Consider the following 57,671-nt stretch of genomic DNA (forward strand, 5'->3'; position numbering starts at 1 on the left):
TTTCTGTACAATCGTGTAAAGGGCCACGCTTTCACGGAACGCAAACATTCACCCGTGCCGCATGGGTGTATCCGCCAACTAAGAGGGATGGGTCCCTTGGTTCGGCGGTACGCGCTCCTTTTTCTGTTGGAGTCCCCATGCCTTTTTCTGCTCTGCCGCCGGTATTGTCGGCTGCCCTTTCCGCGCGCGGCTATACCGCCCCAACCCCCGTCCAGGCCGCCGTTATCGAGGATGACGCCCAGGGCCGCGACCTGATCGTGTCGGCCCAGACCGGCTCGGGCAAGACCGTCGCCTTCGGCCTTGCGATGGCGAGCGAGCTGCTGGGCGGCGGCGATCACCTGCCCCAGCCGGGCGCGCCGATGGCGCTGGTTATCGCGCCGACCCGCGAGCTGGCGCTGCAGGTCAGCCGCGAGCTGGAATGGCTCTATGCCGGGGCCCGTGCGCGTATCGCGACCTGCGTCGGCGGCATGGACGCCTCGCGCGAGCGCCGGGCGCTCAGCCATGGCACGCATATCGTCGTCGGCACGCCGGGCCGTCTGCGCGACCATCTGGAGCGTGGCGCGCTTGACCTGTCATCGCTGAAGTTCGTCGTTCTCGACGAGGCGGACGAGATGCTCGACATGGGCTTCCGCGAAGACCTGGAGCAGATCCTCGACGGCACGCCGTCCGAGCGCCGCACGCTCCTGTTCTCGGCGACCATGCCGCGCCCGATCGTGCAGCTCGCCAAGCGTTACCAGACCAATGCCAAGCGGATCGAGACGATCAGCGAGGACAAGGGCCATGCGGACATCGCCTATCAGGCGGTGACGGTCGCGCCCGCCGATATCGAGGCGGCGGTGGTCAACCTGCTGCGCCTGCACGAGGCGGAGGTCGCGATCCTGTTCTGCGCCACCCGCGACAATGTCCGCCACCTGCACGCCAGCCTGGTCGAGCGCGGTTTCTCGGCGGTGGCGCTGTCGGGTGAGCATTCGCAGAACGAGCGCAACCATGCGCTCCAGGCGCTGCGTGACGGTCGCGCTCGCGTCTGCGTCGCGACCGACGTCGCGGCACGCGGCATCGACCTGCCCGGCCTGACTTTGGTCATCCATGTCGAAATCCCCCGCGATGCCGAAGCGCTCCAGCACCGTTCGGGCCGCACCGGCCGCGCGGGCCGCAAGGGCACCGCGATCCTGATCGTCCCCTATCCGCGCCGTCGTCGGGTCGAGGGCATGCTACGCGGCGCACGCATCGATGCCGAATGGCGTCGCGCGCCGACGCTGGAGGAAATCCGCGCACAGGACCGCGAGCGTCTGCTCGCCGCGCTGCTGGCGCCGGTCGAGGTGGACGAGGGTGATCGTGAGCTGGCCACCCGCCTGCTCGCCGAGAAGTCGCCGGAGGATATCGCCGCCGCGCTCGTCCGGGCGCACCGCGCAGCCCTTCCCCAGGCCGAGGAACTGGTCGAGGGCGACGCTCCGGCCCCGCGCGAGCGTCGCGAAGGGTTCGACGACACCGCCTGGTTCCGCATGAGCGTCGGTCGCAGCCAGAATGCCGATCCGCGCTGGCTGCTGCCGCTGATCTGCCGTCGCGGGCACATCACCCGCAACGAGATCGGCGCGATCCGCATCCAGCCGAACGAGACGCTGTTCGAAATCCCGTCGGCACTGGCGTCCCGTTTCGTCGCCGCGCTGAAGCGGACCGAGGCAGATCATGCCGAGGACGATATCGCGATCGAGCAGGCCGATGGCCCCCCCGCCGGCGGCTCGGGCCATGGCGGTCCGCGTCGCGGCCCGGGCGGCAACCGCCCGATGGGCGGTCGCCCAGCCGGTGGCCCCGGCGGCCCGCGCCGCTATTCGCCGCGCCCCACCCAGGGCGGCCCGCGCGGTCCCCGTCGCGGCTAAGCTGATAAAGGGGTACGTAAAAAGCCTCGCCGAGACGTCTCGGCGAGGCTTTTTTTATTCCTCCCCAAGCTATGCTTGGGGAGGGGGACCGCCGGGCGTCAGCCCGGTGGTGGAGGGGCCGCAACCCTCGCTGGCGTTGCCGCCCCTCCACCACGCCCTGCGGGCGCGGTCCCCCTCCCCATCAGAGATGGGGAGGATTTCTGTTAGAGAATTTCTCGTCCGGCCTTCCAGAGGCGCAGGGCGCGGCCTTGCACCGGGAAGCCGTCGAACGGCGTATTGCCCGCCGAGGCGAAAGTGTCGCCCGACACCATCCAGGGCTTGTCGGCGTCGAACAGCATCAGATCGGCAGGCTTGCCCGGCTCCAGCGTGCCGGTGTCGAGGCCCAGCACCTTGGCCGGATTGGCTGCCAGCAGCGCAAATAGCCGGGGCAGGGTGATCCGCTCGTCCCGCACCAGCATCAGCGCCAGCGGGAGCAGCGTCTCCGCCCCCGCCATGCCCGCCTCGGCATCGACGAAGGGCAGGCGCTTGGACTCCGGCCCGTGCGGGTCGTGACCCGATCCGATGACGTCGACCGTCCCGTCCGCTACCGCTGCCAGCGCGGCCTGCCGGTCGCTCTCGTCGCGTAGTGGCGGCGAAAGGCGGGCGAAGGTGCGGAAATCGGTGACCGCGATGTCGGACAGGTGGAGATGCGCGGGCGTGATGCCGCACGTCACCTTGACGCCCCGACGCTTGGCCGCGCGGATCAGGTCGAAGCCCGCGGCCGTCGTGACCTGCCGGATGTGCAGCTTCGCGCCCGTTTCCTCGGCCAGCATCAGATCGCGTGCGATGGCGAGCGACTCGGCAATGGCGGGGGCAGAGGGCAGGCCCAGACGGCTCGCCGTCTCGCCCTCGGTCGCCACCGCATCGGCGGCAAGGCCACCGTCCTCGGCATGGGCGATGACGGTCAGGCCCAGATCGCCCGCATAGGCGAGGACCCGGTGCATCACCCCCGAATCGGCGATCCAGCCGCGCCCGGTGCCTACCGCCTTGGCCCCTGCCGACACGCACACCGCCATCTCGGCCAGATCGGTGCCCGCGAGCGAGCGGGTCGCGGCCGCAATGGGGTGGATCCACAGGTCGGGCCGCCCGATCAGCGCGGCGCGCTGCACCACGCCCGGATCGTCGAGCACCGGCGACTGGTCGGGCATCAGGCCGACGCGCACGATGCCGCCTGCGCGGCAGGCGGCGCGGTCGACCTTGAACACGCCCAAATCGACGATGCCGGGGGCGAGCCGCTTGCCGCCGCAGTCGACGACCGTCGCGCCCTCCGGCACGTCTCCTGGGCCGGTGATGACGCCGTCCTCGACTAGCAGGGTCTGGCCCTTGACCTCGCCGCCGACCGGGCAGACCAGCGTGGCATTGGTGAAGGCGGTGACGCTCATGCCCAGCCCTCCAGCTTGCGCGCCCGTCTGGTCAGCACATCCAGGCACGCCATGCGCACCGCGACGCCCATCGCCACCTGCTCGGTGATCGCCGATTGCGGACCGTCCGCCACCTCCGAGTCGATCTCCACGCCCCGGTTCATCGGGCCGGGGTGCATGACCAGCGCACCGGGCTTGGCGCGCTTCAGCCGTTCGGCGGTCAGGCCGTAGCGCATCCGGTACTCGCGCGTGGAGGGGATATAGCCGCCGGCCATCCGCTCGTTCTGGACGCGCAGCATCATGACCACGTCGGCATCCTCGATCGCTTCGTCGAAATCGGTGAAGGGGGTCACGAACATCCGCTCGATCCCCTTGGGCATCAGCGTCGAGGGTGCGCAGATCCGCACCTCGGCCGCGAGCGCGGTGAGCGCGAGGATGTCCGAACGCGCGACCCGGCTGTGCAATATGTCGCCGCAGATCACGACCTTTTGCCCCGCGACGCTACCCCGGCGGCGGCGGATGGTCAGCATGTCGAGCAGCGCTTGCGTGGGATGCTCGTGCCGCCCGTCGCCCGCGTTCAGGACCGGGCAGTCGACCTTGTCGGCGATCAGGCGAACCGCTCCGCTCGCCATGTGGCGGATCACGATCACATCGGCACGCATCGCGTTCAGCGTCATCGCCGTGTCGATCAGCGTCTCGCCCTTCTTCACGCTCGACTGCGCCGCGTGCATGTTGACCACGTCCGCACCCAGGCGCTTGCCCGCGATCTCGAAGGACAGCAAAGTCCGGGTTGAGTTCTCGAAAAAGGCGTTGATCTGGGTCAGGCCCGCCAGCCTTGTGTCGGGCGTATCGGTCGCGCCGCGATCGAGCCAATGTTCCGCCTCGTCGAGCAGGAACATGATCTCATGCGGTTGAAGGCCGTCGATGCCGGTCAGATGCCGGTGCGGGAAAACGGCGCCACCCTGAATGAGCGTGCCGGGGCGATGATCCGAGGTCTGCATTAAAGCCGCCGGGTAGCGAGCGGGACGGCGTTCGGCAAGGCTTGAGTGGTGCCGCTCAGCGTGTCGGCCAGGTCAGCAGCACGCGTCCATAGCCGATCCGCTGGAGCCGGGCCCGGCCGATCGGAAAGCCCGCGGCGCGCAGCCGCATCGCCAATTCGCGGGCGGTGTCCGGTTGCCCGGCGACATGCTCGGTCCAGAACAGCGTCGGGCAGTCGCGCGGCATGGTCCGGTCGTGCGGGTCGGTGATCGGAAAGCCGAAATGATCCGCGACGTTTCGATAGGCAAAGGGGAAGACGTCGCGATTCTCGCTTGGCAGTGTCGCCATGACGAGGCGGTTGCCGCTGGCGTCGACATGGATCCGGGTCGTGGGGCAGTTGCGCCGGATCGTCGCGATCGCCCGGCCCGTGCCATACCAGCTCGGCTGTGCCACGGTTCGGACCATGTTGGCATGGATCGCAGCCAGTCCGGCCAAACTCATCAGCACGGACAGGATCGTCACGAACAGCGGCCGCACCCGGTCGAGCAGTGCCGCCGCGCCCAGCGCCAGCATCATGGCGATCGGCGGGTGGAGCGCGACGAGATAGCGGCTCATGATGAAGGGGCGCCACAGATGCACCGCCACCATCACCGCGCAGGCGATCGCCAGCCCAACGCCCAGCGTCACCGCCAGATCGGCCCGCAGGGCAAGACGCCGTTCGCGCCAGCTTCGATGCGCCAGCAACCCGAAACCGACGACCGCCAGGATGGTGATCGGCAGGTTGGCGCTCAGGCCGCTTTCGATCTCCCCCTGGATCGCCCAGCGCGCGCGGGTCAGGCCGCCCTCGATCCAGAAATGGCGGGTATTGGCGTCGAGCTGTCCGAACGACATGACGAGCTGGATCAGCAGCGGCATGGCCGCGATGCTTGCCGCCGCGAGCAACCGGGCGGCACTGGGCCACTGGCGTGCAATCATCCGGCGCAGGATCATGGCCGCGACGAGCCCGCCGACGATCATGCTGGCCGCCAGATGGACGTTGAGCGCTACGAGCAGCGCCAGGGTCAACATTACCCACTCGGCCTTGCGGTGCGCGCGATGGTCCCGCTCGACGGCGATCAGCGCGGCGACCGCGACGGCGGCGGCCGCGAAGGCGAGATAATTGGATCGCAATTCGGCCGCGCGGTCGATGGCGGGCCAGGCACTGGCCAGCGCCACGGCATAGACCCAGCCGATCCGCCGCAAACCCCGCGGGATCAGCCACCACGCCAGCTGGATACCGGCGAGGACGAAAAGGAACAGGTTGACGGCGCGCCGCTCCTCGACCGTCGTGCCCAGCCATGTCGTCGCGCGGGCCAGCGCATAGAAGAGCGGCGGATGATTGTCCGCCAGCCAGCGGTGAAAGGCGTAAGGCAAGGGAACGCCCGGGCGCGCGACGTAGAGCGTGTAGAATTCGTCATACCACGGCCCGCGCAACTGCATCGCCACGGTCATCGCATGGACCTGCGTCACATAGACCACCGCCAGCATTGCGAGCATCCAGAAGGATGGGCGACGCCAGTGAAGCGGCGAAGGCGAGGGCGCGTGGTCGGGGATCATGCCCGGCCGGTCTGCCGCACCCGGTTCCGGGTCGCAAGCCAACGTGCCGGATCGGAGCCGCGAGGCTTCCCGATCCGGCACGTCGCTTTCGTCAGAAGGCGCCCGACAGGGTGATGAAGCCCATGCGTGGCGGCTGGGCATAGCTGTTCCACGTCTTCGACGCCGCGCCGACGACCAGTTCGTAAATGCCCTTGCGGTTGGTCACGTTGGTGACGTTGACCGACAGCTTCAGGTCCTTGACCCCGAACCCGTCGATCTGCGGCAGGCTGTAGCTCGCCTGCAGGTTCAGCAGGTAACGCCCGCCGATCGACTGGTCGTTGGTATAGGTGGCGAAGCGCGGGCCGACATAATCGCCGATCGCCTGGATCTCGAACGGGCCGTCATTGATCGACACCACCGTCTTGTTCAGCCACTTGGCGGTGTTGGGTACATATTTGCCGGCGGTCGGGACGGTCGTCGTGCCGCTGACATAATTGTCGCGGTATTTCGAGCTGTTGTACGACAGCGCATTGTAGACCGACAGGTGCGGGCCGAAGCGCAGGGTGGCGGAGGCGTCGACGCCGTTGGTGCGCACGCGGCCGACATTCTGCAGGATCGACACGCCGCCTATGACCGAGGCGATGACCGGCGTCGCGCTGATCTGGAGCAGGCGGTTGTCGAAGTCGACATGATAGGCGCTGATCTGCGCCTCGATTCCGGTCAGCGGGCCGAGGTCGAGCGCATGGCGCGAGCGCAGGCCCGCCTCATAGGTCCAGGAGGTTTCGGGTGAGGTGTTCGCCTTGATCTGGTCGAACGCCTGCTGGCTACCGACCGCGAAAGGCGACAGGCCCGCCGCGACCGAGGCCTGGAACTGGCGGACATTCTTCTGGATATGGCCGAACAGTTGGTCGTTGCTGCCGATGTCCCAGATCGCACCGAAGGCGGGCAGGAACCACTTCTTCGTGTTCAGCCGCCCTTGTGGATAGCCGGTCGAGGTGCCGGGCAGCGCGCCCGGCAGCGGCTGGGTGGGCACGCGGCCATCGGCGAATTGCAGGCTGGACTTGAACCCGGCCTCGAGCGTCACCACCGGGGTGACGTGCCAGCGATCCTGGATATGCGTCTGGATCAGGTCGTACTTCGTGATCGCGGCATATTGGGTCAGGCGCAGCTTGGCAGGGTCGGCCCATTCATAGGGCGAGGGCGGATTGTCGATCGGGGCTGCATACCAGCGGCGGAAGATCGTGTTGCGGTTATGCTCGTACCAGCCGCCCAGCTCGATCTCATGGTCGCCCGCACGGATCGCCAGCGTCGAAATACCGCCTTTCCGGTCGATGCCATATTCGGTGGTACGCAGCGCATAGCCCGAGCCGCCGAAGACGGCCTTCAGATTCTGCCCCGGATAATAAATGCGGAACAGGCCGGGCAGACCGGCGGCCGCGATCGGGCCGGTGATCTGCCCCTGGCCCTCGTCATGATGGTAATAGACCTGATTGGTCCAGGTGACGGCATCGCCGAAGCGGTGTTCGTACTTGATATAGCCCAGATAATCGGTGCGCTGTGCGTCGCCGAAATAGTTCATGTAATTGTTGGGGTTGTTCGCAGGCGGCGCGCCGTTCGCATCGACATAGGCGAGCGCGGCCTGCCAGTTCGGATAGAGCAGCGAACGGTAATAGGGTTCGATCCCGCCCGCATTGTGTGCGACTGAATCCTGGTTCGGCTCGACCTTGTCCGAAATGTCGAAATAGCCGGTCAGTGTGCCGTTCTCGCCCTTGTGGACGAACTTGGCATTGCCCTGCCACCCGCCCTGACGCGCGTTGAATTCCCAAGCCCGCGCCTTTTGCCGGACGACCGAGAGATAGCCGCTATTGGTGCCGCCCAGCCCCTCGACCTCGCCGCTGTCGATGCGCAGATAGGTCCGGGTCGCGTCATAGCTGCCCAGCGTCTGCGCGAAGCGCACGCCCAGCGTGGCCGCCGGGTCGCTCGAATAGGTTTCGATCCCGCCGCCCAGATTGCTGGCCGAGGCGGTGCCGAGATCGGCGGCTCCGGCGGTCAGGCGGACGCGCGCGACGTTCTCGCTGATGACCGCACGCTGCGGCGTCAGGCCGTTGTAATTGCCATAGGACTGGTCACCCAGCGGCACGCCGTCCATGGTGAAGCCCAGCTGGTTCTGATTGAAGCCGTGGACGAACAGCGAGATATTCTGTTCGTTGTTGCCCCAGGGATCGGCCGTTTCGAACTGCACGCCGGGCAGCGTCTGGATCGCCTTGATCGGGCTGGCGCCGGGCAACACCTTCTGTATCTCCGCCGCGCCCAGCTCGACCGAGGAGCGGGTGGTGCGGTTCGCGGTGACGACGATCTGGTCGCCATTGGTCGCGGCCTCGGTGGCGTCCGGATCGGATTGCTGCTGCGCCATCGCAGGCACGGCGATGACGGCCGCACCGATCATCAACATCGAACGGGAAAGAATGGAAACACGCTGCACGACTGGCCCCCCAAAGGCTCCACAGGAAGCGGCGCAGCTAGGGGGCTTGGGTGACGGGTTAACGACTGGCTAAAGACCAATATATGACATTGCTGGCGATCATGGTCGTTTTGCGGTCAATTGATCGTCATTCATGCCGCCCTATTTTCTCCCTCTCCCCTGGAAAGGGGAGAGGGGTAGCGGAGCTTGCCAGCGTGCTGGCTAGCGCAGCTTGGGTGAGGGGTGGAGCGAGCCGAATGGCTCGCGCGCTCGCCCCGCGAGCGCACACCCCTCACCCAGCTTCGATTAAGTCTTTGCCATGCAAAGACCAAGTCTGCGCAACCCTCTCCCCTCAAAGAGGGGCGAGGGAAGAAAAGGCGTCAGGCCATCACCAGTGCGTCGATCGCCGCCTGAAGGATATGCGCGGCCGCCAGATTGTCGATGCGTTCGGCGCGCTTGGCGCGGCTCATATCCTGTTCGATCATCGTGCGTTCGACCGCGACGGTGGACCAGCGTTCGTCCCAGAGCAGGATCGGGCCCAGATCGGCGCAGTTCCGGGCAAAGGCGCGGGTCGATTGCGAGCGTGGGCTCTCGCTGCCGTCGAGGTTCAGCGGCAGGCCGATGACCAGCCCCTTGCATCCCTGCTGGGCGATCATCGCGATCAGCTGTTCCTTGTCCTTGGTGAACTTGGTCCGGCGGATCAGGGTGGCGGGGCTGGCGAAGCTCCATCCGGCGTCGCACAGCGCGGTGCCCACGGTCTTGGTGCCGACGTCTAGCCCGATCAGCCGCCCGCCGGAGGGGAGGGCGGCGCGAAATTCGCTACGGTCGGTCGTAATCAGGGTCATCGAAAGGCTTTCAAGCGGCGTTCCGCATCGGCGCGGACATTGGCCCAGAACAGGCTATAGTCATAGACGTGGTAGTTGTTGCCGGGCAGCACATAGGGGCCGACGCTCGGTCCTTCGCCGATGCTCAGGATGCCGCGCCCCTCGCACTTCGCCGGAACCTTGCCTGCGGTGATGGCGGCGGTCTTCAGATCGGCGGACGGATAGAGTGTGCCCAGATTGGCGGTGGCGGGCGCTTCGCCGCCGGACATGCCGGTCAGCGGGTTGGTGCAGAGCATCGCGGTTCCTTTCCGCGGTGCCCCGGTATAGCCGTTGGTCTGGTCGAACACGTCGAGGATCAGCGACGGATCGGCGGGTTCGCCGAAGCTCTGCCAGCTGAGGATGCACCCCGTCTGGTCGGGCTTCGTACAGGCGGGCAGGCCCATCGCGGGCAGGTCGGCGGTCGTCGAGATCGGCCAGCCGACGACATAGGCCGCGACGATCCGACGCTTGAGCGCGGGGTCCTTCGCCACGCGGTCGGTCAACAGCCGCGACAGATGCAGCGCGCCCTGGCTATGCCCCGCCAGGATCAGCGGGCGGTTGGGATCGACCTGCGTCAGGAACGCGGTGAAGGCGGCGTCGACATCCTTGTAGGCGAGGTCGAGCGCGCGCTCGGCATCCGCCATGCTGGTCAGGAACGCGCCGAAGGTCGCCTGGCGATAGCGCGGGGCCCAGATGTCGCCCGCGCCGTTGAATGCGCTCGCCTGCCCGCGCAGGAACAGCTCGGCGCGGCCATTGGTCTCGGGGTCGTCCAGCGGCGCGTTCCAGTGCGCCTTGCTGATATAGGAGGTCGGGTGGATGAAGAAGACGGCGGCGCCCTGGCCGGGCTGGCCGGGGGTATAGCCGGTCGGCACCCACATCGCCGGATTGCCCGGCAGGTCGGGTCGCGCCAGCCACATCTTGGCATCGCGATACTCCTCCGCGCGCGTCGCCGCCTGGGTCTGGAACGACTCGGAGGGCACGGTCGACCAGCGGAGCAGCTGGTTGCCGAACAGGCGGTAGGCAAAGGCCGCAGCGATCGTCAGCACGATGAGCGCCGCCACGACATAGAGGAATTTGCGCGCCAAATCATCACTCCGTTGTGCGGTGCAGCAAAATCGGACGGCCCGCAATTGCTATCCATGATGCCCCACTTGTCCCCATTGCAATCGCCGAGACGGCAAAAGCGTTGCGCGAAGCCGCGCGGCGATGCTAGCCGCAAATCCATGTCCGTAGATACCGCAACCGTGAAGAAGATCGCGAGCCTGGCCCGCATCGCGATCACCGAGGAGGACGCGACGCGCCTCGCCCCCGAGCTGGGGAATATCCTGGGCTGGATCGAGCAGCTGGGCGAGGTCGACACCCAAGGCGTCGCCCCGATGACCGCGGTCATCCCGAACCAGCTTCGCCTGCGCGACGACGTCGTCAATGACGGCGGCATCCGCGACCTCCTCATGCAGAATGCGCCGCAGGCCGAACATGGCTTCTTCACGGTGCCCAAGGTGATCGAATAATGACTGATCTCACCACACTCGGCATCGCCGCCATCCGCGACGGCGTGCGCGACGGCCAGTTCAAGGCGCGCGAAGTCGCCGAAGCGTTCAACGCAAAGGTCGCGGGTGCCGACGCGCTCAACGCCTTCCTGGTCAAGACCCCGGAACATGCGCTCGCCGCCGCCGATGCGGCCGATGCGGCGCGGGCCGCTGGCGAGACGCTGAAGCCGCTGGCAGGCGTGCCGATCGGCATGAAGGATCTGTTCGCGACCAAGGGCGTCGCGACCACCGCCGCCAGCAAGATACTCGAAGGCTTCGTGCCGCCCTATGAGTCCACCGTTTCGCAGAATCTGTGGAACGCGGGCGCGGGGATGCTCGGCAAGCTGAACCTCGACCAGTTCGCCATGGGCTCGTCCAACGAAACCAGCGCGTTCGGCAACGTCATCTCGCCCTGGCGTCGTCCGAACGACACCGCTCCGCTCGCCCCCGGCGGGTCGTCGGGCGGGTCGTCGACGGCGGTGTCGGCGGGTCTGGCTCCCGGCGCGACCGGCACCGACACCGGCGGCTCGATCCGCCAGCCCGCTGCCTTCACCGGCATTTCGGGCATCAAGCCGACCTATGGCCGCTGCTCGCGCTGGGGCACGATCGCCTTCGCCTCTTCGCTCGACCAGGCGGGGCCGATGGCGCGCGACGTTCGCGACTGCGCGATCATGCTGGAGGCGATGGCGGGCTTCGATGCCAAGGACGCGACCTCGCTGAAGCTCGACGTGCCCAACTGGGAAGCCGCGTTGTCGGCGGACCTGAAGGGCAAGAAGGTCGGCGTGCCGAAGGAATATCGGGTCGACGGCATGCCCGCCGAGATCGAGGCGCTGTGGCAGCAGGGCATCGACTGGCTGCGCGACGCGGGCGCCGAGATCGTCGAGGTTTCGCTGCCGCACACTAAGTACGCGCTGCCCGCTTATTACATCATCGCACCCGCCGAGGCGTCGTCCAACCTCGCCCGCTATGACGGCGTGCGTTATGGCCTGCGCGACCTGCCCGAAGGGGCGGGGTTGCAGGACATGTACGCCGCGACCCGCGCCGCCGGGTTCGGTGACGAGGTGAAACGCCGCATCTTGATCGGCACCTATGTGCTGTCGGCGGGCTTCTACGACGCCTATTACACCCAGGCGCAGAAGGTCCGCACGCTGATCGCCCGCGATTTCGAGCGGGCTTTCGAGCAATGCGACGTGCTGCTCACCCCGACCGCGCCGTCGGCGGCGTTCGCGCTGGGTGAGAAGCAGGCCGATCCGCTGGCCATGTACCTCAACGACGTGTTCACGGTGCCCGCCTCGCTGGCCGGGCTGCCCGCCATGTCGGTGCCGGGCGGGCTGGATAAGGACGGGCTGCCGCTCGGCCTCCAGATCATCGGCAAGGCACTGGACGAGCAGGGCGTGCTGAACGCCGGGCTCGCCCTGGAACAGCGCGCGGGCTTCACCGCCCGCCCGCAGGCCTGGTGGTAAGCGACCGCGCCTTTTCGGCCCGCAACATCGCCGTGTTGCGGGAGGCGCAGGGCGCCCTGAACGTCGCGTTCGGGGCGATCCTGAGCGCCTATGTCGGCGTGTCGCTGAGCCACATGGAAAGCCAGCCCTTCGACCATCACACGCTGGCGCGTTTCTTTCTGGGCGTGGCGGGCTTCATCTTGTGCCTGTGCGTGGGCAACAGCGTGATCCTGCGCGGTGAGATCCGGCTGGGCATCCTGTTCCTGCTGCTGGGCGCTGGCGCGGCCTATGTCGGGTTGCGCGAGGCGCGGCATCTCGGTTTCGAGACGGCCGTGCTGCGCATCCTGTCGACCTGCTGGATCGTCGCCCTGCTGGGCAGCAACGCCGTCCTGACGGCGATCAACTATCTTCATCATCGAGATCGAACATGAGCGAATATCGCATCCAGGGCGCGACGGGGGAATGGGAGGTCGTGATCGGCCTGGAAGTCCATGCCCAGGTCACCTCCAACGCCAAGCTGTTCTCGGGCGCGGCGACCGCGTTCGGCGCGGAGCCCAACACCCAGGTCTCGCTGGTCGACGCCGCGATGCCCGGCATGCTGCCCGTGCCCAACATGGAGTGCATCCGTCAGGCGGTGCGCACCGGCATGGCGATCGACGCGCATATCAATAAGTGGTCGCGCTTCGACCGAAAGAATTACTTCTACGCCGATCTGCCGCAGGGCTATCAGATCAGCCAGCTTTACCACCCGCTGGTGGGCGAGGGCGCGATCGAGATCAGCCTGGACGAAAAGAACCCTGACGGGCCGACCAAGTCGATCGGCGTCGAGCGCATCCATGTCGAGCAGGATGCGGGCAAGTTGATGCACGACCAGCATCCGACGCGCTCCTATGTCGACCTCAACCGCTCGGGCGTCGCGCTGATGGAGATCGTCAGCCGTCCCGACATGCGTTCGCCTGCTGAAGCAGGGGCTTATCTCCGCAAGCTGCGGGCCATTCTCCGCTATGTCGGGTCGTGCGACGGCAACATGGAAGAAGGCTCGATGCGCGCCGACGTGAATGTGTCGGTTCGTAAAGTGGGCGATGAGTTCGGCACGCGCACCGAGACGAAGAACGTCAATTCGGTTCGCTTCGTGATGGCCGCGATCGAATATGAGGCCAAGCGCCAGGTTGCGGTGCTGGAGGATGGCGGCAAGATCGTCCAGGAAACGCGCCTGTTCAACGTCGAGAGCGGCACCACCCGCTCGATGCGGTCGAAGGAAGATGCGCATGATTACCGCTACTTCCCCGATCCCGACCTGCTGCCGCTGGAACTGACCGACGCGTTCCTCGACGAATGCCGCGCCAGCCTGCCCGAACTGCCCGACGCCAAGCGCCGCCGTTACGAGGCGCTGGGCCTGACCGCCTATAATGCGGGCGTGCTGACCGCCGAGGTCGAGACGGCGCGCTGGTTCGACACGCTGCTGGGCGCGCTGGAAGGCTCGCAGGCCAAGCCCGCCCAGGCGGCGAACTGGGTCGCGGCCGAACTGTTCGGCGCGCTCAACCGGCTGGGCAAGGACATCACCGAAAGCCCGGTGTCGCCGACCCAGGCCGCCGAGCTGCTGGCGCTGGTCGCGGACGGCACGCTGTCGGGCAGCCTGTCCAAGCAGGTGTTCGAGATCATGCTGGAGACGGGCGATGGTCCGTCGAAGATCGTCGAGGAGCGCGGCCTCAAGCAGACCAGCGATACCGGAGCGATCGAGGCGGTGATCGCCGAGGTTCTGGAGAAGAACCCGAACCAGCTGGGTCAGTACCGCGCGGGCAAGGAAGCGCTGTTCGGTTTCTTCGTCGGTCAGACGATGAAGGCGATGGGCGGCAAGGCCAACCCTGCGGTGGTGAATGATCTGCTGAAGAAGGCGCTGGCGGGATGATTTGACACTCCCCCTCCCGCAGGCGGGAAGGGGCTAGGGGGAGGGTAGGGAGCCTCGCAGAGGGCATCGCCCGTGGCTTTCCCTCCCCCATCCCCTCCCGCTTGCGGGAGGGGCGTGCTTCGGGCGAGCGATACGCGCGGTCGTGAGTGTCGTATCTAACGAGCGGCCTGCGATAATCGTCGCGCTTCGCCATAACTCTTCCCCCTCCCGCAGGCGGGAGGGGGTTGGGGGGAGGGTAGGGAGCCTCGCAGAGGGCATCGCCCGTGGCTTTTCCTCCCCCATCCCCTCCCGCTTGCGGGAGGGGCGTGCTTCGGGCGAGCGATACGCGCGGTCGTGAGTGTCGTATCTAACGAGCGGCCTGCGATCATCTTGGCGCTTCGCCATAACTCTTCCCCCTCCCACAAGCGGGAGGGGGCTGGGGGGAGGGTAGGGAGCCTCGCTGAGGGCGTCGCCCGTGGCTTTCCCTCCCCCATCCCCTCCCGCTTGCGGGAGGGGCGTGCTCCGGGCGAGCGATACGCGCAGTCGTGAGCGTCGTGTCTAACGAGCGGCCAGCGATCATCTTGGCGCTCCGCCACAACCCTCTCCCCTCCCGCAAGCGGGAGGGGTTGGGGGAGGGCAACGGTGTCTCACCGAGCCCACCCCCTCAATTATTGCGCATCCAGATCCTGATTGCGCACCACGCCGCCGGTCCCACCGACGCCGTCATGCTCGCCGGTATCGGTGAACGTCACCGGCTCCTCACCGCCCTCACCACGCGCCACCGCATCCGAGCGCGCCTCGACGGCCTGTTCGATGTCGCTCCGCGGGTCCTCACGCGGCGGGCTGTCCGGATTGTTTTCGGGCGCCTCGCCGGGTGGGCTGTCGGGATGGTTTTCGGGATTGGTCGCCATCGTCGGCTCCTTTCAAATCTGGGGCGGCTGGGCCGTGCCGGGATCGCCCGGACCCACACCGGGGGCGGGCTGGTCGATGTCGGGGCCGGGCGGCACGATTTCGGGCGGCGGCGTGTCGGGCTGGGCCGGTTGGGTCGGCTGCGGGCTTTCGGGCGGGGGCTGGGTTGCCATTCTCGCTCTCCGTAAATGGGGCCGTTTTTTCCGGCTGGGGAGGGCATAAACGCATGTCGCACGCCGATGTTGCCTGTTGTCCCTTGCCGAAGCCGCCCATGGTGATATAGACGCGCGCCCATCGGCGGTGTCCTCGTGCGGGCGTGGCGGAACTGGTAGACGCGCTGGATTTAGGTTCCAGTATCGTAAGATGTGGGGGTTCGAGTCCCTTCGCCCGCACCAGTCCCCGGTCAAAACGGGGCGACAGCCACACGGAATTTCTCCAGATTGAAGGCCTTTAGATGCAGACTGTCGAGACGCTGAACGAGGGGCTGAAGCGCGCCTACACGCTCACCATCACTGCCAAGGATATCGAGGGTAAGGTCGATGCCGAGCTGAAGCGCATCGCTCCGCAGATGAAGATGCCCGGCTTCCGCCCCGGCAAGGTCCCCGCGAACCTGGTTCGGAAGATGCACGGCCCAGCGCTCCTTCAGGACGCGCTGAACACCGCGCTGCAGGAAGGCGTGCAGTCGCTGATCGCCGAGAAGAACCTGCGCCCCGCGATGCAGCCGCAGGTGGAGCTGGTCGGTGAGTATGAGCAGGGCAAGGATGCCACGCTGAACGTCACGCTCGAAGTGCTGCCGACCGTCCCGACGCCCGCGATCGACGCGCTGAAGCTCGACCGCCTGACCGTGCCGGTGGCCGACGAAGTGATCGACGAGCAGCTACAGAAGTTCGCCGACCAGCAGAAGCGCTGGGACGATGCCGGCGACAAGGCCGCCGAGCAGGGCGATCAGGTCACCGTCGACTTCGTCGGCAAGACCGCTGACGGCGTCGCCTTCGAGGGTGGTTCGGGCGAGGACATGGCCGTCGAGATCGGCGGCGGTCGCCTGATCCCCGGTTTCGAGGACCAGCTGGTCGGCGTGAAGGCCGGAGACGAGAAGCAGATCTCGGTCACCTTCCCCGAGGACTATCCCGCCAAGGATCTGGCCGGTCAGCCCGCGACCTTCGACCTGACCATCAAGTCGGTGAAGACCGCCGGTGAAGCCAAGGTCGACGACGAGATGGCGAAGAATCTGGGCCTCGAGAGCCTGGAGCAGCTGCGTGGCCTGCTGAAGGGGCAGATCGAGCAGGAGCATAACGGCCTGACCCGCACCTATATGAAGCGCAAGCTGCTCGACCAGCTGGCCGATGGTCACGACTTCGAAGTGCCGCCGTCGATGGTTGAGGCCGAGTTCTCGCAGATCTGGGCGCAGCTCGAGCATGAAGCGACCCACGAGGAAGATCCCGAGGCCGCCAAGGCCGAGATGGAGAAGGAGCGCGACGATTATAAGAAGATCGCCGAGCGCCGCGTCCGTCTGGGCCTGCTCCTCTCGGAGATCGGCCAGGCCAACGGCGTCGAAGTGACCGCGCAGGAAATGAACCGCCTGATCGCGCAGGCCGCCCAGCAGTACGGCCCGGAAGATCGCCAGCGCTTCATCCAGTATGTCCAGCAGGAGCCGATGGCCGCCGCCCAGCTGCGCGCCCCGCTCTATGAGGACAAGGTCGTCGACTTCCTGTTCGGCAAGGCCGAAATCACTGACCGCGAAACCACCCGCGAGGAGCTGGAAGCCGCGATCGAGAGCGAAGACGGTTTCGCGACCGGCACGCACGTCCACAATCATGACCACGACCACGATCATGACCACGGCAAGAAGAAGCCCGCCAAGGCGAAGGCCAAGAAGGCCGATGCCGACGTGACCGAGGACGCGGCCGCCGACGACGCCGAGGGCGAGAAGAAGCCGGCCCGCGCCAAGAAGGCTGCACCCGCCGAGGGCGACGCCGAAGCGACCGAGGAAGCCCCCGCGAAGAAGCCGCGCGCCAAGAAGGCCGCTGCTCCGGCCGAGGGCGAGGCGGAAGCCGCCGAAGCACCCGCAAAGAAGCCGCGCGCCAAGAAGGCCGCGCCGACCGAGTAAGGTCGGCCGGGGCGGGCTTCGGCCCGTCAGCGGATAAAAAGGGCGGCCGCGCGAGCGGTCGCCCTTTTTGCGTCCAGGCCCGCCGCGCTTTTAGGCTGGATCGACGTTCAGCCATGTCCTCTTCCCTCGCCCCTCTTCGAGGGGAGAGGGTTGCGCAGACTTGGCCTTTGCGAAAGCGAGGGCTTAGTTGGAGCTGGGTGAGGGGTGTGGTGCTTGCCTGTGCGATCGCGCGAGCCTTCGGCTCGCTCAACCCCTCACCCAAGCTGCGCTAGCCAGCCAAGCTGGCAAGCTTCGCTAACCCTCTCCCCTGTCCAGGGGAGAGGGAAGAAGGGGGGGGGCTAAATGTCGATTGGTTCTGGAATCCGGCGTCGAGCAGCGGTGATGACGAAACAGGCGGCGAGCAGCGGGAGCAGCCACAGCACCCGGCTCTGGTAACGATCGTCAGGGCCGGAAAGATCGCCGGTGATCGCCGCATTGAGCAGAAGCGTCGCAACGACCAACCCCGTCAGGCCGATCAGTGACCATTGCCGCCGTCGCATAGCCCATAGCAGCATCAGCGGCAGTAGCAGGACGATCGCCACGGCCACCGCGACATCCGGCGCGAATTTCAGGGGATCGAGCGCCCCGCGCTGTTGTCGCGAATGGGAAAAGGCCTGGAAATCGCCGGGAAGCCGCGCTTGCAGGATGCGGGAAATCTGCATGGCGGCCGAGTAAGGCGGCAGGACACCCTTGCGCACCGTTATCAGCTGCTCGGCGAAACCCCGCCACGCCAACCGCGCAACGCCGCCGGGATCGTCGTGCAGCACCGTGCGGATGATGCGCCGCTGCTCGGCGATGACGCCCGCCCGGTCACGGGTCAGCATCGCACCGATCGGCGAACGCTTGTCCCAGAGATAGGCCTGGCCCGGCTTGGCGATGGCGGGATCGTCGACCAGCGGTTGAACCGCGCAATGCGCCAGCGCCTCCTCGCGACACAGCCGCGCCAGCGTCGGCTGTGCCACATGCCCGTCGAACAGCCGGGCGAGCAGGAAGGTGTCGGACGACAGGGCGGGCCTGAATTCATAGCCCGCCACCCGGTTGAGGCTGCTCAGGCCCAATAGCGCCAGGAGGATGGCCAGGGCAGCAGGCAGCGACCGAAGGAACGTCTCGCGCCACCCCATGCCAGCCAGCAGCATGACGACCGCGGCGAGCCCCAGAAGCCCTGCCGTCAGCAACACATGGCTGAGATGCACGGCGATCAGCAATGTCAGCAACGCGCCCAGTCCGGCGCGTTGCCACAGCGGCGCATCGGCGGGACGAGTGAGCAGCGCGAAGAGCACCAGCGGTATGAAGCCGGTGGCGAGGTCGGGCATGATCTGCCCGACGAACCAGGGCAGGCTGCTCGCTGACGCCAGAAAGCTGCAGGTCGCGATCACCTCCACCGGGCGCGGGCGTTCCCGACCGATGGACAGTGTCATGGCGATCATCATCGCGCTGCCGATCGCCTGGACGGCGACGATCCCCCACAGGCCCGCCAGCCGCAGGGGTAATCCGATCGCCAGGCCGTAGATCGGCGGTCGGTCGGTCGGGTAATATAGTTCGAGCGGAATCCGCACATAGGTACCCGAATCGGCAAAGACCAACGGGAAACCGTTGGCGATCGCCACCCAGGATAACAGCACCGCACCGATCAGCACCGCGCCGATAAACAGCCATGATGGTCGGGGGATCGATCGATGCGGCTTTGACTCGTCCATGGCGCAGCTTAGGGATATGGCCGATCCGGGGGCAAGCACGGGCGCCGTCTCGCTTTAGGTCGTGATCCGCCATAAAGGGCGTCGCTTCGGCTGACCGTACAGCCCACGAGGGAAGAATGATGGACTACCAGGGGGCCGCGCCAAGCATTGCGGTGCTGTTGCCATGCTATAACGAGGAAGCGGCGATCGCCCAGACGATCGCGGGCTTCCGCGAGGCGCTGCCGACCGCGACCATCTATGTCTACGACAATAACAGCAAGGACCGCACGGTCGAGGTTGCGCGCGCGGCGGGGGCTGTCGTGCGGTCGGAGCGGATCCAGGGCAAGGGCGCGGTGGTCCGTCGCATGTTCGCCGATATCGACGCCGACATCTATGTCATGGCGGATGGCGACGCGACCTATGACGCTGCCTCCGCACCCGATCTGGTCGCGCGCATGGTCGACGAGCAACTCGACATGGTGGTCGGCCAGCGGGTGAGCGAGGCCGAACTCGCCTATCGTCGCGGGCATCGCTTCGGCAATGCCATGCTGACGGGCATGCTCGCCAAGCTGTTCGGGCGGAGCTTTACCGACATTCTGTCGGGCTACCGCGTCTTTTCCCGCCGCTTCGTGAAGAGTTTTCCGGTCCTGTCGGTCGGCTTCGAGATCGAGACCGAGATTAGTGTCCATGCGCTGGAGCTGAAGATGCCCTGCGCCGAGATTGCCACGCCCTATTATGCGCGGCCGGAAGGATCGGCGTCGAAGCTGTCCACCTATTCGGACGGCTGGCGTATCCTGCGCACCATCCTGAAGCTGTACCGGATCGAGCGGCCGATGTGGTTCTTCGGCGCGGTCGCGGCGCTGTTCGCGGCGCTTGCCATCCTGCTCGCCGTGCCGATCGTCCTGACCTACCTCCAGACGCATCAGGTGCCGCGCTTCCCGACCGCGATCCTGTCCACGGGTTTGATGCTGCTCGCCGCGCTGAACGTCTTTACCGGGCTGATCCTCGATACCGTGGTGCGCGGGCGGCAGGAGGTGCGACGGCTGGCCTATCTGGCGCTGCCCGCGCCGGGCAACCCGCGCTAATCGGATTTTCACCCCTGAAAGCTATAAACGCTGCACGGCAGCATCGCGGGATGCCGCCGGGGCTTGAATATGCGCGGCCACCACGCGACATAGGGGCTCTTCTGGGCATAAGAGAGATTTCCATGCACAATCCGTTCGAGACCGGCGATTTCGCGAGCCCGCTGGCCCATGCTGGCGTCGGGCTGCGGCAGACGCAGGCCGGGCTGGTTCCGATCGTCATCGAACAGTCGAACCGCGGCGAACGGTCGTTCGATATCTTCAGCCGCCTGCTTCGCGAGCGCATCATCTTCGTCACCGGCGGTGTCGAGGACGGCATGGCCTCGCTGATCTGCGCGCAGCTGCTGTTCCTTGAGTCGGAAAATCCGAAGAAGGACATCTATATGTACATCAACTCGCCGGGCGGTGTCGTCACGGCGGGCATGGCGATCCATGACACGATGCAGTATATCCGTCCGCGCGTCGGCACGCTGTGCATCGGCCAGGCCGCCTCGATGGGCAGCTTCCTGCTGTCGGCCGGTGAGCCGGGCATGCGCGTCGCGACCACGAACAGCCGCATCATGATCCACCAGCCCTCGGGCGGGGCGCAGGGCATGGCGGCCGACATCGAGATCCAGGCGCGCGAAATCCTGCGCATGCGGCACTTCCTGAACACGCTGTACGCCAAGTACACGGGCAAGCCGCTGGAAGAGATCGAGCGTGCGATGGACCGCGACAAGTTCATGAGCGCCGAGGAAGCCAAGGAGTTCGGCCTGATCGACCAGGTGTTCGACAAGCGTCCGACCCCGGCCGACGACGCGTCGACCGCGGCGTAAGGCGGATCGTTCACGATGAACGGTTTATTTCGATTGTGACTTTATCGGGGTGCGGTACGATGCGCACCCCGGCAACGGTAGCGCACCGCTTCATGGGTGCGAGAGGTGATTGATGGACAAGGTGAGCGGTGGCAACTCGAAAAGCACCCTCTATTGCTCGTTCTGCGGCAAGTCGCAGCACGAGGTGCGCAAGCTGATCGCGGGGCCGACCGTCTTCATTTGCGACGAGTGCGTGGAGCTGTGCAACGACATCATCCGCGAGGAGACCAAGTCCGCGCTGGTCTCCAAGAAGGATGGTGGCGTCCCGACGCCGCAGGAAATCTGCAACGTGCTCGACGATTACGTCATCGGGCAGAAGCAGGCCAAGCGTGTCCTGTCGGTCGCGGTGCACAACCACTATAAGCGTCTGAACCACGGCGCGAAGGGTGCCGACGTCGAGCTGGCCAAGTCGAACATCCTGCTGGTCGGCCCGACGGGTTGCGGCAAGACGTTGCTGGCGCAGACGCTGGCACGCATCCTCGATGTGCCGTTCACCATGGCGGACGCGACGACGCTGACCGAAGCGGGCTATGTCGGCGAGGACGTCGAGAACATCATCCTCAAGCTGCTCCAGGCATCGGATTACAATGTCGAGCGGGCGCAGCGCGGCATCGTCTATATCGACGAGATCGACAAGATCAGCCGCAAGGCCGAGAACCCCTCGATCACCCGCGACGTGTCGGGCGAGGGCGTTCAGCAGGCGCTGCTCAAGCTGATGGAAGGCACGACCGCCAGCGTTCCGCCCCAGGGTGGCCGCAAGCATCCGCAGCAGGAATTCCTGCAGGTCGATACGACGAACATCCTTTTCATTTGCGGCGGCGCGTTCGCAGGGCTCGAGAAGATCATCGGCGACCGTCTGCAGGGCAAGTCGATCGGTTTCGGCGCCTATGTCGCGGCGCCGGAAGAAAAGCGAACTGGCGAATATCTGCGCCAGACCGAGCCGGAGGATCTCCTCAAGTTCGGTCTGATCCCCGAATTCGTCGGCCGTCTGCCGGTCATCGCGACGTTGGAAGACCTTGACATCGCAGCGCTGGTCAAGATCCTGTCCGAGCCGAAGAACGCGCTGGTCAAGCAGTATCAGAAGCTGTTCGAGATGGAGAATGTCGAACTCGACTTCACCGACGACGCGCTGACCACGGTCGCCAAGAAGGCGATCGAGCGCAAGACCGGCGCGCGTGGGCTTCGTTCGATCCTGGAGGGCATCCTGCTCGACACCATGTTCGACCTGCCCGGCATGGACGGCGTCGACGAGGTGATGGTCGACAAGGACGTGGTCGAGGGCCGCAAGGAACCGATCCGCGTCTATGCCGAAAAGGCCAAGAAGACGGACGGCGCGGCGGCCTGATCGGCCCGCTGGCGGTTCGAAGTTGATGACGGGCGCTTCCTTCGGGGAGCGCCCGTTTTTTATGGGATGTGGGTGATGGTGACGATCCGTGAGGCGCGAGCCGGCGACCGGGCGGCGGTGGCGAAGATGCTGGGCCGCGCCTTCGCCGATGATCCGGCCATGTCCTATATCTTCCCCGACGCGGCGCAGCGGGCGAAGCGCCTGCCCAGGCTGTTCGCGCTGCTCTTCGACAGCGATGCGGTGGGGATGCGGCTGGTGGCCCAGGACGCGGATGCGGGCACGTTCTGGCGGCCGCCGGGACGGGCGCATGTCCCCATGACGGCGATGCTGGCCCAGGCGATCCCGCTGCTGACGACTTTGGGCACTGCGCTGCCCCGTGCGCTTCGCCTGTCGCATGCGATCGAGGCGCATTTCCCGGCCGAGCCCTTCTGGTATCTTCACATCGCCGGGGTCGATTCGGCGCGACAGGGGCAGGGGCTGGGCGGCGCCTCGATCCGGGCGGGGCTGGCCCGCTGCGATGCGGACGGTGTGCCCGCCTATCTGGAGACGGCGACCGAGAGCAATGTCGGGCTCTATGCGAGGCTGGGGTTCGAGTTGACCGGGGAATGGTCGGTGCCGAAGGGCGGTCCGCGCTTCTGGTCGATGATCCGGCCGGTTGGCGGGCGTTGAACTTCCTCCCCTTGCAGGGGAGGAATGAAATGGCGGCAAGAACCCCTCTGCTTTGCCACGCGTTGCCGCTCCGAACAGGAGAGCCGCCCATGAAGCCCTATATGATCTGCCACATGATTTGCAGCCTGGACGGCCGCATCCTGCAAAGCCGGTGGCGGCCGGATAGCTACAAGCCCGGCGATCTGTTCGAGGATCTGCACGACCGGATCGGCGGCGATGCGTGGATCGTCGGGCGCGTGACGGGACAGGAGTTCGCAAAAGGGGACGGTTATCCCGATACCGACCAGACCTTCCCGCGAGAGCACTGGTTCGCCCGCCGCGAGGCCGAGGCGTTCGGTGTGGTGCTGGACGAACAGGGCAAGATCGTCTGGGGGCGGGGCGATATCGGCGGCGATCCGATCGTCGTCGTCCTGACCGAGGCGGTGTCGGATGCGCATCTCGCCGGGCTGCGTCGGGACGGGGTATCCTATATCTTCGCCGGGGCGGAGACGATCGATCTGCACGCTGTCCCCGAAATCCTGAACCGGGAGCTGGGGGTGAAGACGTTGCTGGTCGAAGGTGGTGGGACGGCGAATGGCGAATTCCTGCGCGCCGGGTTGATCGATGAGATCAGCATGGCGCTCTGTCCCGCGATCGATGGCGCGGCGGGGGCGCCCAGCCTGTTTCATTCGGGCGAGGAGGACGCGGATACGCCTGCGCCGCTGACCGGACTGACATTGACCCATCATGAGCTATTGCCGGGCGGCGAGCTCTGGTTGCGCTACAAGGTCGACAACCAGCCGATCACCTGAAGACCTCACCCTTCCGGCGCTTCGCGCCTCCCTCCCTCTCCCAACGGGGGAGGGAAGGAGTCCACCCGCGGAAGGGTGAGGGCCGTTATTGCTTTATCGCAACGAATTCAGTCGCGGGCGGGACCCAAGTGCGTCATTGGCGCATTGGCATGACAGGGGTGTCATCATCCCATGTCGTGAAAAGGAGGCCCGACCAGCCATGAGCGAACCCGACGCCATCGTCACCGCCGGACAGAAGCGCGCGCTACTCCAGCGCCTGCTGATGCCCTGGTGGACCCTGGCGTTCCCGATCCTAGGCCTGCTCGCCATCTTGATATCGCTCTATAAGATGGGGACGGTCGGCGTCGTGGCGGCGGCGATCATCCTGATCGGCTGCGTCCTGTCGGCGGTGCATCAGGCTGAGGTCGTCGCGCACCGGGTCGGCGAGCCGTTCGGCACGCTCGTCCTGGCGGTCGCGGTGACGGTGATCGAGGTGTCCCTGATCGTCAGCCTGATGCTGTCGGATGCGGGGGATGCCTCCAGCCTGGCGCGCGACACCGTATTCGCGGCGATCATGATTATCCTGAACGGGATCGTCGGGCTCTGCCTGCTGGCGGGCGGGGTGCAGCATGGCGAGCAGCGCTTTTCGCTGCGCGGCGCGAGCGCAGCGCTGAACGTACTGACCGCGATGGTCGTGTTGTCGCTGGTCCTGCCCAATTACGTCTCGTCCGCACCGGGGCCCACCTATGCGACCTCGCAGCTGGTGTTCGTCGCGATCGTCAGCGTCATTCTCTACGGCACCTTCGTCATGGTGCAGACGGTGCGCCACCGCGAATATTTCCTGCCCGCCGATGACGACCTGCCCGGCGATGCCCATGCCGAGCCGCCGGGCAATGCGGCGGCCTGGGCCGCCCTGGGAATGCTGCTGGTCGCGCTGGTCGGGGTCGTGCTGCTGGCCAAGGGCTTGTCGGGGATCGTCGAGGCGGCGATCCTGGGCGCGGGCCTGCCGCTGGCGATCGTCGGCGTGGTCATCGCCGCGCTGGTCCTCGCGCCGGAAAGCCTGGCGGCCTACCGCGCGGCCAAGCGCAACCGGCTTCAGACCAGCCTGAACCTCGCGCTCGGCTCGGCACTGGCGACGATCGGGCTGACCATTCCGGCGGTGGCGATCGTGTCGCTGATGCTGGGCCTGCCGCTGGCGCTGGGGATCGGGGCCAAGCAGATGATCCTGTTGGTCCTGTCGCTGTTCACCATCACGCTGACGCTGGGCAATGGCCGCACCACCGTGCTGGGTGGCGCGGTGCATCTGGTGATCTTTGCGGCGTATCTGTTCGTGACGGTGGTGCCCTGAACCCCGGCCCTTTTGATTCAGAGGGGTGCCCTTGGCCTTCGACTTCGCTCAGGCTGAACGGAGATAGGGCAAACCTCCGTTCGCGCTGAGCGAAGTCGAAGCGCACGGGTTGGATCGGCCTCAGTTCGGCTTTTTCCTCGCCGCCTGCTCCGCCTTCCACGCACGGAACTGTTCGATCGCGACCGAGCGCTTCAGGATCTTCGCCCATGGATCGACCACGATATGCGCGTCCGCCGGCACGGTCAGCGTGCCCGAACCGTTCGTCATCGGCAGCGTCTCGACCCTGTCGCCGACCTGCACCTCGACCGGCAGAGGGAAGGGCCCGCCGCCCGGCACCTTCCACGTGAGCGTCAGTGTGTCGCCGACCCGCGTTTCGACGATCTCGGGCAGCGCCGCCTGGCGGAGATAGACGTCGAAGAACCAGCTATAATCCTTGCCGGTCACCTGTTTGACGAAGCCCTCATATTCCTTGGTCGAGCCATAGCGGGGCGCGAAATTGCCGGGCTTGGGATCGGTGCGGCCATAGACGGCCAGCCGCGTCACGTCCCAGAACGCCTTGTCCCCGATCAGGTTGTGGAGCGTGTGCAGCATCCACGACCCCTTCATATAGATGTCGAGGCCCGGCCCGCCCTTGGCCGGTTCGTAGACCTCCTGTTCGGTCATGCTGCGGTCGTGGACGATGGGCGACGTGTTCGCGATCTGCCCGCGCTGCGCGTCCATCATCACCGCATAGCGCGCCTCGCCCTCGCGCCAGCGACCATAGGAGGGCTGCATATAGCTGCCATAGCCTTCGTGCAGCCAGAAATCGTCCCAGTCGACATTGGTCAGCTGGTTGCCGAACCATTCATGGCTGAACTCGTGCTGGAACAGCCAGTCGAACCCTTCCGGCGCCTTGGCATATTCATTGCCATACGCATTGATCGTCTGGTGCTCCATGCCCTTGTGCGGCGTCTCGACCACACCCAGCTTTTCGTCGCCGAAGGGGAATGGGCCGACCGTCGATTCGAAGAAATCGAGCGTCGGCGCGAACTCGGCGAACAGCCCTTCGGCCTTTTTCTTCTCGCCGGGCAGATACCAGTAGAACATCGGGATCGTGTTGCCGAAACGGCTCTTATATTTGCCCTCGATCACCTCATAGGGGCCGACGTTCAGCGCGATCGCGTAGGTGTTGGGGTGCTTGGTCCGCCAGTTCCAGCGCGTCCGCCCATCGGGCAGCGTATCGACGCCCAGCAGGACGCCGTTGGACGGTGCCTTCAAGCCCTGGGGTACCGTGATGTGCAATGTCACCACGCCCGGCTCGCCCATCGGATAGTCGAGGCAGGGCCAGAACAGGTCGCAGCCATAGCCCTGCGACGTCGTCGCGAACCAGGGCCGCCCGTCCGGCGTCTTGGCCCAGACGACGCCGGTATCCCAGGGCGCGCGCACCGCGACATGCGGGGTGCCGCCATAGGTGATCTTGGCGCTGACCTTCTGTCCGGTTTGGAGCGGGCGGGGCAGGGTGATGACCAACTGCCCTTGCGGGTTGGACCAGGCCCCCGCTTTCAGCGGCTTACCGTCGATCGCGATCGCCTTGACCGGCAGATTCTTGTCGAGATCGATCACCAGCCGCGCCAGCGGGGCCTTTGCGGTAAAGTCCAGTACCGCGACGCCATTCAATTCCTCGGTGTCGGGCAGCACCTCGAACGACAGGTCGGCCCGGTCGAAGCGGACGGCAAGCTGTTCGGGCGGGCGGACACCGCCCGAGATCATGGTCTGTGCGGTCAGCGGCGGCTCACCCTTGCCCGGCAAGGCCTTGGGCGCCTGGGCGCCGGACGGGACAGCGCAGAGAAGCGAGGGGGCGAGCAGCGCGAGGGCGACATTCCGTATACGATCCATGCGCTATGGTGTTGCGCAGCCGATGCGACTTGGCAAGCCGTCGCGATGCGTCTTGTCGCACCGGGAATTGATGGATCGGCAACCCTCCCCATATATAGAGGTGAAGAGGCCCCGATCGGGGCCGACCGGAGTTTGCATGAACCAGACCTATCCCGTCCTCCCGCTGCGTGACATCGTCGTCTTCCCGCACATGATCGTGCCCCTGTTCGTCGGCCGCGACAAATCGGTCGCGGCCCTGGAAGCGGCGATGGCGGCGGATAAGGAAATCTTCCTGGTCGCCCAGCTCGATCCGGCCGAGGACGATCCCTCGCGCGAGGATTTGTACGAGATCGGCGTGACCGCCAGCGTCCTGCAATTGCTCAAGCTCCCCGACGGCACGGTGCGCGTGCTCGTGGAGGGCAAGACGCGCGGCCGCCTGGTCGAGCTGGACGAGTCGGGCACCCACCTGACCTCGACCATCGATACGACCGTGGTCGAGAGCGACGAAGCCGCGCTCGAAGCGCAGGACCATGACGTCAAGGCGCAGATCGCCGCGCTGATGCGCTCGGTGGTCGACCAGTTCGAGAATTACGCCAAGCTCAACCGCAAGCTGCCCGCCGAAACCGCCGTGCAGCTGGCCGAGATCGAAGACGCGTCGCAGCTGGCCGATGCGGTCGCCGCGAACATCTCGGTCAAGGTCGCCGACAAGCAAGCGCTGCTGGTCGAAACCGATCCGGCCAAGCGGCTGGAGATGGCCTATGCCCTGATGGAGGGCGAACTCGGCGTCCTGCAGGTCGAGAAGAAGATCAAGAGCCGCGTCAAGCGCCAGATGGAGAAGACGCAGCGCGAATATTATCTCAACGAGCAGCTCAAGGCGATCCAGCGCGAGCTGGGCAATGAGGGCGAGGACGGCGACGGCGACGAGATCGCCGAGCTGACCCAGAAGATCGCGACGCTCAAGCTGTCGAAGGAAGCGCGGACCAAGGCGACCGCCGAGCTGAAGAAGCTGAAGACCATGGCGCCGATGAGCGCCGAGGCGACGGTCGTGCGCAATTACCTCGACGTGCTGCTCGGCCTGCCCTGGGGCAAGAAGTCCAAGGTCAAGAAGGACATCGCCGCAGCACAGGCGATCCTCGATCAGGATCATTATGCGCTGGAGAAGGTGAAGGACCGGATCGTCGAGTATCTCGGCGTCCAGGCGCGCACCAACAAGCTGAAGGGGCCGATCCTGTGCCTCGTCGGCCCGCCGGGCGTCGGCAAGACCTCGCTGGGCCAGTCGATCGCCAAGGCATGCGGGCGCGAGTTCATCCGCCAGTCGCTGGGCGGCGTGCGCGACGAGGCGGAGATTCGCGGCCACCGCCGCACCTATATCGGCTCGCTGCCCGGCAAGATCGTGACCAACCTGAAAAAGGCCGGCACGTCCAACCCGCTGTTCCTGCTCGACGAGATCGACAAGCTGGGCCAGGATTTCCGTGGTGACCCTGCGTCCGCGCTGCTGGAAGTGCTCGATCCGGAACAGAACGCCAAGTTCAACGATCACTATCTGGAGATCGACATCGATCTCTCGGACGTGATGTTCGTGTGCACCGCGAACACGCTGAACCTGCCGCAGCCGCTGCTCGACCGCATGGAGATCATCCGTCTGGAGGGCTATACCGAGGACGAGAAGGTTGAGATCGCCGAGCGTCACCTGGTCGCCAAGCAGGTCGAGACGCATGGCCTGAAGGACGGCGAGTTCACGTTGACGCAAGGTGGCCTGCGTGCGCTGATCCAGCGCTACACCCGCGAGGCGGGCGTGCGTACGCTGGAGCGCGAGATCGCGCGTCTGGCGCGCAAGGCGCTGCGCCAGATTCTGGAGGGCAAGGCGACGTCGGTGACGATCACGCCCGAGAACCTGCACGAGTTCGCGGGCGTCCAGAAGTACCGCCACGGCCTGTCCGAGCAGGAGGATCAGATCGGTGCGGTCACGGGCCTGGCCTGGACCGAGGTGGGCGGCGAACTGCTGACCATCGAATCGGTGACGGTGCCGGGCAAGGGCCAGGTGAAGACCACCGGCAAGCTGGGCGATGTCATGAAGGAATCGGTCCAGGCCGCCTTCAGCTTCGTCCAGGCGCGTAGCCCCAGCTTCGGCATCAAGCCGTCGCTGTTCCACCGCAAGGACATCCATATCCACCTTCCCGAGGGCGCGGTGCCCAAGGATGGTCCGTCGGCGGGCATCGGCCTCGTTACCTCGATCGTGTCGACGCTGACCGGGATCGCGGTGCGCAAGGACGTGGCGATGACCGGCGAAGTGACCCTGCGGGGTCGCGTGCTGCCGATCGGTGGGCTGAAGGAGAAGCTGCTCGCGGCGCTGCGTGGCGGCATCACCACCGTGCTCATTCCGCAGGAAAATGAGAAGGATCTGGCGGATATCCCCGCCAACATCCTGAACGGCCTCAAGATCGTGCCGGTCGCGCATGTCGACGAAGTGCTCCGGTTGGCGCTGGTCGGGCCGCTGGAAGCGATCGATTGGACCGATGCGGATGAGCTGGCGGCGCTTCCGCCCGCACCCATCCCGGCGGTGGGCGGTGAACGCCACCACTGATCGTCGTGAGGGAAGGGCCGCCGGTCGAAAGATCGGCGGCCTTTTTCAAACGATGTCATAGGGATGACACGCACTTCTGTTTGCGTCATCGTTCGCATTGGGTAACGATGCACGGCGGGCGGGGGGTTTGACAGCTCGGTTCGCCGCGTCATTATCGTTGCTTTAATATTCGGACGGCACCGAGTCCGTCGCAGTTCTCGTCGAGATCATAGGGGGTTATGGAATGAACAAGCAGGAGCTCATCGCTACCGTCGCCGATTCCTCGGGCCTCGCGCGCGGCGATGCGGTCAAGGCGGTCGACGCCGTGTTCGAATCGATCACCGCCGCCCTGAAGAAGGGCGATGAAGTGCGCCTGGTCGGTTTCGGCACCTTCTCGGTTTCCAAGCGCAAGGCCTCGACCGGCCGTAACCCGCGCACCGGCGAGCCGATGACGATCAAGGCGTCGTCGCAGCCGAAGTTCAAGCCGGGCAAGCTCCTGAAGGACTCGGTCAACTAAATCCGAATTTTCGGGCTGGACAGACGGCGAGCCGCCGCCTAAAGGCCCGTCTCCCGGTTACGGGCGCGTAGCTCAGCGGTAGAGCACACCCTTCACACGGGTGGGGTCACAGGTTCAATCCCTGTCGCGCCCACCATTCTTACCCGTGACCTGAGGGTCGGGATGGAATGGTGAAAATGCCCAATAGGCAATTTCAGCAATAGCCTGCCGGATTCCCGACAATTTAGCGCGCCTTTAGCCTGGGATGACATGATGTCGACCCGTCATTGCGAGCGTAGCGAAGCAATCCAGGGCAGCGCGCGGAACCCTGGATTGCTTCGCTGCGCCCGCAATGACGGGTGATTCATCGTATGTCGTCTCGCTACACGCGCCTCTTGCTGTGCTGAGCGCCAAAGGAGAGCGCCATGCAGCCTGGGTATCGCAGCTTTTGTGCCGAGCATCCGGCCTTCGCCATCGCGATGGCGTTTCAGCCGATCATGGATGTCGAGAACGGACGCCCCATCGCCTATGAGGCGCTCTGCGTGGCAGCAAGGGCGAGGGCACGCGCGACATCCTGGCGCGGATCATGCCCGAGGATCGCTACCACTTCGACCAGCAATGTCGGGTGGCCGCGATCGAGGGCGTGGTGGCGGCGGGGCTGCTCGACACAGGCGCGCGGCTGTCGATCAATTTCTTTCCCGACACCGTCTATTCGCCGCTCGCATGTCTGGAGCCGACGCTCGACGCCGCGCGGCGGTTGAGCCTGCCTTACGAGCGATTGATCTTCGAGTTTTCCGAACAAGTCGATACGGGTGACGGCGCGCGTCTGAAGACCATCCTTGATACCTGTCATCACATGGGCTTCGGCACGGCGATCGACGATTTTGATGCGGGTCATGCCGGACTGGCACTGCTGGGCCAGGTGCGGACGGACGATATCAAGTTCGACATGGCGCTGATCCGGGGGATCGACGAGGCCATGCCCCGGCGCATGATCGTCGAGGGGGCTATGCGAATCGCCGAGAGGATGGGGGGCGAGGGGCTGACGATCGTATGCAGGACTCAAAACGTCGTCATTGCGAGCGTAGCGAAGCAACCCAGGGCTGGATCAAGACGCACTGAATTGCTTCGCTACGCTCGCAACGACGGATGGATTGTGGCGCGCATCACCGCGTTGTCCCTCCATCCCCCGCCAGGTAGCGGGCGATGGGGTCGATCATGTCCTTCGGGATACGCCGCGCGATCACGGGCATGGTCGCATGGCTCTTGCGCGCGTCGACGACGTTCTTGTCGCCCTGCCAATGGCGCAACCGCGCGGCGATATAGCCGGCCCGCTGTCCGGCGAGGACCGGATAGGGCTTGCCGGGTGTGTGGCAGCTGACACAGGCGGGCAGTTGCTTGTCGGGCAGCCCGCGCTCGACGATCTGCGCCGCCGCCGGATCGCCCGAAGGTTTCGAACTCCGTTCCGACCTGAGCCCCGGCATCGCGGCGAAGCGGCGCGCGGCGGCCTCCATTTCGGCGGGCTCCATGCGCATCGCGACCTGCTGCATGACCGCGCTGGAGCGGGTGCCGTTGGCATAGCCCTTGAGTGCCGCGAGCAGATATTCGGGGCTCTGGCCGCCCAGGATCGGGATGTCGGGGCTCCCCCGGCCGCGGCCGTCGGTGCCATGGCATCCGGTGCAATTGTCGGGATCGACGGCAGGCGAGGCCTCGGCGACCAGCGCGCGGTACTGGGCGGGCGTCATGCCGGGCAGGCGACGGACGAAGGCGACCATGCGCCGTACTTCGTCGGGGCGGTCCTGCACCGCCCAGGCGGGCATGCCGGTATATTTGACGCCGTGCTGCAGGACCCAGAACAACTGCTTGTCGGTCCATTCGCGCGCATTGACCGACAGGTCGGGCGCGGGCGGGGTAGCCGCCTGCATCACGGGGGCGGGCTTTTGGCCTGGGGCGCCGTGACAGACCGCGCAGCTATTGGCGAAATGCCCAGCGGCACTCACCAGCCCGCTGGCGTCGGCGGGGTCCTTGGGCGCGGTGAAGGCGGCGTGGGTGCGCACCGAATTGCGCATCGCCCAGTGCAGGAACCAGTCGGTGATCGCCCAATGCCCGCTGGAGGCGGCAAGGTTGATGACACCCGACCAGGCCACGCCCATGCCGAGCAGCGCCAGCCCCAGCAAGGTCGCGATGACGCGCTTCCAGGTGATGCGGATCGTCATGCGTGCGCTTCCTCTTTGGCCTGGAGCAGCCGCGCCAGCATCGCCAGCCCGCCGCACAGATAGGCGACACCGCCGACCAGCAGCATGACGACGCCGGACATTTGCTGATCCGCCAGCGCCCCCATGTCGTGATGGCTGTAGAGGGGACGCGGTGCGAGGCCGATCAGCGCGCCCAGCAGGGTCATGTGCATCGAGGTGACGAGCAGCGCCGCGACTCCGGCGGCGCGGTGGCGGGGTGCGAGCACGGCGGCCCAAAGCAGGAGGCCTGCCGCCAGGAAACTCGCCTGCTCGGCGACCAGCCAGACGGGGGCATGGTCCGCCAGTCGCCGCAGCGCCGGGACGTGCCAGCCCCAGACGACAACCGCCTCGATCATGGCAGCGGCCAGCGGGGTGGCGATCTGGGGTAATCGGATCGCCGGATCGAAACGCGTTCCTTGCAGACCCAGCGCGATCGGGGGCGCGGCCACCGCCACCGCAATCATGTGCGCGACCATGTGCCCGGTCATGCCCCACGTGCTGAACGCCCAGCCGACCGACAACAGCGCCAGCCCCAGCATCAACCAGACACGCTTCACCGGCAGTCCCCCAGCATCAGCACCGGCATCGCGGTGAAGATCACCGCGACGAAGCTCAATCCCGCCAGCAGCATCGTTGAATAGGCCAGGAAGCGCAGCCGATCGATATCGGTGCCTTCATTGTGCGGCGGCGGATCGCCGGGGGTACGCGACTGCTGCCACGCGATCAGCCCCGAGGCGAGGATGACGATGAGTGCCACGACCGTCCCGATCGCAAAGGCGATGGGGAACAGCGCCCATTTGCCGATCCGCTCGCAACTGATCGCGACCCAGAGATACGAAAAGAGGAAATGCACCGCCCAGGTCGTCGGCGGCACGATCAGCGTCCAGAGGGTGACGCGCAGCCGGTGCGCGCCCTTCAGCCAGCGCTTCATAGCCCCGTCTCCGGGAACAGGCCGATGGTCAGATAGGTGACGATCGCGGTCAGCGCGAAGAAATGCATATAGACGGTGATGTTGCGGATATCCGCATCATGGGTCGGCGTCATCTTGCCCGCGACGCTCCGCGCCAACGTGTAGAGCTGCATGATCGCGGCGACGCCAGCATGGACGACGGTCCAGACGACCAGCACCCAGACGATCGCCGGATAGACATTGGCCTCCGGATCGAGCCCGTCCAGGCATGCTATCCCGGCGAACAGGCTGGCGATGGCGGTGACGGCGCCCGCGACCAGCAGTCCGCGCGCGGCGTTGACCGAACCCCGGTGATGAACCTCGCGCGCGATCAGCGTGGCGGCCCAGCTGGCCAGTGACAGGGCCAGCGCCGTCATCGGCCCGCCGCTGCCCGGCCCGTCGAACCCCGCGCCGAAATCGGGATGGATTGTCCAGTAGAAATAATAGCCGAAGACGAGGCCGGAAAAGGCGGTCGCATCCGCCATCATGGTGATGAACATCGCCCACCAACCCGGCGCGGCCGGGCCGGAGATATAGAGCGGCAGGCGCATGCCGTGGCCGATCGGCTTTTCGGGCTTTTCCGGGATTTCGGCGGTGTCCCACAGCCACCACAGGATGCAGCCCAGTGTCACCACCCCGCCCAGCGCGGCGATGAGGTAGAGGTGATAGGTGGTCAGGATGAACACGCTGCCCAGCGCGACGGCGGTCATCATCGGCTTGACGCTGGGCGTGCCCAGGCGGATCACCGAAACCGGCTTGGCATCCAGGACCGAGGTGATGATCGTCTCGCGGCGCCCTTCCTCGGCATCGGGGAGGAAAAAGCGGCCTTCATCGACCTTGGCGACGAAGTTCTTCTGGTCCCAGATCGGATAGCGGCTCTCGACCAGCGGCACCGAGCGGATGCCCCAATCCTCGTCGTCCGGGTGTGCCAGCCATTCCAGCGTACCCGCATTCCACGGGTTGCGCGGCGACTTGGCCCGCGTCGGCGACAGGGCGAGATCGACGACCAGCACCAGCACGCCGATGGCGAACATGTATGACCCGGCGGTCGAAGCGAGGTTGAGCCAGCCGATGCCCAATTCTTCCGGATAGGTGAAGACGCGGCGCGGCATCCCTTCCAGCCCCGACAGGTGCATCGGGAAGAAGGTCAGGTTGATCCCGACGAACATGATCCAGAAGGCGATGCGCCCCAGCCGGTCGGACAGTTTCTTGCCCGTAATCAGCGGCCAGTAATAATAGAGCCCGCCGAACAGCGGCAGCAGGGTGCCGCCGATCAGCACGTAATGAAGATGCGCGACGATGAAATAGGTGTCGTGCGCCTGCCAGTCGAACGGCGCCACCGCGACCATCACGCCGGTCAGCCCGCCGATGACGAAGACGGCCAGGCTTCCGCTCGCGTGAAGGAGCGGCGTCGACCATTTCACCTTGCCAGCCCAGAGCGTGGCGATGAAGGCGAAGATCTGAACCCCGGTCGGGATCGCGACCGCCTCGGAGGCGGCGGAGAAGAAGGCCAGGCTGATCTTGGGCAGGCCGGTCGCGAACATGTGGTGGACCCACAGGCCGAACGACAGGAAGGCGGTGCCGACGGCGGCCAGCACGATCCACGGATAGCCCAGCAGATGCCGCTGCGCGAAGGTCGGGATCATCATCGCGAACAGCGCGATCGAGGGCAGGAAGACGATATAGACTTCCGGATGGCCGAAGATCCAGAACAGGTGCTGCCACAGTAACGGATCGCCGCCGCGCGCGGCGTCGAAGAACGGCCAGTTGAGCAATCGCTCCATCTCGAACAACAGGTCGCCCGCGATCAGCGGCGGGAAGGCGAACAGGATCATCACCGCCACGACCAGGATATACCAGGCGTAGAGCGGCATCAGGTTCAGCCGCATGCCCGGGGGGCGGCACTTCAGCACGCCGACGATCAGCTCGACGGCGGCGGCTACTGACGACACCTCGATGAAGGATAGGCCCAGCATCCAGATATCGGCGCCCAGCCCCGACAGGTCGGTACGGGTGGTCAGCGGCGGATACATGAACCAGCCGCCATCGGGCGCGGCGTTGAAGAAGATCGACCCGCCGACGAACACGCCGCCGAGCAGGAAGCTCCAGTAACCGAACGCCGACAGGCGCGGGAAGGGCAGGTCGCGCGCGCCCAAGAGCTGGGGCAGCAGAATGATCGACACCGCCTCGAACATCGGGACGGCGAACAGGAACATCATCATCGAGCCGTGCAGCGTGAACAGCTGGTTGAAGGTGTTCGCCGACACGAGATCATTGTCGGGCACCGCCAGCTGGGTACGCATGATGAGCGCCAGCACGCCCGCGAACAGCATGAAGCCGAACGCGGTCAGCGTGTACCAGACGCCGACCCGGTTATTGTTGGTGTCGGTCCAGCGCAGGAACAGGCCGCTGGGGGGCTTCCACACGGCGCGAAGGCGTTCCTCCTGGGCGGCGCGAAGCTGGGGGTCGTCCTGCGCGTGGAGGCTCATTTCAGGCCCTGAAGATAGCGGGCGAGGGCAAGGGCCTCGTCATCCGACAATTGGGGGAAGGACGGCATGCGGACACCGGGCTTGGTCTTTTCGGGATGACGGATGAAGGCAGCGACGTTCGCCTCGGTCATCGGCAGGATGCCCGCCGCCAACGTGCGACGCGATCCGAAATGGGTGAGGTCGGGGCCGATCCGGCTGGGCGCGTTGACCCCCGCGATACCATGACAGCCGCCACAGCCATTCTCGGCGAACAGGCGCGCTCCGGCCGCGACGCTCGGTTGGGCGGTGCGGGCCTGCTCGGCCAGCCAGGCGTCGAAGGCGGCGGGGGGCATGGCGATGACGTCGAACGCCATCAGCGCATGGGACAGGCCGCAAAACTCCGCGCACTGCCCGCGATAGCGGCCGGGCTTGTCGGCGCGCACGACCAGGCTGTTGATGCGGCCGGGGATCATGTCCATCTTGCCCGCGAGCCCCGGAATCCAGAAGCTGTGCACCACATCGCCGCCGCTCAGGCGGAAAGCGACGGTGCGGCCGGTCGGAATGCGGATCTCATTGGCGCTGAGGACGGGCGGACGGCCCGGCGGCGCATAGGCGACGCGCCACCAGAATTGCTCGCCATCGACGGCAATGGTCAGGTCGGCGGGCGAGGCCGGGCGCGGGCGCATATAGGGTAGGGAGTAGGCGAGCAGCCCGAGCAACACGACGGTGGGGATGATCCCGCCCAGCCACAGGACGATCCGCATCCCCTCGCGATGGTCGATCGACCCTTCGGGCGCCCGGACGGCGTGGCGCATCAGCAGCGCGACACCGCCTGAGATCACCACCGCGCCGACCAGCATGATGACAAACAGATGCCGGATATCGGCCGCATCCGCCCCGAACGGCGCCAGCGTGGATTGATGCGTGTTGCATCCCGCCAGCAAACCGGCGGTTACGATCAAGATGGTGCTGCTTTTCCCCCGCATCGCCTCCGAACGTTTCGATGGTGGATTAGTTCATGTTAGTTTCATCGAAAGTTCATGTTGGGTGGTGAAGTCACTTGGCATTGCGTCGCCACACTTCCCCGGCCAGCAGGGTCGCAAAGCCCAGCCACGCCGCCAGCGGCATGACGCTGACCGAGGCCGGGCGGTCGACTTTCCACGCGGTGGCGGCAAGCGCGGTGGTGCCGATCGCCATGGCTCCGGCGGCGGCAGTGCTGGCGCGGGTACGGCGTTCGCGGAAGAACAGTTCGGTCCAGCCGCCGATCATTGCGCTGTTGCCCAGCCACAGCGCGACCGAGGCATTGCGGGCGGGCGAGTCGGGCTGGCGGAGCAGGCGATAGCCGCCGACCGCCGCCAGCGTCTCCAGCACCGGCCACACCGCGCCGAACACCATGTCGGGCGGGGTGAAGCCGGGCTTGTCGAGCCGCGCATACCAGCGGCGGATGCGCGGATGCGACGGATCGGGGGCGTTACGCCGCCCGATCAGCGCGCTCAGCCCCAGCACGCCCGCCGCGATACCGCCCGCCGCCCATGGCGATAGTCCCTTGTTCTTCATGGCCGTCATCCCTTCCGAATGTCGAAGGCGATAACGGTCGTCACTCAACCCTGTTCAATCGCCACGCGGCGGCGGCTCCACGAGACGATGCGGTCGAGCAGGCCGATCACGATCAACGACGCGCCGAACAGCGGCAGGGCGATCCCCGCCACCACCAGCGACACCAGCAGGCCGCCGACCCGCGCGCCCGAAAGCGCAGGCGGCGCTCCGATCCGTCCGACCGGGCGACGCTTCCACCACATGGCCACGCCGCTGAACGTCAGGACCCAGATGGCGATGCAGGGGATCAGCATCAGCAACTGGTTCGCGCGGCCGAAATAATTGCCCATGTGAAGCTGCACGCCCGACTCCACCGCGCGGCCGACGATGCCGTAATCGGCATAGCGGACCTCCGGCCCGATCGGCCTGAAGCTGTAGCGGTCGATATAGAGCGTCTTCTGCCCCACCGGCCGGTCGGGATAGGTGAAGACGGTATAGACCCCGTCCGCCCCCTTGGGCAGGAACAGGCGATAGCTGCCCGACCAGCCATGCGCGCGCAGGATGTCCGTCACCCGGTCGGTGCCGCGAATGACCGCCGGGTCGCGGGTCGCACCGGGCGTCTCCGGGCCGTGATCGGCATGTTCGCCGCCCATGGCGGGCATGGCCGAATGGGGCATCTGTGATCGGGGGAGGGGCGCATCCTCGAGCGTCCATGGCGCATCGCCCAGCGCGGTCTTCATCGGCACGCTATGCGGGATATTGTACTGGCGGAAGGAAGCCGGATAGCCCACGCCCAGCGCCGCGCCGACCCGGTGGATCAACGGCCCGCTGACCCTGGCCCAGGGCAGGCCGGTGACGATCAGGAAGCCGATCAGTACGACGGTCCACACCCCCACCGGCCCATGCAGGTCGCGCCAGAAGCGTCGCCCCCGTCCGCTCACGCGCGGCCAAAGCGTCCCCGCCGCCGTGAACCGCCCGCGCGGCCACCACAGGATGATGCCGGTGACGAGCAGCACCAGCGCCCAGCTGACCGCCAGTTCGACCAGCCGCTCGCCGAACACGCCCATCAGGATCGATCGGTGCATGGCATCCGCCCAGCCGACCAGCGTGCGGTCATAGACCACGCTGCCCAGCACCTTCGCCGTCCCGGGATCGACGGCAACGCGACGCGGCGGTCCCTCGTTCGGCTGGACGAAGACCACCGCCGAACGGTCGGCGGTGGCGGGCATGTCGACCCGCGAGGCGCTGCCGGGATAGGCGGCCAGCGCGGCCTCGATCAGGCGCGACATCGGCGCTTCGGTGCGGTGGGGCGCGACGAAGCGAAGCTCGGGATAGATCGCATCGTTCAATTCGTCGTTGAACAGATAGATGGCGCCGGTCAGGCTGAGCATCAGCAGGATCGGCGCGACCAGCAGTCCGGCCCAGAAATGCCAGCGCCAGATCGTGCGGTGGAAGGCGGCGTGGCGCGAGGCGGGTGTCATCGAACTGCTCCTCACAACCGGGCCGTCAGCGCGATATCGAGGGATCGCGGCTCGCCGATATAGACGTTGGTGGTCGGGTAGCCCGAATATTCGCCGTAGAAGCGATTGGTCAGGTTGCGTCCGCGCACCGTCAGGGTGGTGTGCGGCCCGACCGGCACCGACAGGCTGGCGTCGAGCAGCATGTGACCCGCGACATGGATGCTGTTCGCGGTGTCGGTATAGAAGCCGCCCGCCTGTCGCAGGATGCCCCCCAAGGTGACATCGTGCGGCAATGTGTAGAAGACGGAGGCGAACAGCGTGGTGTCGGGCACGTTGATCGGCCGGTTGCCGCTGCGGTCGACCCGCACGCCGCCGACCAGTTCCGACAGCTGGTCATAGCGTGCATCGGTATAGGACGCCCCCGCCGTCAGGCGGAGCGAGGGCAAGGGGCGAAGCTCGCCGGTTAGTTCGCCCCCGCGTGACGATTGCCGTCCGCCCTGGATGCTCAACGCCGGATTGGTCGGGTCGCGGGTCAGGATGTCGGACTGAACGATGCGATACACGGCGCCGGTCAGCGTCGCGCGATTGGCCCAGCCACTCGCCTTGAACCCCGCCTCCACCGCATGGCCTTTGGTCAGGCGAAAGCGGCTATTGGCGATCGAGGCGAGCAGAATGGTCGACACCGGCGAGACGGCGGTGGTGTATTGCGCATAGAGCGTCACCCCCCGCACAGCCTCCCAGGTCGTGCCCGCGCGCCACGACACCGGATCGAAACGCGGTGCATTGCGGTCGGTCGCCCCTCCGACATTCTGGATCGTCGCCCGGTCGAGCGCGATGTGATCCCAGCGGACACCGCCGACGAGCAGCCAGCGCGACGTCAGGTTGACCGCATCCTCGGCAAAGACCGATGCCTGCTTCAGGCGCGAGCGAAAGGTCACATTGCCGCTGGTGAAGACCGCCGGAGAGGTCGGCGCGATGATCGGCGCGGGGTTGCGCAGATCGACATCGGGCAGCGTGCCGAGCGGGGCCTGCTGGCGAAGGCTGGTGAAATCGGTCGCGTTATATTCCGCGCCCAGGATGAAGCGGTGGCGCAGGCCGGCGATCTGCCCGTCGCGCTCGATAGTGCCGCGCGCATTCCAGAATTGATGGTCGTGGCGGAAATCCTGATAGCTTTGCCGGATGCTGCCATTCGGGAAGCGGGCGCTGGGCGCGGCGAAACTCTGCGTGTCGGCCAGCAGAAAGGCGCGGTCGGCGGTATAGCCGGTCAGGTCCAGCGCGGCGACCCAGCCATCGCCGATCCTCCAGTCGAGCCGCGAGCGAACCGTCGTCTCGTTCGCGCCCGACCACGCCCCTATCGGGTTGTAGTTGCGCTGCCTCAGGCTTCGGTCGGCGACCAGCCCGGCGCTGCTGCGCACTGCGTCGCTGGGGTCGAGCGCATAGCGGGCGGGGATCAGCGGCAGGCCCTGATAGGTGGCGTCATAGCGATCCTCGAAATGGTCGACCGCGACCAGCAGCGACAGGCGGTCGCTGGGCCGGAACAGCGCGCTGGCGGTCAGCCCGGTCGAGACGCTGGCATTGTGGTCGACATCGTACAGGCTGTCGGAACGCTGATAGCTGGCGTCCGCGCGCACCGCGATGGTGGATGACACGGGCAGGTTGACGCCCCCGCCTGCGAAGACCGTGTCGAAGCTGCCGCCCGACAGCATCAGGTCGAGTGTGCGTTCGCCGAGCACGGGCTTGCGCGTCACCTTGTTGATGACGCCCGCCAGCGCACCTTCGCCGTAAAGGACGGACGCGGGGCCTTTCAGCACCTCGATCCGGTCATAATGCCAGATATTGCTGTCGCGCTGGGTGACCGTGGAAGCGGCGATTCGCACGCCGTCCTGCAGGATCGAGACGGTGTTGCCTGCAAAGCCGCGCATCGTGACCACCGCCGGATTGCCCGGCACATTGCCCGAGATCGCGCCGACCACCTGGTCGAACGCCTCGCGCGCCGTGCGGACTCCGCGCGCCTGGAGTTCGTCCTGGGTCAGGATCTCGATGCTGGCGGGTGTTTCGCGGATCGTCAGGGGTAAGCGGCTGGCCGCCCCGGCGCCGGTGTCGAGCGGGCGTGCGGCGGTGACGACGATCGTCGGGGATGGCGGCGTTGCCGCCTGACCGGACGGATTGTCCGGCATGGAAAGGAAAAGAGGCATGAAAGGGCTTTCGACCGACCCCCGCTGGAACGGGGGCGAACATCATGAGGGCGTTGCCGCCCGAAGGCAGCGACACCGGATGAGACGGGTCAGGAAAGCGCGGGCGGTCCTCGCAGGGGCGGCCGCAAATAGGGCGCGGGGGCGGGCCGGGGCAGGACCGGCACGGCCAGCCCGACGCCCATGACGAAAGCGATGAGCAGCGCCAGCTGGATCGGATCGGTCGCCGCCAGCCCGGGCGCGGCCAGCCCGGCAAAGGCGCAGGGGCTCTCTCGGCCATGATCCTCGTCGGAATGGCCGGAGCCGTGTCCGCTTCCATCATGCACCATCGTGCCGTGACCCATTGCCATGGCCCCGCCATGCGTCATGGTCTTGCCATGCCCCGTCGCGGACAGATCGGGGACGGGGCCGCTGGCGGGACACAGGATGATCGCGGCGTGGCCATCGACCTGCCCGACCATATAGCCATTCGGGATCAGCAGCTTCAGCAACAGCGCTGCCGCGCAGAGGAGCACGGCCAGCTTGCGTTGCGCGAACAGGCTGCGGATCGCCGTCACGAGGCGAGGGGTAGTCGAGCCGATCGGCGCTGTCACCCGGACAGATCGGCCCTTGGACAAAATGGCCGGATATCCTGTCTAAGCCAATGGCCTGATCCAGATCGAGGGGCGGTGGTGCGGCCGCCAATCGACGCTGGCGCCGGGCCGCGCTCTGATGCAGGGTCAAATCATGGTATATTCTGCCGCCTTTGCTTTTCTCGACGGCGTATCGGGTCGGGTCGTCGACGAAATGATCGCATTCGACTGGGCGACGACCAGCCTGGGGCGCCCGGAGACATGGCCTGCCGCGCTCAAGGCGCAGATCGCCACGATGCTGGCCTGTCCGGCCCCCATGTATCTGGTCTGGGGACCGGATCTGATCTCGTTCTACAATGACGCCTATCGCCCGATGCTGGGGTATCGCGCCGCGACCGCCATGGGGACGCCGTTCCGTATCCTGTGGGACAGCATCTGGACGGATATCGCGCCGCTGGTGGATATCGCGCTGTCGGGCAAGGTCGCGCAGGTCACCGACATGCGGCTCGACCTGGCGCGTGAGGGCAAGCCCGAAGAGGCCTATTGGTCCTTTTCCTATTCCCCGGTCTTCGACGATCGCGGCGCGATCGCGGGCATGATCTGCGTCACCGGCGAGACGACCGCGCGGGTGCTGGCGGAGCGGCGGCAGCGCGAGGCGGACGAGCGGCTGGAGCTGGCGCTGAGTTCGGGCGCGCATGTCGGCATGTGGGACTGGGACGTGGTCAACGACTCCGTCCGCTCGGATCGGCGCTTCGCTGCCATGTACGGGGTAGATCCGGCCGCGGCCGAGACGGGAATCCCGATCGCCGAATTCTTTCGGGGCATCCATCCCGATGATCGTGAGCGTGTCACGCGCGAGGTCGCGGACGCCATGGCGGGGACGGGTGAGGGCGACGCAGCGGGCCGTTTCGCCTCCGAATATCGGCTGGTCCAGTCGGATGGCACGATTCACTGGGTATCGGCGCGGGGTCGCTGCATCGCCGATGAGAGCGGCCGCTGCGTGCGCTTTCCGGGCGTCAGCTTCGACATCACCGATCGCATCTGCACCGAGCAGCAGCTCCGCGAAAGCGAGGCCCGGGCACGACTGAACGCCGAGCGGGTGCAGCTGGCGCAGGAGGCCGGTGCGATCATCGGCACCTGGTTCTGGGATCTCCTGTCCAACCGCTTCACCTGCGACGAGCCGTTCGCGCGGCATTTCGGAATCGCCCCCGCGCTCGGCCACGAAGGGTTGGAAATCGAGAAGGTGGCGGAACTGGTCCATCCCGACGACCGGGCCGGGCTGTCGGAGGCGGTGCAGGCGGCGATCGCGCGGGGCGGACCCTATGCGCACCAGTATCGCGTGCGTCGCCATGACGGCCATTATCACTGGCTGGAGGCGATCGGTCGTGTCGATCATGCGCCCGACGGTACGCCGGTCCAGTTTCCCGGCGTCCTGATCGATGTCGGCGCCCGGCGTGCGCTGGAGGTCGAGCGCGACACGGCCATCGCCGAGCTGCGCGCGCTGACCGACCAGCTGGAACAGCGGGTCGCCGATCGCACCGCCGAATTGATGCGCGCCGAGGAAGCGCTGCGACAGAGCCAGAAAATGGAGGCGGTGGGGCAGCTGACCGGCGGGCTGGCGCATGATTTCAACAATCTGCTCGCCGGGATTTCGGGTTCTCTGGAGTTGATGACGCTGCGGCTTTCGCAGGGGCGGGTGAACGACCTGGACCGCTATATGGACGCGGCGCAGGGGGCGACCCGGCGCGCGGCGGCGCTGACCCACCGGCTGCTCGCCTTTTCCCGGCGACAGACGCTGGCGCCCAAGCCCACCGACATCGCTGCCCTGGTGGCGGGCATGACCGACCTGATTCGCCGCACCGTCGGGCCGGGCATCGTGCTGGAGACGCATGGCGCGGATGATCTGTGGACGGTGCTGGTCGACGCGCCGCAGCTGGAAAATGCGCTGCTCAACCTGTGCATCAACGCGCGCGATGCGATGCCGGAGGGCGGGCGGATCACGATCGAGATGGTCAATCGCCGTCTCGACAAGGGCAATGCCCGCTTCGCCGACATACCCGATGGCGAATATCTGGCGCTGTGCGTCACCGATACCGGCACCGGCATGACGCCGGAGGTGATGGAAAAGGTGTTCGACCCGTTCTTCACCACCAAGCCGCTGGGGCAGGGGACCGGGCTGGGGCTGAGCATGATCTACGGCTTTGCCCAGCAATCGGGCGGTCAGGTGCGCATCCGTTCGGCACCTGGCGAGGGCACGACGGTGTTCCTGTATCTGCCGCGCCATGACGGCCCGGTCGAACGCGATGGCGTGGATGCGACCGGCGTGACCGCAAAGCCATCGGGCGCGGGCGAGACGGTTCTGGTCGTCGATGACGAGGCGACGGTGCGAATGATGATCTCCGATGTCCTGCGCGACATGGGATATCGGGTGGTCGAGGCGGCGGACAGCGTCGAGGGGATGGCCGTGCTGCGATCGGACGAGCGCATCGATCTGCTGGTCACCGATGTCGGCCTGCCCGGCGGCATGAACGGGCGGCAGCTGGCCGAGGCGGCGCGGGAATTGCGACATGAATTGAATGTCATGTTCGTCACGGGCTATGCGGAGAATGCGGTGCTGAACAGTGGGCATCTGTCGCCGGGCATGCAGTTGCTGACCAAGCCCTTCACGGTGGATGCGCTGGTCATGGGGATTCAGGCGGCGATGGGCGCGAGCGCGCGGCGGTACGAACCCCACGCCTCCTGATCCCGTCAAAGGCCTGGCTCCCCGGCGCCGCGGTATTGCGTACCGCCTGGGAGTTTGACGATGTACATGACCGGCCGCCTGGCCTTTTCCGTCTTGGGGCTGCTGTTCTTCAGTGCGTCCGCCGCCGCCCAGTCCGGCCCCGACATCCCCGAACCGATGGTGTTCGACATGATCCGCCCGCTGACCGCCAAGGCAGGCGAGATCGAGGTCAACGCGCTGGCGCAGCGCGACCTGCCCGGCCCGCGCGGCGAGCTGGAATGGGCGCCGGAGGTCGAGATCGCGGTGACGAACGGCTTTGCGGTCGAACTGGAATTGCCGCTCATCAATAGCCGCGTCGTCCAGTACAAGATGGGGCTTCAGAAGCGGTTGGGCACCTTCCGGGGCGGGCGGAGCGTCCACGGCGTCCAGTATCTGGGGCTGCATGACCGGAAGGAAGGCGGCTGGACCTCCACCCTGTTATGGCTGCTCGGCAATCGCTTCGGCGAGCGGTGGAGCACGATGACGATGCTGGGCGTCGGCGACGTTACCCTGCGCGAAGGCAACGAGACGGGGACGATCATCAACCACTCAACCTTCTACGATCTGAATCCCGACACGGTGCTGGGCCTGGAGCTGAACCGGCAAAATGGCCAGGGCGCCTATTGGCTGTTGATGCCGCAGGTTCATCGCAGTTTCGGCAAGCTGGGGGTGCAGGGCGGCATCGGTGCCGAAAAGGCCCGCGCCGAGCGGTTCCGGCCGCGTTTGGGCTTGCGCCTGATCCGCGAGCTGTGATGGAAACGCGCCGCCAGGAACGTTGAGCCAAATGGGAGCTACTCGATGACCATCGCGCTGATCTGCCTCGATGCGGATGACACGCTCTGGCACAATATGCGCCATTTCGCCGCGACCGAAGAGGCGCTGGTCGGCCTGCTCGCCCCCTTTGCCGAGGCGCGGGTCGCCCGCGCCACGCTGGAGGCGTGCGAGGCGCGTAACCTGCGGCTCTATGGCTACGGCGCCAAGGGCTTTACCCTGTCGATGATCGAGACGGCGGTGGAACTGGCGGGGCCGACCCTGCCCACCGACCTGATCGCGCGGGTGCTGGAGGCGGGGCGGCAGTTGCTGGCGCATCCGGTCGAACTGCTCGACGGCATCGCCGAGACGATCGAGGCGCTGCGCGAGCGGGGGCGGCTGGTGCTGGTGACGAAGGGCGACCTGCTGCATCAGGAAGCGAAGCTGGCCGCATCGGGGCTGGGGTCGCATTTCGACGATGTCGCCATCGTCAGCGACAAGACGCCCGACACCTTCGCCCGCATCTTCGAGCGTCACGGCGTCGCGCCCGAGGCCGCGGTGATGGCGGGAGATTCGATGCGCTCCGACGTGCTGCCCGCGCTCAAGGCTGGCGGCTGGGCCGCCTATATACCGCAACCGCTGGCATGGAGCCATGAGGCGGGCGAAACGCCGGTCGACCACCCCCGCTTCCGCCAGCTGGAGAGGTTGGGTGATTTGCCCGACTGGATCGACGCGATCGGGTAAGTATTCCTCCCCTGCAAGGGGAGGTGGCAGGCCGAAGGCCTGACGGAGGGGTGTCCCCGGTGGAGAGGTGATAGCGCCCTCACCACCGGGGACACCCCTCCACCACCGGGCTGGCGCCCGGCGGTCCCCCTCCCCCTGTGGGGGAGGAATAGGTTGGCCCGATCAGCTCGGATCGCTTTCCTCGCCGACGATCACCCCGGAGGGGGCCTCTCCGCCGCCATGGGCAAAGCCGTTGCGATGGATGCGAACGCCAGCCGTCGATACGGGCGCTGTCTTCGCCTCCGCCCGCTGCTCGCCGCGATGGATGGTGACGCCGTACACCGCCTCGGCCACCGGCGCGGCGACCGGGTTCACGGCGGCGGCCGGCACGGGGATGTTCGGCTCCACCCCGGCATAATCCTGGCGGAAAGACAGATCGCGCTCCAGCGCCCCGCGCCAGCGATAGAAGATATGCGTGCCGACCGATCCGATCCGGCTGAGGCTGGAAGCCCACCAAGGCAGCACGTAATTGGCGTGGTAGAAGGTTGCGGCTCCCACCGGCGCATAGACCAGTCCGGCCAGCGCTCCTTGCGCAACGGCGGCGGCGCGGCCCCAGGCGGCCAGGTCGCGGGGTTGCAGCATCGATCCGTCGCAAGTGAAGCTGAACTGGCAGCCGGTCGACCGGCCCGACCCCTGATAGACGACGCCGCAGATGCTTTTCGGAAAGGCCCGGTCGCGGACGCGGTTGAGCACGACCTGCGCCACCGCGCGCTGGCCGTCGACGGGTTCGGAGCGCGCCTCGTAATAGATGGCGGCGGTCAGGCACTCGGCGGCGCGCGCGGCGTCGGTCGCGGTGCGGGCGATGCCGCTGAAGGCGGGGGCGGCGGCCATCTCGATCGGCGTATTGCCGCTGATCGCCTCGGGCAGGTCGGTGTCGGGCACGTCGAGCGCCAGCTGGCGCAGCAGCGTCCGTGCGGTCGGCGGCGGTACGTCGAGCGTCAGATGCGCGGGCGGATGGTGGACGGGCGTGCACGAGGTCGCGATCGCGAGGCCCGCCACCAACATCAACCAGCGCAACACGATATCCGCTTCCCAACCCATGGCCCCAGGCTATCGCGTCTAGTGGGCCGGGGTTAGGAAGCGGTTAAGCGTACGCCATCCTCCCCCCGGCACGGGGAGGGGGACATGCGAAGCATGGTGGAGGGGGATCGCCGCAAAGCCTGTCCCATGGGGCCCCCCCTCCGTCAGGCCTTCCGCCTGCCACCTCCCCGTGTCCGGGGAGGATATCCGTCAGAAACGCGCGCCCAGCTCCACGCCATAAAAGCGCGGCTCGCCCGCGATATAGGTCGGGGTGCTGAACGTGCCGCCGGTATTGCCCGCATCGATCAGATAGCGCTTGTTCGTCAGGTTTCGCGCGAAGCCGCCGACATGGAAGCGGCTCTGGTCGCCAAACTCCACGCCTGCGCGAAGGTTGACCAGCGTATAGCCGCCCTGCGAGATCGCCTCGCTGTTGGGCAGTTCGAAATACACTTTCGAGCGATAGGTGGCGCTGGGCGTCGCATAGAAGGTCGCCGATGTGCCGATCGGGATGCGGATATTGGCGCCGCCCGATGCGGTGGTGTCGGGTTGCAGGCGGAAGCGGTTGCCCGCGAAGACGCCGTTCGACGGATCGTTGCCGATGCCGCCATCGATATAGGCGAAGGTGCCGAACAGACCGAGCCAGCGATGGACCGCGACATTGGCCTCCAGCTCGACGCCGAGATTGTTGGCGGACCCGGCGCTGCGCGTCACGGTCAGGCCGTTCTCGAACACCGAGACCTGGAAACCCTTGTATCGCTGGTAGAAGACCGAGGCCGCGCCCGAGAACGGGCCGACCCGCCCCTTGATGCCGCCCTCGTAATTCCAGACGTCTTCCGCCGGAATGATCTGGAGCCGGGGGATCGCGCCCGAATTGGCGACGCTGAGCGGCACGATGCGTTGCGCGTCGAGCTGGACCACCGGCGAGCGGCGGCCCTTGCTGACCGTGGCATAGACGTTCACATCATCGCTCAGGCGATACAGCGCGTTGAAGCGGGGCAGGACCGCGGCATAGCTGCGTTCGGCGGTGAATTTCTGCCCCTTGGTATTGGCGGCGGCGAGCAGGCTGGTGAAGATCCCGGCCCCCGCCAGCAACCGGCTGTCGGGCATGACCGAGCTATAGCCCGACTGGCGATCCTCGATCAGCACGCGCGCACCCGCCGTCAGTTCCAGCGCGTCCATTGGAATCCAGGTGGCGTCGGCAAAGACCGAATAGGTGTCGGTATTGCCGTAATTGGCGAAGCTGGCGCTGTAGGGCAGGACGGTCGCCGTCCCGCGCGACAGGATCGCGGTGGCGCGCGTCGCCGGGACGGTGCCGTTGGCCGCGACGCAGGCGGTGCCGGTCGGCAGTCCCGCGCCGTTCAGAATCTGGCGGATCGGCGCGAAGTCGCGTGCGACCGAACAGGCCAGATAGGTCCCTTCCTCGGTCGAGAAGGGTACGCGCTGCTGCCCGTTCTCGAAGAATGCGTTCCAGCCGAACGATGCACGGTAATGCGCGCCGTCGAAGGCGAAGCGGCCTTCGTGGCTCCACTGGTCGCCCTTGGCGTCCTCGCCGAACTCCAGATACCAGGCGGGGCCACCGTCCGCGTCGAAGATCTCGAGCGAGTCGAACCGGCGGTAACCGTTGACCGTGGTGAAGGTGATGCCCGACGCGACATCGACCGCGACCGTCAGATTGGCATCATAGACGTTGCGCGTCAGCCCCAGCTTGCGCTTGCCCAGCACCTCGGCGGAAAAGGGCGAGCCCGACAGTTCGGCATAGCCATAATCGCCGGTCTGGCCGCCCGTGGGGGCGAAGACGCGGCTCTTGAACGCGGTACCGGGATTGCGCTGTCCGTCATAGGTCAGCACCAGATCGGCCGTCACAGACGAATTGGGCGTCCAGCGCAGCGACCCGCGAACGCCCCGCTGGTCCTGACCGTTCAGGTCGTCCTGGTCGACCCGGCCCTGGTTCTGGTTCGGTACCTTCGGATCGCCCGCGATGTTGCGGACATAACCGTCGCGATATTTATACGCGAAGGCGATCCGCCCGGCGAGCGTGTCGTTGCCTGCGTTCAGATAGCCCGACACCTGTGTCCGGTCGAAATTGCCATAGGAGGCCAGGATGCCGCCCTCGGTTCCCGCGCGGGGCTTGGCGGAGATGATGTTGATCGCGCCGATGGCGGCGGCGGTGCCGAACAGCGTCGCCTGCGGCCCCTTCACCACCTCAATCCGCTCGATATCGTAAAGGTCCTGATAGGCGCCGCGCGTCCGGCTGATGTCCACGCCGTTGTAATAGAGCGTGACGCGCGCGCCCTGCTGCGCCGAGCCGGAGTCCGAGGTGATGCCCCGGATCACGAAGCCGGGATTGTTCGCGCTCTGCTCCTGGATCTGAAGGCCCGGGATATATTGCGCGACTTCGGACAATGAGTTGACGCCCAGGTCCGCCATGCGCGCGCCCGTGACGGCGGTGACGGTGACGGGCACGTCCTCGATCCGTTGTTCGCGCTTCTGTGCGGTGACGATGACGTCGGGATTGTCGTTCGCATCGCGCGCGTCTTCCTGCGGCTGGATCATGGCCTGCGCCGCCACCGATTGGATGAAGGCGACCTGCGACAGGCCCGCCAGCAGCATCGCGCACGTCGCGCGGCCGATCGTCGTCGAATTCATAGTGCCCCCGGATTACCCTGTCTCGGCGGGTCCTTAGGCACGAGGAATTACCAGCCCGTGTCTGCCATATTTCAGTTTTATGACGGGCGCCCCTTGTCGCCAAACCGTCACGGCTCCGCCATCGCGCTGTCGTCTGGCGCGCCTAGCCGGTCGGGCCGAAAGGACCGACACGATGACGATGATGAACCGACGCCGCGCGATCAAGCTGATGGGAAGCGGGGCGAGCCTAGCCCTGCCGACGACGCTGGCGCAGGCCGAGGCCCCGGCGGTTCGCTTCGATCACGGCGTGGCCAGCGGCGATCCGTCGCCGGTCGGCGCGATCCTGTGGACCCGCGCGACGCCCGCCGAGGGGCATAGCGGGGACATCGCGCTGACCTGGCATGTCGCGCCGATCGGCGGCGGCGATGCGGTCGGCCTCCACACCGGCCGGGTCACGGCGCGGAGCGCGCGCGACTTCACCGCCAAGGTCGAGGTGACCGGGCTGCAACCCGGCCGCGACTATCGCTACTGGTTCGAGACGGCGGGCGGCCAGCGCTCGCCCGAGGGGCGCTTCCGCACCCTGCCGCGCGGGCGGGTCGAGGAACTGGCGCTGGCGGTGGTGTCGTGCCAGCTTTACCCCGGTGGGCTGTTCAACGCCTATGACGCGATCGCCAGGACCGAGCGGCTCGACGCGGTGGTCCATCTGGGCGACTATATCTACGAATATGGCGCGGACGGCTATGGCTCGGCCATCGGGCACAAGCTGAACCGCCTGCCCGAGCCCCTGCATGAGATCGTGACGCTGGCCGATTATCGCCAGCGCCATGCCCAGGTGAAGCGCGATCCCGACATGCAGGCCGCGCACGCCCGCGCCGCCTTCATCTGCGTGTGGGACGATCACGAGGTCGCCAATGACGACTGGATCGGCGGCGCTCAGAACCACCAGCCCGCGACCGAAGGCGACTGGGGCAAGCGCAAGGCGGCGGCGATGCAGGCCTATTTCGAATGGATGCCGATCCGCGACCCCAAACCGGGTCAGCCCTGGGAAGCCATCTATCGGAGCTTCGACTTCGGCGATCTGGCGACCTTGGTCATGCTGGAATCGCGGTTGCTCGCCCGCTCGAAGCAGGTGCGTGCCAAGGGCGAGGCGCCCGAACCCAACGAATATGCCGCGATGATGGCCGAGCGCGCGCGGCCCGACCGCGAATTGCTGGGTGCGGGGCAGCTCGACTGGGTCGAACGGACGCTGGCCGGTTCGGTCAGGGCGGGAACGCCGTGGCAGGTGATCGGCAATCAGGTGGTGATGGCGCGGATCGACGGTCCCGACCTGGAAAAGCAGATGGGACCGCAGGGCTATGCCAAGCTGACCGAACGCCTGTCGGAAGCCGAGCGTCGGCAGCTGGGCGAGGCGCAGGCGTCCTATCGCGCGGGCCTGCCGCTGAATTTCGACAGCTGGGACGGCTATCCGGCGGCGCGCGAGCGACTCTACGCCGCATTCCGGCGGGCGGGGGCGCGGCCCGTGGTCGTCTCGGGCGACAGCCATGCGGCCTGGGCCAACGACCTGTATGACGCGCGTGGCCAGCTGGTCGCGGCGGAGTTTGCGGGCACGTCCATCACCAGCCCGTCCTGGGGCGACCTGATGCCCGGCATCGGGCGCGAGATCGCGGCGGCCAATCCCAAGGTCGTCCGCTTCTGCGACCAGGACGACAAGGGCTATCTGTACCTGACCCTGACCCGCGATACCGCCACGGCGCGCTACATGACGGTGTCGACGGTACTGGCCAAACCCTATGCGCTGGGCTGCGCCGCCACTTGGCGGACCCACAAGGGCGCGGATACGCCGATCGAGGCGATCACGGCCTGATCGCTGTCCAGCCCTCCTCCGTCACGCGGCGGGGGAGGGCGCCCGGCGCACCGCCGCCTCGACATGCGCGACCAGTGTGGCGTCGTCATGGTTCATGTAATGGCCGCCGGGCAGGGCGACGCTGCGGACATTGGGCTGTTTGAGCAACGGGCACAGGCTGTCGGGTTCGCGCACGCCGTAGATGCAGGTCATCGGCACCCAGTCGATCTGTCGCGCGGTCGTGATCGCGATGCTGTCCGGCCGCCCCGCATAGGCCAGGCCCGAGGGGTCGGAACGGAAGAAGGCGGTCTTGCCCGGCACGACCAGAATCACCGCGGAAATGGCCCGGCGCAGATCGACGGGCAGATGCGCCAATCCGGTCTGCAGCATGTCCGAGCCATAGGACTGGCCGAGCAGCACGAGCTTGCGGTCGCCCCGTTCGGCTTCGGCGCGGCGGACCAGATCGGCGATGACCGCGTCCACCTGCGCAGCGGTGCGGTGCTTGCGGAACAGCACGGGCGAATTAACGCCCAGCACCTCGATCCCCTTGGCGCTCAGCGACCGCGCGATGACGCCCCCCATGCCATAGCGAAGCCCCATGTCACCTGACAGCGAGAGAACGAGGACCGGCTGTTCCCGGCCTTCGGGCGGGAAGTGCGTGAACGGGTCCTTGTCGAAATAACTGCCCGAATAGAGAAGGATACCGACTGCACCCAAAAGCAGGAGCAGGACGGCGCCAAGGATAGGCGGCCATCGGCGGCGCGGGCGGGCGAGAAGACGGGCCATGACATGTCCTATTGCGGGGCGCAGAGCATTGTCACGCGCCCGATGGAAGGAAAGCGGGTGCGTCATGAAAAATCTGTAATGTTGCGATCACTCGCTCTATGCCCATGATCTGCCATCGGCTGTGCGATGGAAACGTGGGCTTAAGCGGTCGGGGATATATGGGGCCGCCGCGATAATCACGTAGATGACCAAGGACCGACACCGTTGACCAACCCGATCTTCTTTGACCCGACGGGCCGTCGGGGCGCCTGGGCGCGGCGTGCCGTCGCGGTGACGATCCTGGCGGTGGTGGTCGCCGCCATCGCCTTTGCGACGACGCTGGTCGCGGTGCCCAATTCGGGCGTGCTGCCTCTGCCCTTCGCGCGGCGGCAGGCGATGACGCTGGAGCCGACCGCGCAGCTGAAGGGGCGGCGGGGCGAATGGCTACCCCGCAAGTCGGTGGCGCAGGACCATACGCCGCTGACCATCGCCTTCTACACGCCGGGCAATGATTCCGCGCTGGCCTCGCTCCACGCGCACATGGGCCAGATCGACTGGCTGGTGCCGTCGCTGATGAACGTGTCCGGACCCAAGGGCCAACTGGCGATCAACAACGATCCCAAGCTTGCCAGCCTGTTGTCCCACGCCGCCAAGCCGCCGCGCCTGTTGCCGATGGTGCAGAACCTGTCCGACGATGAGTGGGACGGGCGGACGATCGCGCGGATCATCGCCAGCCCGGCGGCGTCCGAAAAGCTGGCGACCCAGCTGGGCCGGTCGGTGACGGCCAACCGGCAGTCGGGTCTGGTCATCGACTTCGAGAACCTGCCCGCCAGCGCGATGGCGGGGTATCCCCGGCTGCTCCAGCGGATCAAGGCGCATCTGCCCAAGGGCACGGTACTGGCCGTCACCGTCCCCGCCGAGGACGAGGCGTGGCAGTTGCAGGGGCTGGCGAAGGTCGTCGATCGCATCATCCTGATGGCCTATGACCAGCATTGGCAGACCGGCACGCCGGGGCCGATCGCGGCGCAGCCCTGGTTCCTGCAGGCGTCGGAAAAGGCGCTGCGCGAGGTCGGTCGCGACAAGCTGATCGTGGCGCTGGGCAGCTACGGCTATGACTGGCCCGCCAAGGGGCCGGCCGAGGCGCGGTCGATCGAAGAGGCATGGCTGATCGCGCATGACAGCCAGGCGAAGGTGACGTTCGACCAGGCCAGCGGCAATGCCGGTTTCGCCTATGACGAGAATGGCGAGCACCACACCGTCTGGATGCTCGATGCCGCGTCGAGCTGGAACCAGCTTCAGGCGCTCAAGCGGCTGGGCATCGACGATGTCGCCTTCTGGCAGCTGGGATCGGAAGACCCCGGCCTGTGGGCGGATTTCGCCGCCTTTCGCAGCACCGCGCGCGGGGTCATTCCCCGGCTGGGCGCCATCGCCTCGCCGCTGAACGTCGATGTCGAGGGGACGGGCGAAATCCTGCGCATCACGGCGCAGCCGACCCAGGGCGAGCGCGCGCTGCAATATGACAAGGACGGCGTAATCCGGAACGAGGTCTATCGCACCTATCCGACGCCCTATGTCGTGCAGCGGGCGGGGGCGGTCCCGAAGACGATCGCGCTGACCTTCGACGATGGTCCCGACGCCGAATGGACGCCCAAAATCCTCGACGTGCTGGAGCGCGAGCACGTTCCCGCCACCTTCTTCGTGATCGGCGAGAATGCGCTGCAACACCCGCAGCTGCTCCGCCGGATCGTCGCGGACGGCAGCGAGATCGGCAATCACAGCTATACCCATCCCAATATGGCGACGACCGGCGCGCGTACGATCAAGCTGGAGCTGAATGCGACCAAGCGTCTGATCCAGGCCTATACGGGCCGTTCGACCACGCTGTTCCGCGCGCCCTATTTTGGAGACGCCGAGCCGACCACGGCGGACGAAATCGATCCCGCCCTGATCGCCCAGAATCTGGGCTATACGGTCGTCGGCCTGCACGTCGATCCGAACGACTGGCAGCGGCCAGGCACCGACGCGATCGTCCAGCAGACGATCGACCAGGTGCATGGCGCGACGCCGGACAATTCGGCCAATGTCGTTCTGCTGCACGATGGCGGCGGTGACCGCGAGCAGACGGTCGAGGCGTTGCCCCGCATCATCGAGACGCTGCGCGCCGAAGGCTATAAGTTCGTCCCCGCCTCGCAGCTGGTGGGCGTCAGCCGCGACCAGGCGATGCCGCTGGTCGAGGGGCATGACCTGCTGGCGGTGCGCACCGACGTCGCGATCTTCGTCGCGCTGGCCTTCCTGTCGGCGTCGCTGGCCTGGCTGTTCTATCTCGCCATTGCACTGGGTATCGCACGCGCGGTGGTGATGGCGGGCCTCGCCTGGTTCCAGGGGCGCAAGTCCAAGCCGGTGCCGCCCGCCTTCACCCCCAGCGTCTCGGTCATCATTCCCGCCTTCAACGAGGAACGGGTGATCGTCCAGTCGGTCGAACGGGTGCTCGCCAGCGACTATCCGGGCCTTCAGGTCATCGTCGCCGATGACGGATCGAAGGACGGGACCAGCGCCGTGGTGCGTGCGGCGTTCGCGAACGAACCGCGCGTCCGCCTGCTGACGCTGGTCAATGGCGGCAAGGCGGCGGCGTTGAACCGCGCGTTGCAGGACGCGACCGGCGAGGTGCTGATCGCGCTCGACGCCGACACCCAGTTCGAGCCGGAGACGATCGCCAAGCTCGCCCGCTGGTTCGCCGATCCCAAGCTGGGCGCGGTGGCGGGCGATGCGCGGGTGGGCAACCGGGTCAACCTGGTCACCCGCTGGCAGGCGGTCGAATATATCACCGCGCAGAATCTGGAACGGCGCGCGCTTGCCGGGTTCGATGCGATGACCGTGGTGCCGGGCGCTGTCGGGGCGTGGCGGCGCGCCGCGCTGGATGCCGTGGGCGGCTATCCTGAGGATACGCTGGCCGAGGATCAGGACCTGACCATCGCGATCCAGCGGGCCGGGTGGCGCGTGACCTATGATCCGCGCGCCGTCGCCTGGACCGAAGCGCCCGAGAGCTTCCGCGCGCTGGCCAAGCAGCGCTATCGCTGGGCGTTCGGCACGCTGCAATGCCTGTGGAAGCATCGTGCCATCCTGCGCACCGGCAAGCCCGCCGGGCTGGCGCGGATCGGTTTGCCGCAGGCGTGGCTCTTCCAGATCCTGTTCGCCGCGATCTCGCCGCTGATCGACCTGGCGCTGGTCCTGTCGATCATCGGGACGGCGGTGCGCGTCGGCCAGCATGGCTGGGCGCAGACGCAGACGGACGTGTTCCAGATGGCGGCCTATTGGACCGTCTTCACCATGGTCGACGTGCTGTGCGGGTGGCTCGCCTATCGGCTGGACGGCAACCGCGTTCGCTATCCGGCACATCTGCTGGTCGCGCAGCGGCTGGTCTATCGACAGATCATGTACTGGGTCGTGATCCGGGCCATCGCCTCGGCGATCGGCGGATGGATCGTCGGCTGGGGCAAGCTGGAGCGGACGGGGAATGTGGGGGCGTAGGGGCTGCCCTCGGCCTTTGAGCCACCACCTCCGTTCGTGCTGAGCGAAGTCGAAGCACATGGTCCGCCGCTAGCGACAAGCGTGGCCTTCGACTTCGCTCAGGCTGAACGGGATTTGGGGATTTCGAGCCGAACGGAGGTAGGGCGTTCAGGCGGAATGGGTGTCGGGGGTAAGCGTCAGGCGAACCCGCAAGCCCGGCGCGTTGTCCTCCAGCGCCACGGTGCCGCCATGCAGATGCGCCACCGCGCTGGCCAGCGACAGGCCCAGCCCTGCGCCGCTCTCCGTCCGTGCGGCGTCCAGCCGTCCGAACCGCTTCAACGCCTCGTCCCGGCGGTCTTCGGGAATACCGGGGCCGTCATCCGCGACGACCAGTACCGGCCCCGGCTCGACCCGGACGACGACTTCGCCCGCACCATATTTCAGCGCATTGTCGATGAGGTTGGCGATCGCCTGGCCCAGCAATTCGCGATGGACCCGTGCGACCAGCGTCTCCGGCCCCTCGGCGCGGATGGTCATGCCGCGATCCTCGGCCAGCGGCTCGAACATGTCGGCTACGTCGCGGATCATCGCGCCCAGATCGGCCTCGACAAAGGCGTCGCGGCCCAGCCCCGCCTCGGCCCGGCTGATGCGCAGCGCGGTGTCGAGCATGGCGAGCAGCCGGTCGCCTTCCTCCATCGCGCGGCCGACCGCGACCCGCGCATTCTCGTCCCGGCTCTCCGCCAGCGCGCGATCCAGCGTCGAGCGCAGCCGGGTCAGCGGCGAGCGCAGGTCGTGCGCCAGCCCGTCGGTCGCGACCTTCAATTCGGTCATCAGCAGCGCGATCCGGTCGAGCATCGCGTTGACCGCCTTTGCCAGCGCATCGAAGGCATCGTCGCCGCCATTGGGCGCGACCCGGCGCGACAGGTCCCCGGCGGCGACCGCATGGGCGGTGGCGACCGTATCCTCCAGCCGCCGCTCGATCATCCGCGCGGCGATCCAGGCGGCCAGCGCGGCGAGAACGATCGCCGCCGCCATGCCGACCGCCATCGCCTCTTCCATCGCCAACGCAACGCGCAGCTCGCTTTCGACGACATGGCCCGCCAGCATCCGCGAGCCATCGGGCAGGCGTGACGCCATCACCCGCATCCGTTCGGGCTGCGAATGGCCGATGCGGAAGATCTCGATCGTCGCCGTTCCGGGGGTGGGGACGTTGGGGGGCCATTCGGCGATGTTGCCCGCCACGAAGCGGCCCTGTGCATCGGTCAGCAGGATGACCGACAGCGGCAGGCGGTCTGTGTTCAACCGCCGGTCGACTGCCGCGCGCACTGCCTTTTGCCCGCCCGCCAGCCACATGCCCGACAATTCGTCGTGCAGGTCGCTTGCGGCATCCTCGGCCTGTGCGGCGATCTCGCTTCGGGTCAGATGACGGACGGTCACCACCATCGCGCCCGCGCCGATCAGCTGGAGCGCAAAGACCAGCAGCGCGAACCGCAGCGTGGTCGAGCGGAGGACCGCCGGTGCTATTTCTCGACCCCCAGCTTATAACCCGAGCCGCGCACCGTATGCAGGAGCGGGCGGGCAAAGCCTTCGTCGATCTTCTTGCGCAACCGGCTGATATGCACGTCGGTGACGTTGGTGTTGGGGTCGAAATGGAAATCCCACACGCCCTCCAGCAACATGGTGCGGGTCACGACCTGGTCGACATGCTGGAGCAGATATTCGAGCAGCCGGTATTCGCGTGGCTGCAGGTCGATCGGCTTGCCCGCGCGCCGGACGCGGTGGGCGAGCAGGTCCATCTCCAGATCGTCGCACACCAGCTTGGTCTGCGGCGCATTGCCCGTCGTTCCGCCGCGCCGGATCAGCAGGCGGACCCGCGCCAGCAGCTCGGCGAAGACGAAGGGCTTGGTCAGGTAATCGTCCGAGCCGGAGGTCAGTCCTGCCACCCGGTCCTCCGGCGAGGAAAGCGCCGACAGGATCAGCACGGGCGATTCGATTCCCGCCGCGCGGATCGCGGCCAGCACCGACATGCCGTCCATGCCCGGCAGCATCCGATCAAGAATGATGCAGTCGTAAGTGCCGTCGGTGGCATGGAAAAGGCCGTCGCGGCCATTGGCCGCATGGTCGATCAGAAAGCCTTCTTCCCGCAACCCGTTGGCGATGTAATCCGCCGTCGAGCGGTCATCTTCGATCAGCAAAATCCTGTTGGCCACGCTGTCCTCCCGCGCCGCTCCTTAGCAGCGTGATCGTGAGGAGGCCATGGTCGCGCGCGACCTGAAGACGCATCGGCGTATCCGTGGCGAGCGCGGCCTCGTCACGCAGCAGCGCGAAGGAGGTGGCGGGGTGGCCGTCGACCGACAGGACCGTATCGCCGACATGGAGCGGCGGCCTGACCAGCGCGGCGCTGTCGTCATCGACATCGCTGCGCAGGCTGGTGACGACCAGGCCGGGGCGGCCCTCCGCCACCGGCGCGAAGGTCGCGCC

At 66.7% G+C, this 57,671-nt stretch carries 44 protein-coding genes, 2 tRNA genes and 1 pseudogene (1 of these 47 cut by a window edge); 22 read left to right on the plus strand and 25 right to left on the minus strand.

Annotated elements, in window-relative coordinates:
- The first annotated feature begins 137 nt into the window (after positions 1-137).
- Entirely contained in the window at positions 138-1,877 is a 1,740-nt protein-coding gene (locus AC1GI4_RS16050) for a DEAD/DEAH box helicase (protein WP_479630165.1), read from the plus strand.
- Positions 1,878-2,080: 203 nt separating this feature from the next.
- Here AC1GI4_RS16050 and AC1GI4_RS16055 read toward each other — a convergent pair whose 3' ends face one another.
- The 6 genes from AC1GI4_RS16055 to AC1GI4_RS16080 form a co-directional block, all read right to left on the minus strand.
- Complete coding sequence (locus tag AC1GI4_RS16055; protein ID WP_479630166.1) at positions 2,081-3,298, minus strand: dihydroorotase; 1,218 nt, start codon at positions 3,296-3,298, stop codon at positions 2,081-2,083.
- A complete protein-coding gene (locus AC1GI4_RS16060) occupies positions 3,295-4,278 on the minus strand; it encodes an aspartate carbamoyltransferase catalytic subunit (protein WP_479630167.1) in 984 nt (327 codons plus the stop codon). Before AC1GI4_RS16060 ends, AC1GI4_RS16055 begins: the two co-directional genes overlap by 4 nt.
- 55 nt (positions 4,279-4,333) lie before the next feature.
- Entirely contained in the window at positions 4,334-5,851 is a 1,518-nt protein-coding gene (locus AC1GI4_RS16065; protein WP_479630168.1) for a hypothetical protein, read from the minus strand.
- 91 nt (positions 5,852-5,942) lie between these two features.
- Positions 5,943-8,312 (minus strand): TonB-dependent receptor, encoded by a 2,370-nt coding sequence (locus tag AC1GI4_RS16070; protein ID WP_479630169.1) that lies wholly within the window; start codon positions 8,310-8,312, stop codon positions 5,943-5,945.
- Positions 8,313-8,671: 359 nt separating this feature from the next.
- On the minus strand, positions 8,672-9,136 hold the full coding sequence (gene ruvX / locus AC1GI4_RS16075; protein WP_433910126.1) for a Holliday junction resolvase RuvX: 465 nt from the start codon (positions 9,134-9,136) through the stop codon (positions 8,672-8,674).
- Positions 9,133-10,239, minus strand: a complete 1,107-nt coding sequence (locus AC1GI4_RS16080; protein ID WP_479630170.1) for a DUF3089 domain-containing protein — start codon at positions 10,237-10,239, stop codon at positions 9,133-9,135. The genes ruvX and AC1GI4_RS16080 overlap by 4 nt, the downstream gene beginning before the upstream one ends.
- Positions 10,240-10,377: 138 nt before the next feature.
- On the opposite strand from AC1GI4_RS16080, the gene gatC reads away from it, so the two are divergent.
- From gatC to gatB, 4 genes are read left to right on the plus strand one after another with little or no spacing between them, the layout of a single operon-like run.
- Entirely contained in the window at positions 10,378-10,665 is a 288-nt protein-coding gene (gene gatC, locus AC1GI4_RS16085; protein ID WP_294272397.1) for an Asp-tRNA(Asn)/Glu-tRNA(Gln) amidotransferase subunit GatC, read from the plus strand.
- Complete coding sequence (gatA, locus tag AC1GI4_RS16090) at positions 10,665-12,146, plus strand: Asp-tRNA(Asn)/Glu-tRNA(Gln) amidotransferase subunit GatA (protein WP_294272400.1); 1,482 nt, start codon at positions 10,665-10,667, stop codon at positions 12,144-12,146. Before gatC ends, gatA begins: the two co-directional genes overlap by 1 nt.
- Positions 12,140-12,556, plus strand: a complete 417-nt coding sequence (locus AC1GI4_RS16095) for a hypothetical protein (RefSeq protein WP_433910130.1) — start codon at positions 12,140-12,142, stop codon at positions 12,554-12,556. The genes gatA and AC1GI4_RS16095 overlap by 7 nt, the downstream gene beginning before the upstream one ends.
- On the plus strand, positions 12,553-14,034 hold the full coding sequence (gene gatB, locus AC1GI4_RS16100; protein ID WP_479630171.1) for an Asp-tRNA(Asn)/Glu-tRNA(Gln) amidotransferase subunit GatB: 1,482 nt from the start codon (positions 12,553-12,555) through the stop codon (positions 14,032-14,034). Before AC1GI4_RS16095 ends, gatB begins: the two co-directional genes overlap by 4 nt.
- Before the next feature lie 647 nt (positions 14,035-14,681).
- Here the strand turns inward: gatB and AC1GI4_RS16105 are convergent.
- Positions 14,682-14,924 carry a hypothetical protein gene (locus AC1GI4_RS16105; protein ID WP_479630172.1) on the minus strand — a complete coding sequence of 81 codons (243 nt, stop codon included), beginning with the start codon at positions 14,922-14,924 and terminating at the stop codon, positions 14,682-14,684.
- Between the two features lie 12 nt (positions 14,925-14,936).
- Positions 14,937-15,095, minus strand: a complete 159-nt coding sequence (locus AC1GI4_RS16110; protein ID WP_167334720.1) for a hypothetical protein — start codon at positions 15,093-15,095, stop codon at positions 14,937-14,939.
- Positions 15,096-15,232: 137 nt separating this feature from the next.
- On the opposite strand from AC1GI4_RS16110, the gene AC1GI4_RS16115 reads away from it, so the two are divergent.
- Positions 15,233-15,317, plus strand: a tRNA-Leu gene (locus AC1GI4_RS16115).
- A 59-nt stretch (positions 15,318-15,376) separates the two neighbouring features.
- A complete protein-coding gene (gene tig / locus AC1GI4_RS16120; protein ID WP_479630173.1) occupies positions 15,377-17,029 on the plus strand; it encodes a trigger factor in 1,653 nt (550 codons plus the stop codon).
- 338 nt (positions 17,030-17,367) lie between these two features.
- Here tig and AC1GI4_RS16125 read toward each other — a convergent pair whose 3' ends face one another.
- Positions 17,368-18,765, minus strand: a complete 1,398-nt coding sequence (locus AC1GI4_RS16125) for a hypothetical protein (RefSeq protein WP_479630174.1) — start codon at positions 18,763-18,765, stop codon at positions 17,368-17,370.
- Positions 18,766-18,881: 116 nt separating this feature from the next.
- Between AC1GI4_RS16125 and AC1GI4_RS16130 the strand changes: the two genes are divergently transcribed.
- The 6 genes from AC1GI4_RS16130 to AC1GI4_RS16155 all read left to right on the plus strand — a co-directional run bounded on the left by AC1GI4_RS16130 (position 18,882) and on the right by AC1GI4_RS16155 (position 24,812).
- A complete protein-coding gene (locus AC1GI4_RS16130; RefSeq protein ID WP_479630175.1) occupies positions 18,882-19,829 on the plus strand; it encodes a glycosyltransferase family 2 protein in 948 nt (315 codons plus the stop codon).
- Between the two features lie 122 nt (positions 19,830-19,951).
- Positions 19,952-20,641 (plus strand): ATP-dependent Clp endopeptidase proteolytic subunit ClpP, encoded by a 690-nt coding sequence (gene clpP / locus AC1GI4_RS16135; RefSeq protein ID WP_056434117.1) that lies wholly within the window; start codon positions 19,952-19,954, stop codon positions 20,639-20,641.
- A 112-nt stretch (positions 20,642-20,753) separates the two neighbouring features.
- Positions 20,754-22,025, plus strand: coding sequence for an ATP-dependent Clp protease ATP-binding subunit ClpX (gene clpX / locus AC1GI4_RS16140; RefSeq protein WP_042489865.1), 1,272 nt, complete (start codon positions 20,754-20,756; stop codon positions 22,023-22,025).
- 75 nt (positions 22,026-22,100) lie between these two features.
- The gene (locus AC1GI4_RS16145) at positions 22,101-22,694 is read left to right on the plus strand and encodes a GNAT family N-acetyltransferase (protein WP_479630176.1); all 594 of its coding nucleotides are present in this window, start codon (positions 22,101-22,103) and stop codon (positions 22,692-22,694) included.
- A gap of 89 nt (positions 22,695-22,783) precedes the next feature.
- Entirely contained in the window at positions 22,784-23,485 is a 702-nt protein-coding gene (locus tag AC1GI4_RS16150; RefSeq protein ID WP_433910136.1) for a RibD family protein, read from the plus strand.
- A gap of 199 nt (positions 23,486-23,684) precedes the next feature.
- Positions 23,685-24,812: a calcium:cation antiporter gene (locus tag AC1GI4_RS16155; RefSeq protein WP_294272425.1), complete on the plus strand. Its 1,128-nt coding sequence runs from the start codon at positions 23,685-23,687 to the stop codon at positions 24,810-24,812.
- Positions 24,813-24,932: 120 nt separating this feature from the next.
- On the opposite strand, the gene AC1GI4_RS16160 is transcribed toward AC1GI4_RS16155, so the two are convergent.
- Positions 24,933-26,687 (minus strand): M1 family metallopeptidase, encoded by a 1,755-nt coding sequence (locus AC1GI4_RS16160; RefSeq protein WP_479630177.1) that lies wholly within the window; start codon positions 26,685-26,687, stop codon positions 24,933-24,935.
- A gap of 136 nt (positions 26,688-26,823) precedes the next feature.
- On the opposite strand from AC1GI4_RS16160, the gene lon reads away from it, so the two are divergent.
- The 4 genes and pseudogenes from lon to AC1GI4_RS16180 all read left to right on the plus strand — a co-directional run.
- On the plus strand, positions 26,824-29,250 hold the full coding sequence (lon, locus tag AC1GI4_RS16165) for an endopeptidase La (RefSeq protein WP_433910138.1): 2,427 nt from the start codon (positions 26,824-26,826) through the stop codon (positions 29,248-29,250).
- A gap of 208 nt (positions 29,251-29,458) precedes the next feature.
- Entirely contained in the window at positions 29,459-29,746 is a 288-nt protein-coding gene (locus tag AC1GI4_RS16170; RefSeq protein WP_269083245.1) for an HU family DNA-binding protein, read from the plus strand.
- Positions 29,747-29,807: 61 nt separating this feature from the next.
- Positions 29,808-29,882 (plus strand) — tRNA-Val (locus AC1GI4_RS16175).
- Between the two features lie 429 nt (positions 29,883-30,311).
- Positions 30,312-30,698 (plus strand): annotated as a pseudogene (locus AC1GI4_RS16180) (EAL domain-containing protein); the annotation flags it as partial.
- Between the two features lie 193 nt (positions 30,699-30,891).
- Here the strand turns inward: AC1GI4_RS16180 and AC1GI4_RS16185 are convergent.
- The 9 genes from AC1GI4_RS16185 to AC1GI4_RS16225 all read right to left on the minus strand — a co-directional run bounded on the left by AC1GI4_RS16185 (position 30,892) and on the right by AC1GI4_RS16225 (position 41,121).
- Entirely contained in the window at positions 30,892-31,941 is a 1,050-nt protein-coding gene (locus AC1GI4_RS16185) for a c-type cytochrome (protein WP_479630178.1), read from the minus strand.
- Positions 31,938-32,516 (minus strand): cytochrome c oxidase assembly protein, encoded by a 579-nt coding sequence (locus AC1GI4_RS16190; protein ID WP_479630179.1) that lies wholly within the window; start codon positions 32,514-32,516, stop codon positions 31,938-31,940. Before AC1GI4_RS16190 ends, AC1GI4_RS16185 begins: the two co-directional genes overlap by 4 nt.
- Positions 32,513-32,890, minus strand: coding sequence for a hypothetical protein (locus tag AC1GI4_RS16195; RefSeq protein ID WP_433910141.1), 378 nt, complete (start codon positions 32,888-32,890; stop codon positions 32,513-32,515). Before AC1GI4_RS16195 ends, AC1GI4_RS16190 begins: the two co-directional genes overlap by 4 nt.
- The gene (gene ctaD, locus AC1GI4_RS16200; RefSeq protein WP_479630181.1) at positions 32,887-35,397 is read right to left on the minus strand and encodes a cytochrome c oxidase subunit I; all 2,511 of its coding nucleotides are present in this window, start codon (positions 35,395-35,397) and stop codon (positions 32,887-32,889) included. Before ctaD ends, AC1GI4_RS16195 begins: the two co-directional genes overlap by 4 nt.
- Positions 35,394-36,362: a cytochrome c oxidase subunit II gene (coxB, locus tag AC1GI4_RS16205; RefSeq protein WP_479630182.1), complete on the minus strand. Its 969-nt coding sequence runs from the start codon at positions 36,360-36,362 to the stop codon at positions 35,394-35,396. Before coxB ends, ctaD begins: the two co-directional genes overlap by 4 nt.
- Before the next feature lie 70 nt (positions 36,363-36,432).
- Complete coding sequence (locus AC1GI4_RS16210) at positions 36,433-36,933, minus strand: TspO/MBR family protein (RefSeq protein ID WP_479630183.1); 501 nt, start codon at positions 36,931-36,933, stop codon at positions 36,433-36,435.
- Positions 36,934-36,977: 44 nt separating this feature from the next.
- Entirely contained in the window at positions 36,978-38,393 is a 1,416-nt protein-coding gene (locus tag AC1GI4_RS16215; protein WP_479630184.1) for a PepSY-associated TM helix domain-containing protein, read from the minus strand.
- 11 nt (positions 38,394-38,404) lie between these two features.
- Entirely contained in the window at positions 38,405-40,549 is a 2,145-nt protein-coding gene (locus AC1GI4_RS16220; RefSeq protein ID WP_479630185.1) for a TonB-dependent receptor, read from the minus strand.
- A gap of 107 nt (positions 40,550-40,656) precedes the next feature.
- On the minus strand, positions 40,657-41,121 hold the full coding sequence (locus AC1GI4_RS16225) for a hypothetical protein (RefSeq protein WP_479630187.1): 465 nt from the start codon (positions 41,119-41,121) through the stop codon (positions 40,657-40,659).
- A gap of 169 nt (positions 41,122-41,290) precedes the next feature.
- On the opposite strand from AC1GI4_RS16225, the gene AC1GI4_RS16230 reads away from it, so the two are divergent.
- From AC1GI4_RS16230 to AC1GI4_RS16240, 3 genes are all read left to right on the plus strand, one after another.
- Positions 41,291-43,879, plus strand: a complete 2,589-nt coding sequence (locus AC1GI4_RS16230) for a PAS domain-containing protein (RefSeq protein WP_479630188.1) — start codon at positions 41,291-41,293, stop codon at positions 43,877-43,879.
- Between the two features lie 66 nt (positions 43,880-43,945).
- A complete protein-coding gene (locus tag AC1GI4_RS16235) occupies positions 43,946-44,650 on the plus strand; it encodes a hypothetical protein (protein WP_479630189.1) in 705 nt (234 codons plus the stop codon).
- 45 nt (positions 44,651-44,695) lie between these two features.
- On the plus strand, positions 44,696-45,391 hold the full coding sequence (locus AC1GI4_RS16240; protein ID WP_294272461.1) for an HAD family hydrolase: 696 nt from the start codon (positions 44,696-44,698) through the stop codon (positions 45,389-45,391).
- Between the two features lie 162 nt (positions 45,392-45,553).
- Here the strand turns inward: AC1GI4_RS16240 and AC1GI4_RS16245 are convergent, their stop codons facing one another.
- Together AC1GI4_RS16245 and AC1GI4_RS16250 are read right to left on the minus strand one after the other, a co-directional pair.
- Entirely contained in the window at positions 45,554-46,471 is a 918-nt protein-coding gene (locus AC1GI4_RS16245; RefSeq protein ID WP_479630190.1) for a cell wall hydrolase, read from the minus strand.
- A 189-nt stretch (positions 46,472-46,660) separates the two neighbouring features.
- Positions 46,661-49,096: a TonB-dependent receptor gene (locus AC1GI4_RS16250; protein WP_479630191.1), complete on the minus strand. Its 2,436-nt coding sequence runs from the start codon at positions 49,094-49,096 to the stop codon at positions 46,661-46,663.
- Positions 49,097-49,268: 172 nt separating this feature from the next.
- Between AC1GI4_RS16250 and AC1GI4_RS16255 the strand changes: the two genes are divergently transcribed.
- Positions 49,269-50,939: an alkaline phosphatase D family protein gene (locus AC1GI4_RS16255; protein ID WP_479630192.1), complete on the plus strand. Its 1,671-nt coding sequence runs from the start codon at positions 49,269-49,271 to the stop codon at positions 50,937-50,939.
- Positions 50,940-50,960: 21 nt separating this feature from the next.
- Here the strand turns inward: AC1GI4_RS16255 and AC1GI4_RS16260 are convergent, their stop codons facing one another.
- Entirely contained in the window at positions 50,961-51,704 is a 744-nt protein-coding gene (locus AC1GI4_RS16260; protein WP_479630193.1) for an AcvB/VirJ family lysyl-phosphatidylglycerol hydrolase, read from the minus strand.
- 204 nt (positions 51,705-51,908) lie between these two features.
- On the opposite strand from AC1GI4_RS16260, the gene AC1GI4_RS16265 reads away from it, so the two are divergent.
- The gene (locus AC1GI4_RS16265; protein WP_479630194.1) at positions 51,909-55,211 is read left to right on the plus strand and encodes a trifunctional glycoside hydrolase family 18/polysaccharide deacetylase/glycosyltransferase family 2 protein; all 3,303 of its coding nucleotides are present in this window, start codon (positions 51,909-51,911) and stop codon (positions 55,209-55,211) included.
- A gap of 147 nt (positions 55,212-55,358) precedes the next feature.
- Here AC1GI4_RS16265 and AC1GI4_RS16270 read toward each other — a convergent pair whose 3' ends face one another.
- The 3 genes from AC1GI4_RS16270 to AC1GI4_RS16280 form a co-directional block, all read right to left on the minus strand.
- Positions 55,359-56,633 (minus strand): sensor histidine kinase, encoded by a 1,275-nt coding sequence (locus AC1GI4_RS16270; RefSeq protein WP_479630195.1) that lies wholly within the window; start codon positions 56,631-56,633, stop codon positions 55,359-55,361.
- Between the two features lie 77 nt (positions 56,634-56,710).
- On the minus strand, positions 56,711-57,400 hold the full coding sequence (locus tag AC1GI4_RS16275) for a winged helix-turn-helix domain-containing protein (RefSeq protein WP_056434085.1): 690 nt from the start codon (positions 57,398-57,400) through the stop codon (positions 56,711-56,713).
- Positions 57,369-57,671: the 3' portion of a PDZ domain-containing protein gene (locus AC1GI4_RS16280; RefSeq protein ID WP_294271320.1), read on the minus strand. The gene runs 126 nt beyond the window's last position; 303 of the gene's 429 nt are visible here — the last part of the coding sequence; its start codon lies off the right edge, out of view; its stop codon occupies positions 57,369-57,371. Before AC1GI4_RS16280 ends, AC1GI4_RS16275 begins: the two co-directional genes overlap by 32 nt.

The organism is Sphingomonas sp. 77B, from assembly GCF_056497825.1.

Bases quoted from the DNA above. Each gene is read 5' to 3' on its own strand.
- gatC (WP_294272397.1), top strand. From the start codon at position 10,378: ATGTCCGTAGATACCGCAACCGTGAAGAAGATCGCGAGCCTGGCCCGC.
- gatB (WP_479630171.1), top strand. From the start codon at position 12,553: ATGAGCGAATATCGCATCCAGGGCGCGACGGGGGAATGGGAGGTCGTG.
- clpX (WP_042489865.1), top strand. From the start codon at position 20,754: ATGGACAAGGTGAGCGGTGGCAACTCGAAAAGCACCCTCTATTGCTCG.
- AC1GI4_RS16110 (WP_167334720.1), bottom strand. From the start codon at position 15,095: ATGGCAACCCAGCCCCCGCCCGAAAGCCCGCAGCCGACCCAACCGGCC.
- AC1GI4_RS16210 (WP_479630183.1), bottom strand. From the start codon at position 36,933: ATGAAGAACAAGGGACTATCGCCATGGGCGGCGGGCGGTATCGCGGCG.
- AC1GI4_RS16235 (WP_479630189.1), top strand. From the start codon at position 43,946: ATGACCGGCCGCCTGGCCTTTTCCGTCTTGGGGCTGCTGTTCTTCAGT.
- gatA (WP_294272400.1), top strand. From the start codon at position 10,665: ATGACTGATCTCACCACACTCGGCATCGCCGCCATCCGCGACGGCGTG.
- AC1GI4_RS16160 (WP_479630177.1), bottom strand. From the start codon at position 26,687: ATGGATCGTATACGGAATGTCGCCCTCGCGCTGCTCGCCCCCTCGCTT.
- AC1GI4_RS16060 (WP_479630167.1), bottom strand. From the start codon at position 4,278: ATGCAGACCTCGGATCATCGCCCCGGCACGCTCATTCAGGGTGGCGCC.
- AC1GI4_RS16230 (WP_479630188.1), top strand. From the start codon at position 41,291: ATGGTATATTCTGCCGCCTTTGCTTTTCTCGACGGCGTATCGGGTCGG.
- AC1GI4_RS16240 (WP_294272461.1), top strand. From the start codon at position 44,696: ATGACCATCGCGCTGATCTGCCTCGATGCGGATGACACGCTCTGGCAC.
- AC1GI4_RS16185 (WP_479630178.1), bottom strand. From the start codon at position 31,941: ATGACGATCCGCATCACCTGGAAGCGCGTCATCGCGACCTTGCTGGGG.
- AC1GI4_RS16250 (WP_479630191.1), bottom strand. From the start codon at position 49,096: ATGAATTCGACGACGATCGGCCGCGCGACGTGCGCGATGCTGCTGGCG.
- AC1GI4_RS16055 (WP_479630166.1), bottom strand. From the start codon at position 3,298: ATGAGCGTCACCGCCTTCACCAATGCCACGCTGGTCTGCCCGGTCGGC.
- ruvX (WP_433910126.1), bottom strand. From the start codon at position 9,136: ATGACCCTGATTACGACCGACCGTAGCGAATTTCGCGCCGCCCTCCCC.
- lon (WP_433910138.1), top strand. From the start codon at position 26,824: ATGAACCAGACCTATCCCGTCCTCCCGCTGCGTGACATCGTCGTCTTC.
- AC1GI4_RS16270 (WP_479630195.1), bottom strand. From the start codon at position 56,633: ATGGTGGTGACCGTCCGTCATCTGACCCGAAGCGAGATCGCCGCACAG.
- AC1GI4_RS16255 (WP_479630192.1), top strand. From the start codon at position 49,269: ATGACGATGATGAACCGACGCCGCGCGATCAAGCTGATGGGAAGCGGG.
- coxB (WP_479630182.1), bottom strand. From the start codon at position 36,362: ATGCGGGGGAAAAGCAGCACCATCTTGATCGTAACCGCCGGTTTGCTG.
- AC1GI4_RS16245 (WP_479630190.1), bottom strand. From the start codon at position 46,471: ATGGGTTGGGAAGCGGATATCGTGTTGCGCTGGTTGATGTTGGTGGCG.
- AC1GI4_RS16125 (WP_479630174.1), bottom strand. From the start codon at position 18,765: ATGGACGAGTCAAAGCCGCATCGATCGATCCCCCGACCATCATGGCTG.
- AC1GI4_RS16195 (WP_433910141.1), bottom strand. From the start codon at position 32,890: ATGAAGCGCTGGCTGAAGGGCGCGCACCGGCTGCGCGTCACCCTCTGG.
- AC1GI4_RS16130 (WP_479630175.1), top strand. From the start codon at position 18,882: ATGATGGACTACCAGGGGGCCGCGCCAAGCATTGCGGTGCTGTTGCCA.
- tig (WP_479630173.1), top strand. From the start codon at position 15,377: ATGCAGACTGTCGAGACGCTGAACGAGGGGCTGAAGCGCGCCTACACG.
- ctaD (WP_479630181.1), bottom strand. From the start codon at position 35,397: ATGAGCCTCCACGCGCAGGACGACCCCCAGCTTCGCGCCGCCCAGGAG.
- AC1GI4_RS16215 (WP_479630184.1), bottom strand. From the start codon at position 38,393: ATGACACCCGCCTCGCGCCACGCCGCCTTCCACCGCACGATCTGGCGC.
- AC1GI4_RS16065 (WP_479630168.1), bottom strand. From the start codon at position 5,851: ATGATCCCCGACCACGCGCCCTCGCCTTCGCCGCTTCACTGGCGTCGC.
- clpP (WP_056434117.1), top strand. From the start codon at position 19,952: ATGCACAATCCGTTCGAGACCGGCGATTTCGCGAGCCCGCTGGCCCAT.
- AC1GI4_RS16150 (WP_433910136.1), top strand. From the start codon at position 22,784: ATGAAGCCCTATATGATCTGCCACATGATTTGCAGCCTGGACGGCCGC.
- AC1GI4_RS16145 (WP_479630176.1), top strand. From the start codon at position 22,101: ATGGTGACGATCCGTGAGGCGCGAGCCGGCGACCGGGCGGCGGTGGCG.
- AC1GI4_RS16050 (WP_479630165.1), top strand. From the start codon at position 138: ATGCCTTTTTCTGCTCTGCCGCCGGTATTGTCGGCTGCCCTTTCCGCG.
- AC1GI4_RS16260 (WP_479630193.1), bottom strand. From the start codon at position 51,704: ATGGCCCGTCTTCTCGCCCGCCCGCGCCGCCGATGGCCGCCTATCCTT.
- AC1GI4_RS16220 (WP_479630185.1), bottom strand. From the start codon at position 40,549: ATGCCGGACAATCCGTCCGGTCAGGCGGCAACGCCGCCATCCCCGACG.
- AC1GI4_RS16155 (WP_294272425.1), top strand. From the start codon at position 23,685: ATGAGCGAACCCGACGCCATCGTCACCGCCGGACAGAAGCGCGCGCTA.
- AC1GI4_RS16105 (WP_479630172.1), bottom strand. From the start codon at position 14,924: ATGGCGACCAATCCCGAAAACCATCCCGACAGCCCACCCGGCGAGGCG.